The organism is Pseudofrankia coriaricola (assembly GCF_032027725.1).
Lineage (GTDB): Bacteria > Actinomycetota > Actinomycetes > Frankiales > Frankiaceae > Pseudofrankia.
This window is the reverse complement of the sequence record NZ_JASNFO010000095.1, coordinates 1-57,671: the sequence shown is the minus strand read 5'-3', so window position 1 is coordinate 57,671 and position 57,671 is coordinate 1. Positions and strand designations below refer to the sequence as shown.

Sequence of the window (57,671 nt, the reverse complement as noted above, 5' to 3'; positions counted from 1 at the left end):
GTCCCGCGCGGCGCCGACCGCGGCCTCGACGTCGTCGCGCCCCGCGAGCGGGACCGGCCCCTGGACCTCGCCCGTCGCCGGGAAGACGTGATCATGCACCCCACCCGTGCCGTGCGGGCGCGCTTCCTCTCCGATGTGCAGGTGCACCGCTGGGACCGCGCGATCGATCGTCATGCCGACCTCCTCCTGCCTGTCTAACGCAAGTGCATTTGAGATGACACTAGTTGACTTAACCCTGATGCGCATGCGTTAGTCGATGGCATGACTCCCACCGAGCTGTTCGACCTGACGGGCAAGGTCGCGATCATCACCGGGGGCGCCGGCGGCATCGGCGTCGTCTATGCCCGCGCGCTCTGTGAGGCCGGCGCGTCCGTCGTCGTCGCGGACCTCGACCTCGACGCGGCCACGTCGACCGCGAAGGCCCTGACCGACAGCGGATTCCGCGTCGCCGCCGCGCACGTCGACGTCACCTCGGCGCAGTCGGCTCAGGCGATGGCGACAGCCGCGGTCGAGGCCTTCGGCGGGATCGACATCCTCATCAACAACGCCGCGATCATGACCGACCTGCCCCCGTACGGCCTGTCGAACATGCCGGTCCCCGAGTGGGACCGCGTCGTGGACGTCAACCTGCGAGGACCGCTTCTGTGTACCCAGGCGGTGCTCGAATCGATGACAGTCCGCGGCGGGGGCCGGATCGTCAACGGCCTGTCCGCCGGTGCCTTCATAGCCGGCGGGATCTACAGCGTCACGAAGTACGCGCTGCACGGCCTCACCGTGAACCTCGCCTCCGAGCTCGGCTCGCGTGGGATCAACGTCAACGCGATCGCGCCCGGGCTCGTCGACAACGAGAGCGGGTACGTCAGCCTTCCGAAGGACTCACCCCTCCGGAAGGCTCTCTACTCGGGCATCCCCGGCAAGAAGTCCGGCCCGCCCGAGGACCTGATCGGCACCCTTCTCCTGCTGTGCTCGAAGGCCGGCGACTGGATCACCGGCCAGACCGTCCTGGTCGACGGCGGCTGGATTACCCGGCTCTGACCAAGAGGGCGTGCCCGCGTCCGTATCACCGCAGGGCCGCGCCGCAGAATGTCCTGGGAGGTTCGGCCGACGACGGCCGCGCGCCAGATCGTCCGCGGCGAACACCGTGGACCCGCCGGCGCCTCCCATTGATTGCGCTCTTGTTCGACAGGACAGTCGCCCGACGATTGGTTGGATATGACAGCAGAACTGGCACGGACGATCACAGCAGCCACTGACGGCGGTTTCGGTCTCGACCGGAACGCATGGGCGGCCGCCGGTGACGGACCCGGGAGCACCGCATGAAGATCGGATTCTTAGGCGTCGGAAGCATGGGCCGGCCCATGCTGGAGCAAGTTGTCAAGGCAGGCTTCCAGGCGTCGTTCTACGCCCGCCGGCCCGAGGTGGCGCGCGAGATCGAGACGTCGGGGGTGATCAGCGTACCGACGATTGCCGCGCTGGCGGCCACCAGCGACGTGGTCGTTGTGTGCGTCTTCTCCGACCAGCAGGTACGTGAGGTGTGCGGCGGCGACGAGGGGCTGCTCACCTCGATGCGTCCCGGCTCCGTCATAGTGATCCACACGACCTGTAGCCCCGACACCGCGCCCGCGCTCGCGGAAGCCGGGCGATCCCGTGATATCCGGATCCTCGACGCGGCCTTCAGCGGCGGTCCGGCGGACGCCGCGGCGAGCAGGGTGACGCTGCTGGTCGGCGGTGAGCCCCGCGTTCTGGAGGCGGTCCGGCCGGTGTTGGCCGCCTATGCCAGCCCGATCCTGCACATCGGAGGACTCGGTGACGGCCAACGGGTGAAGCTGGTCAACAACGCGCTGTTCGGGGCGAACGTCGGCCTGGTGGCGGAGGCGGAACGGGTGGCTCGGGAACTCGGGCTCGACCCGGCCAGAGCTCTCGACGCGATCAGCCACTGCAGCGGAAACAGCTACGCCCTCGGCACGGTGCGCGCCCTCGGCTCGTCGGCTCGCCTCCAGGAAGCGGCCGGCCGTTACATCACCAAGGACGTCGCGACCGCCAAGGCCCTCGCCGCCGCCGCGGGCACGCAGCTCGGGCTTCTGGCGACCGCCGCGGATGTCGGCCAGCGGCCTGTTCCACCCTCCGTGCAGGCGCTGTGGGACATCGAACAGATCAAGCAGCTCAAGGCACGGTACTTCCGCTACCTTGACCTGAAGGACTGGGACGCGTTCCGCGACCTGTTCACCGCGGACTGCAAGCACTACCTCCCGATCGAAGGGGAGAAGCGCTTCCAGCTCAACGAGGAGTACTTCGAATCCACTATCCCCATGCTGGACAACGGCGTGACGACCCATCACGGCCACATGCCAGAGATCACGTTGCTCGGCGACACCGAGGCCGAAGGCGTCTGGTCAATGTTCGACTACGTCCAGCTGGACGGACCTCAGGGCAGACTGAGCATCAAAGGCTACGGCCACTACATCGAGACGTACCGGAAATGCCCGGACGGGCAATGGCGGATCAGCTCCAAGCGCAACAATCGGCAACGCTTCGACCACAGCGCGGCGGATGGATGAAGCCCGGCCGTCACGGCTGTCGTGAGCGCCCCGACCATCTACTGGCACGTCGGTCGAAGGCAGCGACCGATAAGCCGCGGGCACGCGGACCTTGGCGCACGCGTCAGCTGTAGTCGACACGAAGCCGGTGCAGCCGCAGCGAACTGATCCGCCACTGGCCGTCCGAACCCTTGCGGTATTCCTCGTGATAGTGGCCGTAGCCCTTGAGCCGGATCGGCCGGTCCGGGCTGCCGAGCTGGACGTAGTCGAACATGGCCCAGATGCCGCGGGCGGTGTCCGACCCGGTGACGTCGATCTCCGGCATGTGGCCGTGATGGGTGGTGACCGCGTCGGTGAGCATCGGGACGATCGCGGCGAGGAACTCATCCCGGCTGGTGTAGGTGACATCCGGAACGTCCTGGACCCAGAGGTTGAGGTCCGGGGTGAAGACGTCGGCCCAGTCGTCCCACTTCTTGGTGTCCAGCAGCCGGAAGTAACGGGCCTTGAGCTGCTTGATCTTCTCGATCTCGACGAGGGTGCCGACGTCCACAGCTAACTCCTCCTGTAACTCCTCCTGGCTCACCGGGCCGGCGCCGTCACATCGTTCGAGCCGGCCATCCGGTCATACGCGGCGACGAACGCCTCCTGGCGCCGGACCAACGCATCCCGGTAGCCACCGTGTGTCACGATGTACGGCTCGTTGCGCGCGAGATCGTCCAGCAGGTTGCGGACCGCGAACTCCGGCGTGACGACGTTCGTCTTGTCGTCCATGTCGCGGCTGGCGAGCATCGCCGCGACGTCCTCGTTCCGCAGCAGGGACGGTCCCAGCTGTGCTGGTCGGGCCAGCCTGCTGCTTTCCAGGTGACGGGTGGACATGCCGGCCGGAAACAGGATCGACACCCCGATCCCCTCCTGCTCGAGTTCCATCCGCAGCGTCTCGCCGAAGCCGACCACCGCGTACTTGCTGGTGGTATAGGCGCCGAGGCGGACGCCGGGGTTGAGCACGCTGGAGGAAGCGGTGAGGACGATGTGGCGACGCCCGGAGCGGGCGCGCAGCAGCGGCAGGAAACTGGTCACGGTCGCGACCGTGCCCAGCACGTTCACCGACAGCACCCATTGCCAGTCCTGCGCGCTGAGATGGTCGATCGCGCCGAACTGCTGGACGCCGACGTTGGCGCACAACACGTCGCAGCCGCCGAAACGACGCTGGACCGCCTCCGCGGCAGCCTGCAGGGATGCCGGGTCGGCGAGGTCGACCCGACCCGACATGGCCTCGCCACCCAGCTCCCGGACCGCCTTGGCGGTCGCCTCGGCACCATCGGCGTCGATGTCCAGGCAGGCGACGGCATCTCCGGCCGCGGCGAACACACCAGCCATCGCCGCGCCAAGCCCCGACCCCGCCCCTGTGATGACGACAACCCGCACCCCGTCAGCCGCGTGGTCGGTCATATGCGTCCCACCCTCCAGTCGACGCCCCGGTGCACCCAGGGCCGTGGCGAGATCGGATATTACATACAAGTCCGTCCCGAGGACAGGTGGTCGGGCACCGACGCCCTGGGCCACGGCTGGTGCGTCCAGTCGGACATGATCGTGCAATGCGTGGCCGTGGTGGGGGCGGGGGCGGCGGTCGATCGATCCCGTCCGACCGGGCTACTCGCCGGAAGGATGTCCGGCTCGGCTCGGTGGGCAGGTGGGACCGGTCGCCTGGACCCGGTTGCGGCCGGCGCGTTTCGCGCGGTAGAGCTCCGCGTCGGCGGTCTCGACGAGGCTTTGGGCGAAGCTGTTCGGCGGCGGCACTGCCGCGGCCACGCCGACGCTGACCGTGACGATGTGGTTGGTCGCCAGCGGGTGTGGTTCGGCGAACGCGGCGATGGCGGCGCGGAGTCGTTCGGCGATGTGGTGTGCTGTCGTCGTGTCGGTGTCGGGCATGACGATCGCGAACTCTTCCCCTCCGTAGCGGGCGGCGAGGTCGGTGGTGCGAGTCTGGTCGGCGAGCGTGCCGGCGACGCGCCGGAGGCACTTGTCGCCGGCGGCATGTCCGTAGTGGTCGTTGTAGAGCTTGAAGTGGTCCACGTCGACCATCGCGATCGCGAGCGGCCGCCCGGAGCGCTGCGCGCGCTGCCACTCGCTGGTGAGGATCTCTTCGAGCTGGCGGCGGTTGGCCAGCCCGGTCAACGGGTCCGTGACGGACAGTTGCTTCAGGCGCCGGTTGGCGATGGCCAGTTGGCGGGTGCGTTCGGCGACCTTGTGTTCCAGGGACGCGTAGACCAGTGAGTTGTCGAGGGAGACAGCCAGCTGCCCGGCGATGAGCATGACGCCGTCGAGGCGATCGGTGGAGAACGCGTCGTACAGGAGCCGGTTCTCCAGGAGCAGGAGGGCACGCAGTGCCCCGCGGTTGAAGATGGGTACCGCCAGCAGGGAGCAGCAGCTGAGGTCGGCGAGGTACGGGTCACGGGCGAACCGGTCGTCGTGGGTGGCGTCGGTGACCACAAGGGATTCGTGGGTGCGTTCGACGTAGCGGACGACGGACAGCGGTACCAGGCGCCGCAGGCAGGGCTCGCCCAGCGCGATCATCTCATCGTCGCCGCCCACCGCCCCGGAACGGGTCGCGCGCGCGGAAGGCGACCACTGCCGCCGCTCCGCATTCCACAGCAACAGGTGGACGTCGGTGGCTCCGGTCATGGCGGACAGCACGTCGGCGACGCGGGTACGTAAGCCGTCGATGCTGGTCTCGGAGCTGAGTGCCTGGGAGGCGGCGAGGATGCCGAGCAGGTCGAGGGCGCCGGTCGGGATGCTGGATCGGCGGGTGCCCGCGTCGGCGGCGACCGGGACGTCCCCAAGGTTGGGCGGCGCCGCGGAGGCGGACCGCCGGGCCGGGTAGGCCCAGTCGAGTTGGCTCACTTTCGCGGTCGCGCCCCAGGCCTGGTAGGCGTCGCGGGCCTGGACGAGCAGCTCGCACCCCGCCTGTTCGATGCCGTAGGCCAGGTGGAACCGGGCGGCGCGTTCGAGGATGAACGCCTGATGCCAGGGGCGGCGCCGTGCGGACACCTCACGCCGGGCCGCGTCGAAAGCGCGGGCCGCGGTCAGGTGGTCCCCGGCGCTCCAGGCCCGCTCGGCTTCGACCAGGCGCAACAGGTGGCGGAAGTTCGCCGGGGCGTCCGCGGCGCGTAGCCGCAACCAGTCGGCCTCCGCGTCCAACGCGGCCAGCGGGCCGCCACGCTGGTCCGGCGCGGCTGCCCGAGCCTGACCGGCCAGCGCCATACCGCGTAGCAGATGAGCGAGCGCCGTCGGATACATCCCCTCGATGGTGGCAAGCGCCTCGGTCGCCGCCTGGCTCCGCCGCTCCAGTTCCAGCTGATCATCGAACACGGCCGCGGCCAGCGCACGGATGATGTGCGTCTGCGCCGCGTTCGGCGGGACGTTGCTGGTTGCCTCCACGAGAAGCGTTGCCTGGGCGTCCGTCCCGCCCTCGCCCCGCAGCTGATGGATCAGCCACCGGTAGGCCGAGAGAATCCCGAGGACGATCTCGTTGCCGGTGCGCACGGCGAACGCAAGGCCGGACTCGATCTCCTCGACCACGGTGTCCAGTTGCGGCGCGAACTCGAAGAGCTGCTGGACCACCGCGACGTAGGTGTAGCAGGCGTGCTGTAGGTCGCCGCCCCGGATCAGCCCCTCCCGGGCGGTCTGGGCGCGGCGCACCGTGTCCTCGAGCGGTGCGAACCAGGGTCCCGCGGCGAGCGCGTAAACGAAGCCAGCCTGTGACGCCTCCGGTTCGTGGTCGCGCGTCGCGCTTGCCGCCAGGACCTGCCCCAGCACCCTGGCTCCGGTGCCATAGTCGCCGCGCAGCGTGGCCGTGACGAAGACGAGGTCGCTGATGGGCTCGAGCAGGCTTCGGACGGGGCCGTGCTGGACCCACATCCGCACCGCTTCCAGGACCAGCCAGGCCATCGTGGCACGATCGCAGGTGAACGCGGCCGGCATCAGCCGGTTGATCAGCTTCATGGCGCCCAGCAGCGTCGGGTCGGTGATGTCCTGGCGGTTTACCTGTTCCGCGATGGATTCCCGCTCGAGCCATCGGCACAGCTCGTCCAGGCGGCGGTCGACGTCCGCGTCGATCGTCTCCGCCGTCGGCACGGCGATGCCCAGCTGCCGTAGCAGGCCGACGCCGAGGGCGACCGCCTCCCGGGGGCGGGGCTGGTTGGTCAGACTGCTCACCTGGACGAGCGTCGGGGCGATCCGCTGCGCCGGTTCCGTGCAGAGCCGGTCGATGGCCTGGTAGACCTCGTCCGCCTCGTCCAGCCGTCCCAGGTTGTAGAGCGCCGCCTGCCGGCCGGTGTACAGCTCGATCAGCGAGTCGGTATCGTCCGGATCGGTCAGCCGTACCGCCGCGCCGAGAAGCCGCTCCACCAGAGCGTGGTTGCTCACCAGCCCCGCCCGCTCGGCGGCGCCGCGGAGCAGGTCGACCACGCCGCGGCGCTCGACTGGGTCGCGTACCGCGTCGATCACCGGCAGGTACTGCTCGGCGGCGATCACGCGCAGCTCCGGGCGCGCGGCGAGCCGCCGAGCCAACCGCAACCGGAGCTCGTCCAGCCGCCCCGGCTTCACGCGACGCAGCAGGTCCTCACGGTTCCGGTCGTGACGGAAACACAGCGCGTGGTGGCCGTACGGACCCGGTTCCGCGACCAGGAGCCCGCCGTCCAGCGCGGGCAGGCACAGTTCCTCCAACTCGCCCGTGGACCGGCCGGTCGCCTCGCGCAGCAGATCGATCTCGACCCACCCTCCCAGACATGCCATCGCCTCCAGAAGAGCCCGGGTCGGCGCAGGCATCGCCTCGGCGCGCTCGGTGAGAAGCCCGGCGACATCCGCCTGGTCGAGCTGGCGCAGCGCCGCGCCGTCCCACGACCACCCGTGATCCGTCAGAGTCAGCGCGCCATCGACCCGCAGCGCATTGAGCAGCTCGACGGTCTCGTACGCGTTGCCCCCCGTCCGCGGCGCGATGAGTCCGGCCAGCTCGGCCGCCCTGGGCGGATCCAGGTGCAGCATCTCGCCGACCATGCCGGCGAGGCTCGTCGTGGGCAGATTGTCCAGTCGCAGGAAGTCCACTCCCTCCTGCCGCCGCCACCGGGCCAGCATCGGAGCGAGCGGATGGGTCGTGTCCACGTCGCCTTCCCGGTACACAGCGACCAACAGCAGGCCCTCCGCGGGCTCGTCGTCGCTGAACACCTCGTCGACGAAGCCCAGCGGTGCGCGGGGGGCCCACTGCAGGTCGTCAACGACGAACACCACCGGCCGTTTGCGGGACGCAATGACTCGCAGGATGTCCACCGCGTTCCGCTGTGCCCGGGCCTGCACCGTCTGCGGGTCGCCGACGTCTGGGGGAAGTTCGAGCAGCGCCGCCAACTCCGGCACGACCTCGCTCGCCAGGCCAGCATTGGGGCCGATCACCCGCAGGATCCGCTCCCGTAGGTCAGCCAGTTCCTTCTCGGGTTCGGCCAGCAGGAGCCGCCCGAGCGCTCGGAACGCCCGGTACACGCCGTCGGAGTCGGGGTCGCGACGGTACTGGTCGAACTTGCCCGAGACGAACCAGCCGTCGCTCCCCGTCACGATCGAGCGCAGCTCGTCTACAAGCGAGGTCTTGCCCACCCCGGGCGCCCCGGTGACCAGCAGACCGCGGCACCGCCTGGACAGCGCGAGCGTGAACGTGGAGTGCAGTGCGGCGATCTCCTCGTCCCGGCCGAACAGTCGCGACGGCGCCAGCAGCCGCGGGGGGAAATCGCGGGTACCAACCGAGAACGGCTCTACCGTGCCGTCCCGCAGCCGCCTCAGGTCATAGCTGAGCCCCGCGGCCGTCTGGTACCGATCGTCGGGCTCCTTCTCCAGCAGGTGCATGATGATGGCCGAGAGCGCTGCCGGCACGGCGGGGTTGACCTCGGCCGGCGCCGCCGGTACCCGGGCCAGGTGGTCGTGGATGAGGCGGAGCGGATCCCCGGAGCCGAAGGGCGGCGCGCCGGTGGCCAAGTGGTACAGGGTGGCGCCTAGCGCGTACAGGTCGGCCCGCTGGTCGACCAGGCGGGCGGTACGACCAGACTGCTCCGGCGCCAGATAGGGAAGCGTCCCGACGACTTCCCTGTGATGCGTGAATTCCGTGCGGATCTCCGCGAACGTCGTCGCCAACGCGAAATCGATCAGATACGGCGCACGCTCGGAACCTGTGACCAGGATGTTGGCGGGGTTGATGTCCCGGTGCACGACGCCGCGGCCGTGCATGCCATCCACCGCGCGGGCCAGCGGCAACGCGAGTCGGATCAGCTCCGTGGGGTCCAAGGGCGTCGGGATGTCCGCGAGCGCGACGCCGCCGACGTCCGTCAGCGGGATCGACCCCGGGTAGTGCACCTCCCGCGCCAGCTGCACGACACCGTCGACGCCGGACAAGCGGTCGAGGATCGCTGACTCCTGCCGTAGCCGCTGCCCAGCACCCGGCCCCACCGGCTCCTTCAGGATGAAGCCGCCGCCCGGCCCCGACAACCGACTGACCCGTGTGCGGGCGCTGTCATGAATACGCACAACCTGGACAGACTGCGCCGAAGTCCGTGACGTTCCGTCATCGACGCCCATCCGCTCCCTCCGGCACGATCAGACTCCAGCGCTGGCGGCACCTATCACAGTCTGCGCCTCAAGACCACATGTCGCCGCGCGAGACTTTCTGGTGGAGACGCCCGAGATAGCGGAGCATCAACCACAACCTGGGCGACCTCGCCCACGCCCGAGGGGACGACGAGGCTGCCGAGCCTGGGGCCGTTAGCCGGGCAGGAGCGGGACTGGCTGCCCATGGCCGGATCGAGCCGCTCTCCAGGCCTCCCACTATTGCATATTGGATACGTTTACTGGAGACTCGTGCGGATGCTGAACCGGCGCTGACGTCGGTGGCAGGTACCGATGGAGAAGCTCGGCGGGCGCGTCGCGGTCATGACTCGCGCCGCGAGCGGCAACGGCCTCGGCATGGTCGACACCTTCGGAGCGCCCGGGGTGAAGGTCGTCCTGGCTGACGTGCGGAAGGAACCGCGCCGGCGCGCGGCACGGGAGCCGGCGTCGACGCGAGCTTCGAGGACAGGAGTGGATGTGGCATTCGCCGACCTCGGTGATGTGCGGCTGTTCTTCACCGACGAGGGGACCGGCGGCCCGCCGATGCTCTTCGTGCACGGGTACACCTGTGATTCGCACGACTGGACCTGGCAACTGCCGCACTTCGCGGCCAGGCATCGGGTGATCGCCCTGGATCTCCGAGGGCATGGGCACTCCAGCACACCCGAGGGCGGCTATGAGCCACGGGTCTTCGCGGACGATGTGGCTCGCCTCCTCAAGCATCTCGGATGCTCGCCGGTTGTCGCCGTGGGCCACTCGATGGGCGCTCTCGTGGTCAGCGCCCTCGCCGTCGAACATCCGGAGATGGTCCAGGCGCTGGTCGCCGTCGATCCCGGCTATCTCGTCGCTGACGCAATCGTCGAAGGCATCCCCGCCCTCAGGGCCATCATGGATGCCAGCGATCCTGTGCCATTCGTCCAAGGCCTGTTGGGTACCAGCGATACCCCGGCGTCAGTTCCCGCGCTTCGCGCCTGGCACCTTCGCCGGGTCGCCGGCATGCCCAGCCACGTTCTCCGCGACACATTCACCGGCATGTTTGCCGGGTCCGAGGTGTCGTCGATGCGCTCCAGTGGGGAGCGCTACCTGCGACGGCGACGCTGTCCAGTGTTGTCGTTCTACGCCGACCCCTCCCGTGTGTCCGTGGAGACGACGCTGTTCGCCGATGCCAGCTCCAAGGCCGTCTCCTGGGAAGGATGTGGCCACTGGCTGCACCAGGAACGCCCCGCCGAGTTCAACGTGCTCGTGGACACCTGGCTAAAGTCCATCGCCTGATCCATGGGTGCCTGCCGGCGGGCGACCCGGCGGCCCAGCCCTGAAAAAGAAAAGGCCTCCCCGCCCCGTCGGCCATACGGCGATCATCCCACCACACACCGCGCCATCCACCCTTCCCCGCCCGAAAACGTGCCGGCGGGACAGCGCGATCCAGGATGCAGACCTCCAGAGGGCCGGGATTCGCGAATCGCTAACACGAAACGCGGACGGCGGACCATCGAGATCGACCTTCCAAGGCAGGAAGAGTCCCTCCGGCCGGAACGCGGGGCTCGGACCTCCTGCGTCGGCCTAACAGACGCGGGACAATTTTGATCGGCGCGACAGCGCCACCAGCGCCACCAGACAGAAAAGAACCATCACCGACCTCGCCCACGACACCACCGGGCGCTTTTACGGGCACAGCAAAACGCCACCCGGGCTTCACCCGAGCGGCATAACGACTTCCGAATCCACAAGTCGTCAAGCTCACGGTTCGAACTTGACGACTCTGGTGGAGCTGAGGGGATTCGAACCCCTGACCCTCACACTGCCAGTGTGATGCGCTACCAGACTGCGCCACAGCCCCATATTTCGATTTCCCTTTGCCGCTTCCCAAACACTACTACATGGTTCGCGGTTCCGGTTTGGTGCCTGTCTGTACCTCTTGCCCGGCCCGTCAAGCCGGTGGTCGAGAGTGTACAGGATCCGTGTCCGGGGCCACCGAGGCGTCCTCATCGGGCATCAGCGCCTGACTTGGGAGGACGGTCCCCACGGTCACGTTCAACGGGCCGGTGCCGACCTTATCAGGTCGAACGAGGCCGACATTGTGCTCCACCAGCCGGAACCGTCCGTGTTCGTGCCGCAGCAGCGACCAGCGGCAGTTGCGCAGCGGGCCGAAGTGCCACCAGGTCCGCGGCGGCAGGCCGAGCAGGTGCCCGATGAGCGACCGGGCCGTCCCGCCGTGCAGGACGAACACGACGAGGCTGTCAGGCTCGGCCGGCGGCCCGGCCGCGAGGATCTCGTCGAACAGCGCGCCGGCCCGGGCCGCGACCTCGACATAGGTCTCGCCGCCGCCCCGGCGGATGTCCTCACCGCGCCGCCAGGCGGCGTCCTCCTCCGGGAACAGCCGGCTCGCCTCAGCTGACGTCAGGCCCGACCAGGCGCCGAGGTCGATCTCGCGGAGCCGCGCGTCCGAGCGGTACGGCAGGCCGAACGCGGCCGCGGTCGCGCGGCACCGCATCAGATCGGACGACACGACCAGATCGGGACCCATCGCCCGGATCACCGGCCCCACGGCCGCCGCCTGGGCGCGCCCGACCGCGTCCAGCGGCGGGTCGGCCTGGCCCTGGAAGCGCCCGTTGTCGTTCCATTCCGTCCGGCCGTGCCGCAGAAGCAGCAGCCTCACCAGGAGCCGGCCGGGCGGTTCGCGTCGGACGCCGCCGGAACGGCCGAGGCGCCGGCGCCGGCACCGACCGTGGCCCTCGCCTTGTCCTTGTCCTCGAAGTCGACGCGCGGGCAGTCCTTCCACAGCCGCTCGAGGTCGTAGAACTCGCGCTCCTCGGCTCGCTGGATGTGCACGACTATCTCGGAGAAGTCCAGCAGTACCCAGCGGCCCTCGCGCTCGCCCTCGCGGCGCAGCGGCTTGACCCCGACGAGCCGCAGCTTCTCCTCCACCTCGTCGAGGACGGCCTTGACCTGCCGCTCGTTGTCGGCGGACGCGAGCACGAAGCAGTCCGTGAGGGCCAGCCGGTCGCTGACGTCGAGGATGACGAGGTCCTTCGCCAGCTTGTCGGCGGCGGCCTGGGCGGCGGTCAGAGCGAGCTCGACGGCCCGGGTGGAAGCGGTCACGCTGCGGGTTCTCCAAGGTGGTGAGCGGGCGGGTCCGGTCGGCTGGAGTCACGGCGGTCAGCCGGCCCGGGACGCCGGAGGTTGCCGGCCAAGTTACGGTAGCCGGCGCGGCACACGAGGTCACGGCGGTTTTCGCGTTGTTTGTCCAGCCGGTGACGGGCGTCACCACGAACAACAGACCAGGACAAGCTGACATTCCAGGCCCGGTCGGGCCACTGAAGCCGAATTCAACCTCACGTTCCGACCCCGCGCATCCGGCCGTCCAGCGATCCGGCCGGCATCAGCTGGCGGCGTGAGGCGCGGGGACGGTCCCGTCCCGGTGGGGGCGGTAGAGGCCGCGCTTGACGATGTAGCGGACGACGGCGTCCGGGGTCAGGTACCAGATCGGGGCGCCGCGGGCGACACGGTCGCGGATGTCGGACGACGAGATCGCCAGCGCAGGCACCTCCAGCAGGCTGACGGAGTTCGCCGGCAGGCTCGCGTCGAAGGCGAGGTGGTAGCCGGGCCTGGTCACGCCGACAAAGTGCGCGAGCAGGAACAGTTCGTGTACATCGCGCCAGGTGAGAATCTGCGCGAGAGCGTCCGCGCCGGTAATGAAGAACAGTTCGGCGTCCGGGTACACCGCACGCAGGTCGCGCAGGGTGTCGATCGTGTACGTCAGGCCGCCGCGGTCGACGTCGATCCTGCTGACTGTGAACTGCGGGTTCCCGGCGGTCGCGAGGAACGTCATGAGATAACGGTCCTCGGCCGCGGACACCTCCCGGTGGGCCTTCTGCCAGGGCTGGCCGCTGGGGACGAAGATCACCCCGTCGAGCGCGAACAACGCGGCGACCTCGCTCGCCGCGACCAGGTGCCCGTTGTGCACCGGGTCGAACGTCCCGCCCATCACGCCCAGCCGCCTGGCCGAGGACGCGGCCACGCTGGGCGTCATCCGACGCTCCGGAGCCGGCTGATCGGGAGAGGCACCCAAGCGGTCTCCGCGGCTTGCCCCTCGCCCTCCGCTCCCGAAGGCCTTCCGACATCCCATGGGCTTGCACCGTGATGCTGCGGCACAGGCACGATGTTGTGCCGGCAACCCGTCTGAGCAACCCAACCACCGATGGTGACAGCGCTTCGGCGCAGTACCAACGCAACTTGTGACCGACCCCGGACCAGACCGACCACCGCCCTATCACCTCACCCCAGAACAGCACGGGAGGGCGCCCAAGCGCCCGACACGAGCGATGGCGACAGCGCCTTGGCGCAAAACCAACGCAACCCGTGACCGACCCCGAACCAGATCAACCACGGCCCTATCACCTCCACCCCAGAACAGCGCGGGAGGGCGCCCTAGGCGCCCGACACGAGGCGGCCGCGTCCAGCGCGCCGCCTCGGCACTGCCGGACAGTAGCGCCACGCCCGAAGGTCGTGCCTTCCTTGGACCACGTTCGCCAGTCGGAGTGACCGGCGCCATACCCGTCAACACGCTCCCGCATCGGGAGCGGACGCCTGCCGGGCCGCGAACCGGCCGGGGCCGGGTCACCGGTTAGTAACCACGTGGACTCCCAAGAGACCCACCAGGACCGGTCCTGGCAGCTAGGCTCGGGGGCGCCCACGGAGGTACTTGTCACAAAGGCTGGCACCGATGGGGCACCTGACCTGGCGGGACAGGACGGACCCGCGAGGTCCGCTCCACGCTGGTGACGAGGAGGCCGACGATGTCGGTACCCAGTTCGCGTCCTACCGGAGGCCATACGACCAGGCCCGGTCCGGCGCGCCCCGGCGGGCCCAGCCGCCCGGTGTCGGCCGCGCGGCCCGACCCGGCTCCGCCGCGCCCGGCGCCCGGCTCCGGTCCCGGCCGCCCGCTCGCGCACCGGCGAAGCCGGCCGTGGCGGTGAGCCCCGGCGTCAGCCCGTTCGCGGGCAAGCCGGCGGACGTCAACGAGCTCGTCGACGTCGATGCTCTGCTGGCCGCCTACCACGACGTCCACCCCGACGCGGCCGACCCCGCCCAGAGGGTGTCCTTCGGGACGTCGGGGCACCGCGGCACGTCGACGAACGGGTCGTTCAACGCCGACCACATCCTGGCGACCACCCAGGCGATCTGTGAGTACCGGGCGGCGGCCGGCATCGACGGGCCGCTGTTCGTCGGGGCCGACACGCATGCCCTGTCCGCCCCGGCGCTGGCGAGCGCGCTGGAGGTGCTCGCGGCCCACGGCGTCGACATCCGGATCGCCCCGGACGGCGAGGCCACGCCGACGCCGGTGATCTCGCACGCGATCCTCACCCACAACCGCTCGGGCCGGCCGGGCCTGGCCGACGGCATCGTCGTCACCCCGTCGCACAACCCGCCGACGGACGGCGGCTTCAAGTACAACCCGCCGCACGGCGGCCCCGCGGACACCGAGGTCACCACCGCGATCCAGAACCGGGCGAACGCGCTGCTGGCCGCGGGCCTGGCCGGGATGAGCCGGCTGCCGTACGAGAAGGCGCGGGCCACGGCGACCGTGCAGGACTATGTGACCGCCTATGTCGACGACCTGGTCGGCGTCGTCGACCTGGACGCGATCCGGGGCGCCGGGGTGCGCGTCGGCGTCGACCCGCTGGGCGGGGCGAGCCTGGTCTACTGGCAGGCGATCGCCGAGCGCTACCAGCTGGACCTGACGGTGGTCAACGACAGGATCGACCCGACGTTCGGCTTCATGACCCGTGACTGGGACGGCAAGATCCGGATGGATCCGTCGTCCCCGTACGCGATGGCCTCGCTGCTGCGCCTCACCGGGGCGACCCCGGCGGACAACCGGTTGGGCTTCGACATCGCGGTCGCCAACGACGCGGACGCCGACCGACACGGCATCGTCACCCCTGGCGCCGGCCTGCTGAACCCGAACCATTACCTCGCGGTCGCGATCTCCTACCTGTTCGCGCACCGCACCGACTGGGCCCCGGCGGCGGCGGTCGGCAAGACGCTGGTCAGCTCGAGCCTGATCGACCGGGTGGCGGCGGGGCTCGGCCGGGATCTCGTCGAGGTGCCGGTCGGGTTCAAGTGGTTCGTACCGGGGCTGACGGACGGAAGCCTCGGCTTCGGCGGTGAGGAGAGCGCTGGCGCGTCGTTCCTGCGGGCCGACGGCACGGTCTGGACGACCGACAAGGACGGGCTCATCCTCTGCCTGCTGGCCGCCGAGATGACCGCGGTCACCGGCCGCGACCCGGGCGCGCTCTACGAGGAGCTGACCGCGAGGTACGGCGCACCCGCCTACCGCCGGGTCGACGCACCCGCCACGGTGGCGCAGAAGGACGTCCTGAAGAAGCTCACCCCCCGCGCGCTCGGCGCGGCGACGCTCGGCGGCCAGCCGGTCGTCGCGACCCTCACGCACGCGCCGGGCAACGAGGCCTCGATCGGCGGCATCAAGGTCGTCGCCGACGACGCCTGGTTCGCCGCCCGCCCGTCCGGCACCGAGGACGTCTACAAGATCTACGCCGAGAGCTTCCGCGGCCCCGCCCACCTGGACTCCGTCCTCGCCGAGGCCCAGACCATGGTCGACGCCGCGCTCGCCCGCGGCTGACGGCGGCTCACCGCGGCAGGCACAGGGAGACAAGGTGGGCGGCCGCATTCTCCCTGACTTGGTCGAGCAGGCACTCGGCAGTCATCGCCGTCGGGCGATACGGGCGACCTCAAGGCTTGGCCAGCAGCTCGATCAGGGCCGCAATGTCGACGCGCTCACGGCTCTTCTCCAGGTCGTGGCGGCGGGCGGGCCAGCGTCGACCGAGGCCTACCGGAAACTGGACACGGCGTGCGCGGATCCGGCCTTCCTGGACCGCCTGGCCCGCCACTGGGTGACCAGTCGCCGCATCCCCGACGATCATTCCGTCACCATTCTCCGGCTTTTGCTCGGCCCGGCGCAGCTGACCATGCACACGCCTTCCATACGGCTGATCAAATGTCTGGACTCCTGGGGTGGTGTAGATCGTGGGCGGGCGGACGGCCTGGTGTTCGGTGGCCGACGCGCCCCGCTGTGGGTGAAGGAGAACGTCGCGAGGAAGGTATGCCGCCATTCCTGGTGGTCGCCACCCGTCGATGCCTCCGTTCTCGAGGATCTCCAGGCCGCGCTCAGCGCGACCGACCATCCCGATCTGCTGACGGCCATGGCCCGTGAGTGGGCGGACAGCCAGGAGGCCACGGGTCTGGCCGACGCGATCCTGGCCAACCCGCACATTCCAGCGGAACCACGCGACGACATCATTCTTGCCGTCCTGCGCGATCGGATGGATCTGGTCGACCGGAGCCGGGCGCAGACGGTCGACATGCTGCTGGACCTGACGGCGAACCGAAACAGGGAACTCGCTGCCAGATGCTCGGCGATGCTTCGTGGGCTTGCCCCGGGCGCGGCACGTGATCGGCTGTGTCACCTGGCCCTCCGGCGAGGCGATGCCCGGCGCATTGTCGACGAACAGGGCTGGTACCCGGACGCGGAGCGGGACCGACTGGTCTTCTTCCTGCTGACGGGCGGGCTGGACCGTGTCATCGAGATGGACCCCGGTGGTCAGCGGCTCCTGGCCGCGTACCACAGTCTCCCCTTCGAGATGCGAACGATGATCGGAGACAGGATCGCCTACCTGCTTCTCTCCGCGGATGGGGACCGTTTCGCCGAGGTGGATCCGGACGGCGAGCTGTTTCTAACCGCCCGCAGCACCTTCCGCTTCGCGAAGCGCCCAACCCTCGACCGGATCGTGGCCCTGTTCCTCGCCGGCGAGCTGACTCGGGTCACCAGGGTCGATCCCGGCGGGGAGCTTCTTCGCGCCGCGTACGTCGGTGCCGATACCGGCCAGCGGAGGAGGATCAGAGAAGCGGTCCGCGATCTCATCCGGCAGACCGGCGAGTACTCCTCGACCGACGGGGGCGACCGGGCCGCGGTCGACCGGCTGCGAGCAGATGTCGCCCGGCGGTTCATCCAGGATTCCGCCGCGCCGCGTCCCAGGCGCCCGTCCGCGCGCGACGACGATCGAGAGATGCCGAACGACGCCTGGTTCGACTCCTGGGTCTCCAACGACCCGGACTTCGGCGACCCGGACCTCGATGGTGGATTCGGCCACCATGACCGTCCGGACCAGCACGGTGGCTCGGGCCACCACGACGGCTCGGACTTCGGCGACCTCGACCGTGGCGGTCCGGACTGACGGGCCGTCGACGCCGCTCTCGCCCACGGCCGGCCCGCTCTCGCCGATGGCCGGCCGTGGAAGCGAGTTCTCAGCCGCGCAGGGACAGGGTGATGTCGCGGTGGGCCCTGGCGAGAGCGTCAGCGGGGGTGGCCTGACCGCGCAGGGCGAGGTTGATGTTGGTGTAGACGGCGCGGCTGATCTCGGGGTAACGCGGAGTGCCGGCTGGCCGGGCGACCGACCGAACGCCACGGGTCACCGAGATCATCGGGCTTTCGTTGACCAGCGACAGGTCCTCGAGCACGGACCGGTTCGCGGGCATCTGGCTATACCTGGACAGCGTCCGTTGCGCCGGCACGCTGGTCATCCAGTCGACGAACGTGCGAACCGCGGCAAGCCGGTGGGTATGCGGGTTGACGAACATGCTCCAGCCTCCGATCGCCGAGAATCCAGGGGCCCGCTGGCCCGCGAACGCGGGTAGCTGGGTCGCGCGGTACTTCTCCGGTTCGGTGTCGAGCGCCGTGTCGGCGGTGTTCCACCCCCGCATGAAGGCGGCCTCGCCATCGTTGAACAGACTGGTGGCCAGCGGTTCCCGCAGCGTGGTCAGATCTGGGTGGGTGAGGCCCTGCTCCACGAGTCCGCACATGAAGCGCAGCGCCCGGGCGCAGGGCGGCGAGTCGATCGTCGAACGGGTGACTCCCGGGTCGACGGTGCTCCCGCCGGCGCTGGCGGCGAACTCGGTCCAAACACAGGTCAGCCCCTCGTAGGCGTCACCCTGCCAGGCGATGCGGTACTCGGCGTGGGCGACGTCGCGCAGCATCCTCGCCGTCTCGGCGAGCTCCTCCCAGGTGGTGGGCGGCGGGCGGCCGACCTGGCCGAGCAGGTCCGGCCGGTAGTAGAGCACCCCGCGGTTGGCAAAGTAGGGCACCGCGTAGATACGCCCCCGGTACCTGGACGCGGCGAGCGCGGCCGGGTCGAACCGGTCCCAGAAGGCCGGCTCGAACTCGTCGTCGAGCGGCATCGCCAGCTGGTCCACGGCGAACTCGGCGGGCCAGATCACATCGCCGAGGTAGACGTCCGGCTCTCCCGTGCCCGACCGCACCAGTTCGATCAGCGCCTGCCGCTTCGCGTCGGTGCTGAACGGCACCAGCCGCAGCTCGACGGTGATCTCCGGATGCGCCTTCTGGAAGGCGCTGATGAGCACCTGTCGCGAGTCGACCAGGTTCTGGTCGTTCGAGCTGGCCGCCCAGCGCACCCGACGGGAGTCCGGGTCGCCGATCGCGCCGCCGTCGTCCCGGAACGCCCGGGACAGCGCCACCCCGCCCGCGACGCCGATCACGACGGTCGCGGCGGCGGCTCGCAGTACGGTCCGCCGGCTGGGCCACCCCCGCCCGCCGCCGGCGCTGGGGTCCGCATCGTCGGGACGAGCCTGGGCGGCGCCGTGGTCGTCCGGCGCCGGGCTGTTGTTGGGTTCGGGTTCGCTCATCGACAGGTCTGCCGATAGTCATCGCTCGGCATGTACTGGGACCATTCCTGCTCGGTCAGTGCCGGCCTGGCCTTACAGATCTCGTCGACGACTCGCTGCGCGTCGATCCACCAGGTCATCAGGTTTCCGTCGTGGTCGGTGGTGATCAGGGAGGAGCCGTCGGCACTGAACGCGACCGCGCTGGCCTCCCGGCCGGACAGCACCGCATACAGCTCGCCGGTGCCGGCGTTCCAGATTCGGACCGATCCGTCGACGCTCGCGCCCGCGACCAGGGCGGCGTCAGGACTGAAGGCGACGGACACGACGGCCTGGTCGGTGCCGGTCAGCGTCCGCACTCCGCGCTGCTGGTAAGGCCCGTCCCGGGAGGGCCGGTCGACCGTCCACAGCCAGACCGTCCCGTCATCCGACCCACTGGCCACCAGGCCGCCGTCGGCGCTGATCGCCAACGACTTCATCGGACCCGGCCCGCGCAGGTCGACCCGATCCTGGTCGGCGCCGGCGAGGTTCCACAGCGTCACCCACCCGTCGTCGCTGGCGCTGACCACGCCGCGTCCGTCAGGCATGAAGCGCACCGCGTTGACGGGATTCTCGTGCCGGTAGATCGGCTCGCCCAGCTGTCCGGTGACCGCGTCTCCGAGATGCACCGTGTTGTCCGTGGCGCCGATGACAACGCGTCCGCCCTCCGGCGCGATATCCACCGCGTTGACGACGAAGTTCACCTCGTCGGCACCGCCGCGCGACGAGTCGTCGGTCAGCACTGTCGGCCGCATCGGGTCGCGTGGGTCGAAGACGGTGACCGCGTCACCCTGCGATGCCACCAGACGAGATCCGTCCTTGCTGAGGGCCATCGCGTGGGCGGCCCAGGGGCCCTCCGCGGTGAGGACGGGGAGGGTGTCGCCGGGCGGTCCGATCGAGGTCAGGTAGGCGGGTGGGTCGAGGTCCCACAACCTGATGGTGCGGTCCGTTCCCGCGGTCGCGACCAGTTGGGATCGTGCCGCCAGCGGGGATCCGGGCCCGGCGGCGGAGCCCGCCACTGAGCCCTCCGCCGCGGCCAGGGCCGACACCGCGACCGAACCGACGGCCGGCGCCCGGTCCCGCGGCGCCGGCCGGGAGACATGCCACAGCCCGGTCGTCCGGTCGGCGCCCGCACCGATCAACGTTCGCCCGTCCGGGCTGAAGGCCAGGCACAGCACGGCCTCGGTCGGCCCGGACAGGGTGGTGAGGCTGGTCTGGGTTCCGACGTCCCAGAGCCGGACCGACCCCTCGTCGCCACCGCTGGCGAGCACGTCGCCGTCCGGGGAGAAGGCGACCGTGTCCACCGGCCCGGTGTGTCCGATGAACGTCGCGACCGCCGCCGGCCGGGCTGGGTCGGACACCCGCCACAGCCGCACCGTCTTGTCATCGCTGCCGACCGCCAACAGGTCCTCCGACGGGGAGAACGCCACGTCGCGGGCCGTGCCAGCCCGTCCGGGCAGCGTCCCGAGCCGCCCTCCCCCGGACCCGCCGGCCGGACCGAAGGCCGACGTCGTTCCCGCCGGTCTCGGAGTCGTCAGCGCCGTGGGATCCCAGAGGGACACGGTGTCATCGGCGCCCGCGGCCGCCAGCGCGGCGCCGTCCCGGCTGAACGCCACGGTGTCCACGGGCCCGGGACCGACCCGGACGACCGCCCGCTGCGTGAGCGTCGGCGTCTCGAGCAGATAGAGGTTCCCGTCCGCGGAGGCCACCGCCAGCAGGCCGCCGCGGGGATCGAACGCCACCTTGTTGACCGCCTCGCCGGATCCGGGACGCCGGTGCACCACGGTTCGGCGCTCGACGTCCCACAGGCTGACCGTGCCGTCCTGCTCCCCCGTGGCGAGCAGCCGGCCGTCCGGGCTGAAGGCCACGGTGTAGACCGGCGTGTCATGGCTCAGCGTCGTCACCGGCGGCCGCCGGGTCGACGTCGTGTCCCACACCCGTACCCCACCGGTGTGGTCGGCGGTGGCCAGCAGGTGCCGGTCGGACGGGGCGAAGGCGAGCGCGTGCACCGGGGCGGCGGACCGGGCGAACGTATCGGCGTAGTAGGTCCCCTGCACGCTGAGCAGGTTGCCGCGGGCCTGCACGGTGGGCGCCATCCGGTAGGCCTCGATGCTGAGCAGCAACGCGACGCGCGGGTCGCTCTGGCGGAGCGTGACCGCTTCCTGGATCAGTCCACGGCTGACCGCGAGCCGTCGCTCACGCATCGCCGACTGGCTCGTCACGGAGGCGACCGCGGCCCCGATCAGTGCCATCACCAGCAACGAGGCCAGGATGGCGATCGCCTGCGCGCGCAGCTGGCGGTCGCGCCGGACGCTCGCCCGGAGGAACTCGACCGCGTCCGCGCTCAGGTCGGTGGTCGCCGCCGCGGACTGGCTGGTGCGACGGGCCCGTCGGCCGGGCCACCGCGCCAGACCCGACGGCGAGCGCATCCGCGGTCCGAGCCCTCCGGGCCGGGCTCCCGGCCGGTCAGGACTCGCCGCGGCGGCCGGGCCGGCCCCGGGGCCGGCGGTGAGGAAGGCACGCAGCTGAGGACGGGTCCACAGCAGCGACCTGGGCCGCCCGGCCTCCCGCCACCGCGTCGCATCACGCTCGATCTCGCGGCGCTGGCGCAGCCCGTCCGCCTCGGATCTGATCCGCTCCGCCAGCGGCGGCCAGGTGGTCACGAACGCCTCGTGCGCGATGCTGAGCTCGATCCGGTCACCTATCACGTCCGTCGTGACCAGCCGGTGAGCGACGAATGGCTCGAGATGCGCCCGCTGGGTCGGGGTGAGGCTGGCCCGATCCACGCGTTCCCGGACCATCAGGCCGCCGCTGTCGAGCGTGACCAGCCGCAGCAGGGTGGTCAGCACCTGGGCCTTGGTGACGCCCGCTGGCTGCGCGGCTCGCGCCAACGCCCGGTCCGCCTGGTGGATGATGGCGTCGCGCACTCCCCCCAGCCGGTGGTACGCGTCCGTGGTGATCTCGCCACCCCGGTCCAGATCCGTGGCCAGTTTCCACAGGATGAAGGCCAGCAGGGGCAGGGCCGTTCCGGTCTCGGTGTCGGAGATCATCTCGGCCAGCAGGCGATTGTCGATCTTGATGCCGGCCTCGCGCGCCGGCCCCTCGATCACCGTCCGCAGCGCGTCGCGGGACAGCGGGTCCAGCGAACGCATGGTCACCGGCAGGTCGCGCAGCGCCGGATCCGACCGCAGCAGTCCGACGTACTCGGACCGGAACGCGCCGACGATCTGCAGGCGCGACCCCAGGGAGCCGGCGACCAGCGCACCGAACCGGGCCCGCCCCTGCTCCGAGGTGCTGACCAGCAGCTCCTCGAACTGGTCGATCGAGATCAGCAGATGGTCACAGGACGGTCTCGCTCGCAGCACCTCGTCGACGAGGTCGAGGAACGACCGTTGGTCGTTCAGGCGTGCTCGCACGTCCTCGCGCCGCCAGCCCAGCCCCAGCACGTCCGACGCCGCGGCGAAGGCGTTCGCCAGCGCACCGACCGGGTCGACACCCGGGGTGAACGCCGGCAGCGCACGCCACCCCTGCCGATCGAGCACCGCCGGCCGGACGCCGGCTTTGAGCAGGGACGACTTTCCGACCCCCGACGGTCCCGAGATGAGCACTATCCGGCCGTCGCCGGCAACCGACGCGGTGAGCAGGCTGAGGACGTGCTGGGTGTCGTCGTCCCGGCCGAAGAAGACCGCCCTGCGGTCGTCCGCGAACGCCTCCAGTCCCGGATACGGATTGCGGCCCGCGGCCCAGCCGCGGCCGCTGCCCAAATCGACCCGGACCAGTTCGTCGACCACAGCCTCGACCGCCCCGTCCGGGTCGGCGGCATAGTCGAGATAGTGCAGCGAGCCCAGCAGCGGGAGTTCGACGTCCTTTTCGGCCTGTAGCGGCAGCACGACCGCGCCACGGGAACGGGCGACGGCCACCTCCGCCAGGCACCAGTTCGACGCCACGGACGAAGAGGTGATCACGGCAACAAGTGCGTCCGCCGCCCGCAGCTCGCGGTAGAGCCGCTTTTCCCATTCCTCGCCGATCCGTATTCCCCGGTCGTGCGCGGTGTCGAGGAAGACGTCATGGCCGGCGGCGACAATCTTTTTGCGAAGCAACTGCCCAACGACGGCGTCCCCGCGTGCGTAGCTAATGAAAACCCTCGCCATCGGGCTCCTCCACACCGGGTCGCGGTATCCCGCGGGCGAGACCATATCGTCCCGCCGACGAGACCGTCTCGCTACCCTCCTGACCTACCCGGACCGGGCATAAGTGTCAGTAGGCCGAGCGTAGGTATCGGCTGGGACGTGCGCCAGAGAGTCTCGGTTCCCAGCGTCGCCGCCGCGCGGTCCGGCGGCGACGCCCTCAGGCCGGCATCCGGAGATAGCCGACCAGGACGCGCTTGAGGTCGGTGGCCGCGTCGCCACGGTCCGCCGGCGGGGCGGCGAGAATACCCGGCATGAGCGCACGCGCGACATGGATGCAGACGTCGGCGGTTCGCCTCCGTTTGACGGGCGTCAGGGCGGGGGCGATCGCGGCGACGACCTCCTCGGCCCGGTCGCACATGCCCTCGTGCAGCGGCGCGACGACGGTGGCCAGGTCCGGCGAGATTTCGGCTCCCGCCAGCAGGGCCTTGGCGCCCGGGCTCCGAGATGGAACGCGACCAGCGCTTCCACCAGCTGGTCGATCATCTCCGAGGTCTCGACGGGACCCGGAACGACGGCGAGCGCGACCATCTACCTGCACGGACGCACCAGGGCCCGCCGCGCCCGCGGCGACAGCGCCACGGCCGCCCGAACCAGCGCAGCCGCCCCCCACCTCCCGTGGGGACCGCGAAGCCGACCCGCGGTGACGACGTGACGCGTCGGCTCCTCGCATGCCGCTGGCTTCGGGCGGCCGGACAGTCCGACCCGAAGCCAGCGGCACGGCGTCGGCTCAGCTGGTGGAGCCGGTGGTCGTGTCCGCGGACGCCGCCCCCGCCTCGGCGGCGGGCGGCGAGCCAGTGCCGGCGTCGCCGCTGCCGGAGGAGCCGGTGGGGCGGGGCGCACCACGGCGGCGCAGGGCGCGGGGCAGGCGGTACAGGAGGTAGAGGACGGCGACGACGAGAATGATCAGCGCGATCACGCCGAGGGCCGAGATGATGTTCTCCAGGCCGGCGACGAAGTCATGCCAGGCGGCGCGCAGCGCGTGCAGGAAGCCGTTCTCCCCCTTCGGCTCGCCGCTCTGGGCGCCCTTCTCGGCGAGGTTGATCGTCAGGGTGGCCAGGTCGCTCTGGTCCGCGAGCACCTTGCGCTGGCCCTCGAGCTGCTCGATCTGGGTCTGCACCCCGTCGATCTGCTGCTGCACCTGGAGGATCTCGCCGACGGTCGTCGCCTTGCCCAGCAGCGTCAGATAGGTGGTCCGCGACGTGCCCAGCGCACTCAGGCGGGCCTCGAGGTCGACGTACTCGGCGGTGACGTCCTTGGAGCTCATGGTCGACGTGAGGACGGTGCCGGCGCCGCCGACGGCGTCCTGCAGCTTGGTGAACGAGCCGGCCGGCACCCGCAGGGTGATGGTCGCGCTCTGCCGGGCGTCGTCGGTCGCCGTCGCGGTGCCGCTGACCTGGCTGTCCGCGAGGTAACCGCCCAACCCGGTGGCCACGTTGGCGATCTTGCGAATCGCCGGCTCGACGGTGCCGGCGGGAACCTCGACGCTCATCGACCCGGTCCACACGATCCGCGGCTCGGCCCCGGCCGGCCGGGCGGCGCCGGAAGCGCCGCCGGGCGTCGGGGCCGGGTCCACGGGCCCGACGACAGACGTTGCGGCGGGGGGTGCGGCGCGTTCGGCGATACCGGAGCCGGCGGAGCCGGCGGCGCTGTCGGCGACCCCGTTCCCCGCGGCGACGTCGGGCTTGATGGCGGCGGGAGCCGGCAGGCTGTAGCTCGGCGTGCTGCCACCACCATCGCCCGCCGTACCCAACCCAACGATGATCATTATCGCGATAGCCAGGATCACCCCGCCGACGACGGCGCCGCGCCGGGTGACCCTCAGCTGGCGCCCACCTCCGAGCGGGATCCGCGTTCCCCGGGTGTCGTCCTGATGCCTGGCCGCGAGCGCGGCGCGGGCCGCGAGCCACCCGGCCCGCAGTGCCCCGTCACCGGGCCGCGCGGCCGGCGGAGCCGACGACGGCGGCCGTACTCCGCCCGGTGCGGCGGCACTGGCGGCGCTCGCAGCCGGTCTGGCGGCGGCCAGAGTCCCGCCGGGCCTCGGTGTCGGCGCCTCCCTCGCTAGCGTCGCCGTGGCACCCGCCGCCGTGCCCGCGCTCCCGCCGGGCTCCGGCTCTACCCGGTCGTCCAGCCCCTCGTCCGACGCCATGGCCGCCCTCCGATCCGTGCCTCGCGGCACCTCGAAGGCATTGGACGCGTCCCGCCCGCAATCGGTTTCACCCACGCGGCGTGCTCCGGAGTGTCGGGTGGCCGACCGTTCTCACGCATCGACCAGTCGCAGCCGGAGGGTTGGCGATAGCGTCACGGATCGTGTCGGACGTCGGGCGGCCCTGGCGGGTCTTTCTCAGCCACACCGGGGACATGCGGCACTGGCCGGCGACGCGGTCGTGGGTCGCGGCCGCCGAGGACGCGGTGAAGCGGCTGCGGCACGCGCCCGTCGACATGCTGTACTTCACCGCCGACGACCGGCCACCCGCCGACCTGTGCACCTCGCTGGTCGCCGGCTGCGACCTGTACGTCGGGATCATCGGCCTCCGCTACGGCTCACCGGTCCGGGACGACCCCGACCGGTCCTACACGGAGCTGGAGTTCGACACTGCCACCGAGCTCGGCAAGCGTCGGCTCGTGTTCCTCGTAGACCCGGCCGCGCTCGTCGGCGCGCCGACCGCGGATGTCGACGCGGCCGGGGCGGCCGCCGACCCGTGGGCCGACCGGCAGGAGCGATTCCGCCGCCGGCTGCTCGACTCCGGCCTCACCGCCCCGGCGGTCGCCACACCGGCAAACCTGGAGACGGCGCTCGTGCAGGCGATCGCGCAGCTCATGCTCGCCGACGCCGTTGACGCGCGCATGGCGGCCGCGGACGCCGCAGGGAGGTCGGCGCACGCGACGCGGCGCGTGCCCCGGCAGCTTCCGCCGGAGGCGGCCGCGTTCACCGACCGGGTACGTCATTTCGAGCGGCTCGCCGCGCACCTCGAGCGACCGGACAGGAACCGGGCCTTCGTCGGCCTCGTCGGCGGCCCGGCCGGCGTGGGCAAGACCAGTTTCGCGGTACACGTCGCGCACCGCGTCCGTGACCGCTTCCCCGACGGCCAGCTCTACGTCGACCTGCGCGGCTACAGTCCGCTGCCGGCGCTGCGGCCCGAGGAGGCGCTCGACGGCTTCGTCCGGGCGCTCGGCCTCGAACCGGAGCAGGTCCCGACCGACCTCGCGGGCCTGGTGCAGGCCTACAGGACGCTGTTGGACAACCGACGAGCACTGTTGATCATCGACAACGCGTTGACCAGCGAGCAGGTCCGGCCATTGCTGCCGCCGCCCGGCAGCGCCGCGATCGTGACGACCCGGGGCCCGCTGTCCGGGCTGGTTGTCCAGGACGGCGCGCTGCGGATGGTCCTGGAGCCGCTGGAGCCGGTGCACGCCGAGACCCTGCTGCGCGCGCTGGCCGCCGGCGCGGCGGGCGACCCGTTTTTCGACCCGGAGGCTGGCGGCGGGCGCGCCGCCAGCCCGGGTGACAGCTCCCCGGCCGAGGATCCCGTCGCCGAGCTCGCGCGCCAGTGCGGCTACCTGCCGCTGGCGTTGCGGATCGCCGCCGAACAGGCCGTCCTGACCGGCCTCAGCCTCGCCGACCTTGTCGACGAGCTCGCGAGCGAACGAGGCCGCCTCGACGTCCTCACCGGCATCGATGACGACCCTGGGACGCAGGTACGGACCGTCTTCTACTGGTCCTACCGCAACCTTCCCAACGACCAGCGCCGCGCGTTCCGGCTGCTCGCCGCGCACCCGGGCTCTGGCGTGTCCGTGCCCGCCGCGGCGGCGCTGCTCGGCCAGTCGCCGGCCGCCACCGCCCGCGTCCTGGACACCCTGGTTGCCTTCAACATGCTCGAGCGACCCGCCAGAGGGCGCTACCGGTTCCACGACCTGATCGGCGCGTACGCGGCCGAGCGGCTGGAGGAGGACGAGCCGGAGGCCGACCGGGCCGCGGCGCTCGACCGCCTCCTCGACTGGTACCTGCACGCCGCGGACGCCGCCGACCGGATCATCGCGCCGCTTCGCCGGCACGTCCCCCTGGGTGACCCGGCGGCGGGCACGCCGCCGGTCCGCCTCGGCGGCAACCAGGACGCTGTGCGCTGGTACGACGAGGAGCGGCACAACATCGCCGCGCTGGTCCGCCTCGCCGCGTCCACCGGCCGGCACGAGACGGCCTGGAAGCTGGCGCTCGCACCGGTGCCCTACCTCACCCTGCGCCATCACTACACGGACTGGCTCCAGGCGGTCGAGCTGGGCGCTGCGGCGGCCGAGGCCGCCGGCGACGCCTCCGCGCGAGCGTGGTGCGTGATGAGCGTCGGCGGGGCTTCCATGACGCTGGGCCGGCCGGACCCGGCGTACGCCGCGCACCAGACGTCCGTGCGGCTGAACCGCGAGATCGGCGACCGCGTGGGCGAGGGCATGGCGCTGAGCAACCTAGGCGAGACCGCGTACCTCCTCGGCCGGCTCGACGAGGCCCTTGACGTCGGGCATCAGGCGTTGGCGATCTGGCGCGAGCTGGACGACCCGCGCGACCTGGCGATCACGCTTCGCGACGTCATCGCGCCCGTTCACCTCGCCCGTGGCGAGCACGAGGAGGCGCTGCGGATCTACCAGGAGGCGCTCGAGACAAGCCGCGGCCTCGACAAGCTGACCGAAGGACTGGTTCTGCACGACCTGGGGCGCACGTACCAGGCGATGGGCAACCAGCAGGAGGCCTTCGCCTCGTACGACAGCGCGGCCCGGACCCGGCGCGCCAGCGGCGACCTGGTGGGCGAGGCGGACAGCCTGCGAGGGCTCGCCTCGGCCCAGCTTGCCCTGGGCGACGCGGCCGGGGCCCAGGGCGCGCTGCTGCAGGCGCTGGCGATCCTCGTCGAGCAGGGGCGCGACCAGCCCGCCGACGAGGTCCGCGCCGCCCTGCGCGGCCTCGGTTTCGACCCGGACGCGTCCGATCCCGCGCATGGGGACAACGGTTCTCCGTAATAGCGCCCAGGACGACTCGGCGGATGAGATGGTGAAAGCAGCATTCCCGCCGACGCGCCACAAAGGCGCCCGGCTTCTTAGGGGGCAGCTGATGGACCGCAACCACGACTCGCTGAACCGCGCCAGCCGGACCGACTCCGTCGACGACCAGGCACCGGTCTCGCCGGATTTTGACTCACCCGCCGACCGGACCGCGCTCAGCCTCGCCCTCACCCGGCGGGGACGGGACACGGCGGACGCCACGGCGACGTCGGTGTGGAACTCCGGGCCGAGGTTCTAGCCGGGTTCTCGCGCGAATCCACGCGGCACACGCATGACGGCCACGCCGAGGCAACCGGACCAGCAGAGCGGGCAGCTGGCGAGCCAGGCGCCACGGCCCATACAGGAATACATCGTCAAGGTTGCCTCGCGGTGCAACCTGGACTGCGAATACTGCTACATCTACCACCTGGCGGACCAGTCCTGGCGGCGCCAGCCACGGTTCATGTCGCCCGCGACGGTCGTCGCCCTGGCCGACCGGCTCGCCGAGCACGCTCGAGCGCACGATCTGGCCTCGATGCGAATCTGGCTACAGGGCGGTGAGCCGCTGCTCGCCGGGCCGGACCGGCTGCGGCAGCTCGTCGACACAGTGCGGGCCCGTCTCGCGCCTACGACTCTCGCCGTCGCGGTCCAGACGAACGGAGTGCTCCTCGACGAGGCAACAGCCCGATTTCTGGTCGACGCGGACATTCACGTCGGTATCAGCCTGGACGGGGACCAAGCCGCCAACGACCTGCGACGGCTTTTCCCCGACGGCCGATCCAGCTATGACGCCGCCCGCGCAGCGATCGAGGTGATGCTCCGGCCGGAGTTCCGGTCGCATCTGCTCGGGGTGCTGTGCACCATCCAGCTCGACGCCGCGCCCGAGCAGGTCTGGGAGGGCCTGCTCGGCCTCGGCGTGCCCGCCGTCGACTTCCTGCTTCCGCACGGCACCTGGGAGCATCCCCCACGGGGGGTCCGCCCCGGACGCCCGCCCGGCGGCGCCGACACTCCCTACGCCGACTGGCTGATCGGGCTGTTCGACCGGTGGTTCGACGCCCCCGTCCAGCCCGTCAGCGTGCGCATCTTCGAGGACCTGCTGCACCTCCTGCTCGGGGGCGCCGGCGGCTTCGAGGCCTTCGGCCTTGCCCCGGTCGCCCTCGCGGTCGTGGAGACCGACGGGTCCTACGAGCAGATCGACCCTCTCAAGGCCGTCGGCGAGGGCGCCACGGCCACAGGGCTGAACATCTTCGACGACCGCGTGGACGACCTGCTTGCGCTGCCGGGAATCCTGGAGCGCCAGCGCGGCCTAGCCGCCCTGGCGGCGGAATGCCGCCGCTGCGAGCTGGTAGCGGTCTGCGGCGGCGGCTACTACCCGCACCGCCACCGCGCGGGCAGTGAGTTCACCAACCCGTCCGTCTACTGCGCCGACCTCTACGCCCTGATCAGCCACATCCAGCGACGCGCGGCGGACGCGCTGGCCCGGCGTGGCACCACGTTGGCTGCCGTTCGCGCCGTCTGACGACGGGCCGGCCGCGCCTGGTCAGGTCGGTAGGAGACGTCCGATGAAGGCTTCGAGCTGTTCGACGTTTCGGCATTCGACCATCTCGTCGACGATGTCGGAGTAGGCCGTCGTGGCGGAGTCGCCGGAGCCCCAGTAGGAGCGGGGCTCGGGGTTGAGCCAGTAGGCGTGCCGGGCCTGCTGGCAGAGACGCCTGAACGGGACGGCGGCGGTGGCCCGGTAGTTGTTGCGGGCGTCGCCAAGGATCAGGAGCGACGTCTTCGGGCCGACGGCGTCGGGGAACTTCTCAGCGAACACCTCGAAGGCATGGCCGTAGTCGCTGTGGCCGTCGAACCAGACCAGGTCCGCCTCCTTGGCGATCCTGGCCATCATGTCGCCGAGGTCGACGCCGCGAAGGAAACGGGTGATCTCGTCGGTGGTGTCGATGAAACCGAACGCGCGCACCTTCGAGAACTGCTCGCGCAGCGCGTGGGTGAGCATCAGGGTGAAGTGCGCGAACGACGCGACCGAGCCGGAGACGTCGCAGAGCACAACCAGCTCGGGCTTGTGCGGCTTGTGCGGGCGGTGCTTCGTCTCCAGGGGGACGCCGCCGGTGGCGAGCGAGGCGCGCACGGTGCGGCGGAAGTCGAGCCGGCCGCTCCGGCCGAGGCGGCGCTTGGCCGTCAGCCGGGTCGCGAGCCGGCGCGCCAGCGGGTAGACCTGCCGGCGCAGCTCGACGAGGTCCTGGTGGGAGGCCCGCAGGAACTCGACCTGGTCTGTGAGCGGCTTGACCGCGGTGCGCTCGGTCGCTTCCAGGCCGCGCTCCTCGGCCATCCGGCGGCGGATCTCGCTCTGGACCATCTCCTCGAAGGAGCGGATCCGGTCGGTGATGGTCTGCCGGGCGATCCGCTCGGCGAGGCCGCCCTTGTCCTGGGGGCCGAGCATCGCGGCGAGCAGCGCCGCGATCAGCGTGTCCGGCGACATCGCGCGCAGGACCCGGAACACGAACCACGACTTGCCGTTCTGCCCGCCGGCAGGTGCGGAGCCGAAGTTGGAGACCGCCTGGCGGGCGAGCTCGCGCAGCGCGTCGTCGTCGCCGTCGAGCAGCGCCTGCTGAAGCCGGTCGCGCAGCGCCTTGCGCAGCGCGTCCAGCTCCTCAGGGGTGAGGTCGCGCGGCTCGTCGCTCGGGTCGCCCTCGCCCAGGCCAGGCACCCCGTCCGCCCCGCCGGCCACCCCGTCGCCGATCCGCGGCGGGAAGTACAGGTCGAACAGGGTGTCGAAGGCGTTGCGGTAGAGCGGGCGCTTGCACATCGTGGTGGCGAACGCCGCCCGGACAGCCTCCCGGTCGAGCCAGCCGACCGCGCCGACGGCGCGCGACGCGTCGACGGTCTCCGCGGTACTCACCGGCACACCGGCGCGCCGCAGCGCCGCGGTGAAGTCGACGATGCGATCTACCAGGTTCATCGCGTGCCCCTCACTGCTCGCGGGAACGCGGGCCGGTCAGTTGGCGCCGAGCTTGAGCTGGCTGATGGCGCGGGCCTGGTCGCTCGCGTGCTTGAGGACGACGCCGAGAGTGCTCTTGACCTCTTCCTCGTTGAGCGAGTCGAAGCCGAGGGCGAGCACGGTCTGGCCCCAGTCGATGGTCTCCGCGATCGACGGCGCCTTCTTCAGTTCCATCGCCCGCAGCGCGCGGACCGTGCGGACCAGCCCCTCGGCAAGCTGCTCGGGCAGCTCTGGCACCCGGGCGAGCAGGATCTCCTTCTCCCGGGCCGCCGACGGGTAGTCAAGGTTGAGGTAGAGGCAGCGTCGCTTGAGCGCCTCGGACAGCTCACGGGTCGCGTTCGATGTCAGGACGACGAACGGCCGGCGCGTTGCCTGGATCGTGCCGAGCTCAGGGATCGTCACCTGGAAGTCGGAGAGCACCTCCAGCAGCAGGCCCTCGACCTCGACGTCGGCCTTGTCTGTCTCGTCGATCAGCAGGACGGTCGGCTCATCGCGGCGGATCGCGGACAGCAGCGGCCGCGCGAGCAGGAACTCCTCGCTGAAGATGTCGTCATGGGTCGATCGCCAGTCGGCGTCCGCGGAGCCCTCGCCGGAGCCGGCCTGGATACGCAGCAGCTGCTTCTTGTAGTTCCATTCGTAGAGCGCGCGCGCCTCGTCGAGCCCCTCATAGCACTGCAGGCGGATCAGCTCCGCGCCGACCGACGCCGCCAGTGCCTTGGCGAGCTCGGTCTTGCCGGTGCCCGCCGGTCCCTCGACGAGCAAGGGCTTGCGCAGCCGGTCGGCGAGAAAGACCGTGGTGGCGATCGCCTCGTCGGCGAGGTAGCCTGTCTCCCTCAGGCGGCCGCGCACGTCCGCGACATCGGCGAAGGCGTGTTCCTGCAACGACATGGGACTTTTCCCCGCTCTACGTCCGCTTGATCCCCTCGGATCCGTTATCCGTCAGACCCATATTGCCAGTGCGTACGGCCAGATACCTGGACTGCTACGAGTCCGGATGGTTGGGGTGCGGACGGTTATGTTTCGGATGGGTAACGATCGGCCAGTCGAGGCTGAGTCATCACGACAGGTCGTCCGTCGCACGCAGGCGGTGGGCCAGCGCGATCACGATCTCCTGCTCGGGTTCGAGGGCGGCCACCGCGGCAAGGCCGTCGCACAGGGCCGTGACGCCGTCGGGACCGAGGCTGGCCCGTAGCCGGTCCAGGTCGGCGGCCCGGGACCGAAGCACGTGGGCGATGGCGTTCTCGGCACGCTGGGTCAACGCGAGCAGGGTCCGTCGCCGATCGGCCGAGTCAGTCGATCGGTTGAGGTAGCCGGCCGCGGTGAGGGTGTCAACGGTGCGGCTGACCGCCTGCTTGGTGACCGAGAAGAGCATGGCCAACTCGCCGACGGACGCCACGCCCTCCTTGATGAGCCGCAGAAGCTGTAGATCCGCCAGGCGAAGGTCACCGTGGCCAGCCGCGGCGAGTGCTGCCGCGGTGCGGGCCTGCCAGACCTGGTGGGCGGACGAGAGCCGCAGCCCAAGATCCGGCCCGCTGGATGATTCTCCGTTGGATCCCACCACCCCAGCGTAATAGACACCTACCGTTGACTATCAACCCTAGTTGACTACTCTGCCGGAATGACACGCATTGCGGTCGCCTCGATCGTCCGGGCGGGTACGGTGAGCCGAGGCAGCGGGCCTCGGCGACGGGTAGGCGCGGCCTTCGCGATGGCGGCGCTCGCGGCGGTGGTCGCCGTCGGCTGCGCCAGTACCCCCGAGGGGGCGACGCCGGTTGCCGGCTCCGCGACGGCGGGCTGCGCACCCACCCGCCCGGCGCCATCCGTCGCCGGGACACAGGTGTTCCGTTACGACGGGGTCGATCGTCCTTACCTGTTGGCGCTACCGGACGGCTACCGGGGCACGGCGGCCAGTCCACTGGTGTTCGACTTCCACGGATTCGGCGGCAGTGTGCGCGACCAGGAAGCGAGCACGCTGATGGCGGCCACCGGTACCGCGCGTGGATACATCGTGGTCACCCCCGCCGCTCTCGGCGATCCGCCCAAGTGGAACATCCTCGGGACTGCCGGCGCCGCCGACGACTACGGCTTCGCGCACGCGCTGCTGACCGATCTGACCTCGCGGCTGTGCGTCGACCCGGACCGGATCTACGCCGCCGGCCACTCAAACGGTGGCGCCTTCGCCGGGCTGCTCGCCTGCCGCGCGCCATTCCCCTTCGCGGCGGTCGCGCTGGTGTCGGGCACTCCGCCATCGACCTGCCCAGCCGCCGCCATCGCCGCCGGCTCCGCGCCGGCCGTGCTCTCCATCAACGGGACGGCGGACACGACGGCGTCCTACGCCGACAACGTCAACCGGCTGGACACCTTCGTCCAGAGCTACGGCTGTCACCCGGCCTCCACGCTGACGACCCTGATGGCCGGGGTCACCCAGCGACGCGATCTCGGCTGCGCCGCCGTGGGCGCCGAGGGCCGCGACGTCGAGGTGGACCTGGTGACGGTGGATGGCGGCACGCATGTCTGGCCGGGCGGCCCGGCGGCGTCCAGTGACCGTCCGTCGGCGGTGGGGAACTCGACGGCCGGCCAGACCTTCCCGGCGACCCAGGCCGTGCTCGACTTCTTCGACCGCCACCGCCGGTGACCAGACCGCCGGTGACCAGACCGCCGGTGACCAGCGGTCCCGCCGAGGCTCAGATCCGGTCGTAGGCGGGCAGGGTCAGGAATTCGGCGTAGGGCTCACCGAGCGCCGTCTGCCCGAACAGCTCCACGGCGTCCTTCCACCGCCCGGCCGCGAACGCCTCGTCGCCGGCGGCGGCGCGCAGCCGCTCGACCTCCTCCGCGAGCACGGCGCGAACCAGCTCCGCGGTGACGACGCGGCCGTCCGCGAGCTTCGCGCCCGCGGCGACCCACTGGTGGAGCTGGCTGCGGGAGATCTCGGCGGTGGCCGCGTCTTCCATGAGGTTGTCGATACCGACGGCGCCGGTGCCGCGCAGCCACGCCTCCAGGTACCGCAGGCCGACGCTGATGTTGATCCGCACGCCGGCCTCGGTGATCTCGCCAGGGGTGGCGGCGACGTCGAGCAGCTGGGCGGCGGTGACGTGGACGTCGTCGCGCTGGCGCGCGAGCTGGTTGGGGGCGTCGCCGAGCACGCCGTCGAAGACCTCGGTGCAGACAGGCACCAGATCGGGGTGGGCGACCCAGCTGCCGTCGAACCCGTCACCGGACTCGCGCTCCTTGTCGGCCCGTACCTTCGCCAGCGCCGCCGCGCCCGCCTCCGGGTCACGCCGGGACGGGATGAAGGCGGCCATGCCGCCGATGGCGTGCGCGCCGCGGCGGTGGCAGGTGGCGACGAGCAGTTCGGTGTAGGCGCGCAGGAACGGCACCGTCATGGTCACCGAGCCGCGGTCCGGCAGCAGGAACTCCGCCGGCCGCGACGCGAACGTCTTGATGGCGGAGAACATGTAGTCCCAGCGACCGGCGTTGAGCCCGGCCGAGTGCTCGCGCAGCTCGTAGAGGATCTCCTCCATCTCGAACGCGGCGGGCAGCGTCTCGATGAGCACGGTCGCCCGGATGGTGCCACGTGACAGGCCGAGCGCGTCCTCCGCGGCGGTGAACACGTCGTTCCACAGCCTGGCTTCAAGGTGGCTTTCCAGCTTGGGCAGGTAGAACGCGGGTGTGCGGCCGGCATCGACGAGCGTGCGCGCGTTGCGGAACAAGTAGAGCCCGGCGTCGAGGAGCGACCCGGACATTGGCGCGCCGTCGACGAGCACGTGCCGCTCGGGCAGGTGCCAGCCGCGGGGGCGGACGACGAGGGTGGCGACCTTCTCGCCGAGCCGGTAGCCGCGGCCGTCCGGGCTGGTGAAGGTCAGCGTGCCGGCGATGGCCGCGGTCAGGTTGCGCTGGCCGTCCAGCATGTTCGACCAGGTGGGGACGTTGGCGTCCTCGAAGTCGGCCATGAACAAACGGGCGCCGCTGTTCAGCGCGTTGATGACCATCTTCGCGTCGGTCGGGCCGGTGATCTCGCAGCGGCGGTCAGTGAGGTCCGGCGCGGGTGGTGCGACCCGCCAGTCGCCGGCCCGGACGTCGGCGGTCTCGGGCAGGAAGTCGAGGGTGCCGCCGGCGGCGATCAGGGCGCGCCGCTGGGCACGCCGGTGGAGCAGTTCCTGGCGCCGGGGGCCGAACGTGCGCTGCAGCCCGGCGACGAACGCGAGCGCCTCGTCGCCGAGCACCTCGGCGACCAGCGCCGCCGCGTCGCCCACGGCGAGCCCCGGCACGTCCCGCTCGACGCGCACCCCGTCGTTCGTCGCCCCCCGCAACCGGCCCGTCACACCCATCACACCCTCCCGTCCTGACCTACGCGGAGCGTCCGGCCGCGCGCCAGCCCTACACGACGTGACCGTCGCCGATGGCCACCCACGTGGTGGACGTCAGCTCCGGCAGGCCCATGGGGCCGCGGGCGTGCAGCTTCTGGGTGGAGATGCCGATCTCGGCGCCCATGCCGAACCGCTCACCGTCGGTGAACCGGGTGGAGGCGTTCACCATGATGGCGGCGCTGTCGCAGGTGGCGATGAAGCGGCGGGACGCGGCGAGCGAGCGGGTGACGATCGCCTCGGTATGGCCAGTGCCGTAGGCGCGGATGTGCTCGACGGCGGCGTCCAGCGACGGGACGACCTTCACCGCGAGGTCGAGCGAGAGGTACTCGGCGGCCCAGTCGTCCTCGGTCGCGGCCAGTGCGTCCGGGGCGACGGCGCGCACCGCGTCGTCGCCGTGGATCGTCACGCCGGACTCGCCTAGCGCGGTGAGCACCCGGGGCAGGAACTGGTCGGCGACGTCGGCGTGCACGAGCAGCGTCTCGGCGGAGTTGCAGACCGACACCCGCTGGATCTTCGAGTTGACCGCGATCGCGACCGCCATGTCGAGGTCCGCGTCCGCGTCGACGTAGACGTGGCAGTTGCCGACTCCGGTCTCGATCACCGGCACCGTCGACTCCTCGACGACCGCGCGGATCAGTCCGGCGCCGCCGCGCGGGATGAGCACGTCCACCAGCCCACGCAGCTGCATGAGGTGCTTGACCGACTCGTGGTCGACACCGGGAACCAGCTGGACGGCGTCCGCGGGCAGGCCCGCGGCTTCGGCCGCGTCGCGCAGCACACCGACGAGCGCGGTGTTGGAGTGCACCGCGGAGGCGCTGCCGCGCAGCAGGACGGCGTTGCCGCTCTTCAGACACAGCCCGGCGGCGTCGACGGTGACGTTCGGCCGGGCCTCGTAGATGATCCCGACGACGCCGAGCGGGACGCGCACCTGGCGCAGCTCCATCCCGTTCGGCAGCACCCGGCCGCGGATCACCTCGCCGACCGGGTCGTCGAGCCCGGCGACCTGGCGCAGCCCGTCGGCCATCCCGCCGAGCCGGGCCTTGGTGAGGGTGAGCCGGTCGACCATCGCGGCAGCCATGCCGGCGGCCTGGGCGGCGACGACGTCCTCGGCGTTGGCGGCGAGCAACTCGTCGGCGCGGACCAGCAGCGCGTCCGCCATCCCCAGCAGCGCGGCGTCCTTGGCGGCCCGCGACAGTGGGGCCAGCGCCGCCGCGGCCCGCTTCGCGCGCACGGCGCTCGCTCGGACGTCCTCCGCGGAGACCTGCATGACCCGTTCCCCTCTCACCGGATCCCAGGGGTCGTCCCTGGGCCGGCATCACCGTCCGCCGGAAAGCTGACCCAAGATCAGCGAACACGTCGGGCCGGCGTTGTGCCGGCGCGGCGCGCCGCCCTCCGAGGCTACCTTCCCCGGCACCGCCGATACCCGCGAGGCGGCACCGGGCGGCACCGGCCAGCGCCCATGGCGCCGGAACGGCCTGAGGCCGCGCGGTCACCCGCACGGCCTCAGGACCGAGTTCCTGGATCAGGGCACCGCTCGAACGGCTAGTCGGCAGCGCGGGCGAGCCGGGACGGCCACCAGATCTTCTTGCCGATCTCGTGGCTGAGCGACGGGACCAGGATCGACCGCACGATGATCGTGTCCAGCAGGACGCCGAACGCCACCGTGAACCCGACCTCGGCGAGGAAGACCAGCGGCAGCACCGCCAGCACCGCGAACGTGGCCGCGAGCACGAAGCCGGCGGAGGTGATGACGCCACCGGTGACGGAAAGCCCGCGCGTGATCCCCCTGCGCGTGCCGTACATCAACGCTTCCTCGCGCACTCGGGTCATCAGGAAGATGTTGTAGTCGATTCCGAGTGCTACCAAGAAGACGAAGGCGAACAGCGGGAATGCCGGATCGGCGTTGGCGAAGTCGAGCACGTGGTTGAACACCAGTGCCGACACGCCCAGGGATGCGGCGAACGAGAGCACCACGGTCGCGATCAGCAGCAGCGGGGCCACCAGCGCGCGCAGCAGCAGTCCGAGCACCAGGAGGATCACCAGCAGCACGATCGGGATCACCAGGTTGCGGTCGTGCCGGGAGGCCGCGTTGACGTCGTGGTTGACCGCCGTCGAGCCGCCGACGAGCGCCTCCGCGCCGGGCACCGCGCGCACGGCGTCCCGGATCCGTAGAACCGTCGCGTCCGCCTCCGATGTGTCGTACCGGTAGGCGAGCGTCGCGTCGATCGCGAGCCGGCCGTCGACCGGCTTCACCTGGATGGCCGCGGGCGGGCAGGCTCCGCCGGCCAGGTCGGCAGGCGTGATCGCGCCGGACTTCAGCGCGTCGGGGATCTTGCCGTAGTCGACCTCGACGCAGACCGAGCCCGGCTTGGTGTCCACGCCCTGGACCTTGGACACCCCGGCGATCACCGCGTCGGCCTGGTCGGCCTTCGCGGTGATGACGGCCGGGGCGCCGGCGCCGGCGTCGAAGTTCGCGTCGTAGATCTTCTGTCCGACGATCGCGTCCGGCTCCGAGGTGAAGCTGTCCATCGTCGACAGGCCGCCCGTGCGCAGCCCCGGCAGGAACGCGACGCAGATCAGCAGCAGCACGGCGGTCGAGATCCAGCCGAGCCGGGCACGCCGGCCGACCAGCTCGGCAATCCGCGCCCAGCGGCCGTGGGTGGCGATGTCGGCCTGATGGTCGACCCGCGGCCGGCGCGGCCAGAACACCCACCGGCCGAACAGCACCAGGAACGCCGGCAGGAAGGTCAGCATGAACAGCATCGTGCAGGCGACGCCGATCGCGCAGACCGGCCCGAGGCTCTTGTTCGAGTTCAGCTCGCCAAGGGCCAGGCAGAGCAGGCCCAGCACGACCGTGACGCCGGAGGCGGCGATCGCCGGCGCGGCACCCTTCCAGGCCGCGAGCATCGCGTTCAGCCGGCTGGCGTGGTTGTGCAGCTCCTCGCGGTACCGGCTGACGAGCAGCAGGGCGTAGTCGGTGCCGGCGCCGATCACGATGACCGACAGGATGCCCTGGCTCTGGCCGGTGAGGGTCAGCACGTCGTGCTTGGCCAGCGGATAGATCACCAGCGACGACAGGCCGAGCGCGAACACCGAGCTGAGCAGCGGGAAGAACCACAGTATCGGGCTGCGGTAGACGACCAGCAGGATGATGATGACCACGAGCCCGGCCGCGAGCAGCAACTGGCCGTCGAGCCCGCTGAACGCGTCGATGAACGCGACGAGCAGGCCTCCGGCGCCGGCGCTGTGGACCTTCAGGCCGTCCGGCGCGCCGTCGCGGGCCGTGTCGATGATCAATTTCTCGGTGTCGCTGAGCTGCTCTCCGTCGACCTCGACGTCGCCGTTCTTGCCGATCAGCGGCACCGACACCGAGGCGACCGAGCCGTCCTTGTTGAGCTGCGTCGGCCCGAGCTGGTCGGCGGCCACGCCATTGATCTTGCCGAATGCCGTCCGGTCACGCTCGATCTTCGCCTTGTCGCCGCCGGTCAGGCCACCGTCGCGCTGGTAGACGATGAAGCCCGGGATCGTCGCCACGGAGCGGAACTTCTCCGACTCGGTGTCGACCTTCGTCGACTCGGCGGACCCCGGCAGGTAGGAGGCGTTGTCGTTCTTCTGGACCTCCCCCAACTTGCCCTGGAAGGGCAGGCCGACCACGCCCACTATGAAGAAGACGAGGACGACGCCGACGGCCCCCACCCAGCGGCGCCACGTCGGGCGGCGCTGGTCTGGCGGCGCGGGCGGCGGTGAAAGCGCAGGTAGCTGGGTCTCCGAGCTTTCCTGCTCGGCGGCCACGTCGCTCATGGTGTTCTCTCCCGGTCGGTTCTCGGGCTCGCTCGTCGTCGACGGCGCAGGTGGCGGTCACTCGTGAACAGGCGTGCGGGTACGGCGGGCGGCGCCGGCCTGCGCCCGGTGGCGGGCGCCGGCGGGCCACGTTGAGGCTGGCGCCACCGGATCGCACCGAAGGTACTGACCAGGTGCGACAGCTCACGTTCGAGGCGGGTGACCTCGATGATGTCGTCGCCGGCCGACGGCGCCCATCCGTTATTCGGTTGACTGGCCAGTCAGCCGCCCGGCTCACCCGGTGGATCGGGCCGCCCCGCACGGCGTCCCGACCCACCCACGCAGGCCAAGGAACTCCGCGCGGATATCGAGAAGACGGCCCAGACCCGGAAAACGCATCGGCCGATCGGCGAGAAGTGAGGTAAGACACAGCGGCGAGCCACGCCGCCCGGATGCCGGGCCATCCGAACGCCGGGCCGTCCGGCGGCCCGTCGGCGCGCCGCCCACACACCGAACGGTCGTGGATGGCGGCGCGATGGTCACTGGAGCTGGCCACCGGCTTTGGTTCCAGAAAACCGGCGGCCTCTGGATGCCCCACACCCCCGCGGCTGGGTGGGGCTGGCCCTACCCGGCGGTGGTCAGCCATCGCGCGGGCGAGACGCGCGGCGCCGGCTGCCATCCGTCGCCGCCGGACCGGTTCGCGGTGATGTCATGGTGACCAGCCTGCTGCCTGGCGTGGCTGGCGTCGTCAGCTGGACGGCGGCATCGGCGTACGTCCACGCGCGTACGGACCGCTACGCCAGCACTCCGGCCGCGCCGAGCGGGCATGGGGTGCGAACCGGACACGAACGGATCGCCTACGCTACCGATGCTCTCGGCACCCCCCACCGAGCCGGCGCCCGGCGCCCGGCGCCGGCGCGCCGCAGGACGCGGCTTTCGCCGATCCGCCGTCGTGCCGTGACGACGCCCGGCTGGGTCTGGCCGATCGGCGGGGAGGGCTCGGCCCGGCGGGAAGGGGGGACATGCTCGTCCTGCATACGTCCGACTGGCACCTCGGGCGCGGCCTGCACGGGTATGATCTCGCCGCCGCGCAGGCCGCCTTCGTCGACCACCTCGTCGAGGTGGCCCGCGCCGAGCGCGTCGGCCTCGTCGTGGTCGCGGGCGACGTGCACGACCGGGCGATCCCGCCGCTCGGCGCGCTGCGCCTGTTCGACGAGGCGCTGTCCCGGCTGCGCGACACCGGCGCCCGTGTGGTGGTCATCAGCGGCAACCACGACGCGCCCGCGCGTCTTGGCGACAAGGCTGGGCTGCTCGACCCCCGTGTCCGCATCCGTACCGACCCCGCCGAGCTCGCGACGCCCGTGGTGGTCGAGGACCGGTTCGGCCCGGTGCGGGTCTACCCGATCCCCTACCTGGAGCCCGCCGCCGTCGCGGACCTCCTTCCCGAGGTCGCCCTTCCCGAGGTCGACGCCCAGGGCGACGGACCGGCCGGCCTGGGCGCTGAGGCCGGCGCCGGCGCTCACGCGGGCGCCGGCTTCAGTGCCCAGGCGGACGGGCCGGGTGGCTCCTCGGCGCCGGCCGGTGACGCCGCGGGGGTCCCGGCCGGGCCGCCGCCCCTGGCGGTCGCCGAGGGGCCGGCCGAACCGCCCTTCCCGGGCATGGTCTCGCTCTTCGACGACGACGAGCTGGCCCCGAGCCTCATACCCGCTCCGGCACGCCCCCCGGCCGCCGCCGGCCGGGCCCGCCGGGCGGAGCAGCTGTCCCACGCGGCGACGATGCGCCGGGCGATGGCCGCCGTCCGGGCCGACCTGGCCGGCCATCGCGGCGCCAGGTCGGTCGTCGTCGCGCACGCCTGGGTCACCGGCGCCGCCGGCAGCGACAGTGAGCGCGACATCAGCGTCGGAGGCGTCGCGCACGTCCCGGCGTCACTGTTCGACGGCATCACCTACACCGCGCTCGGCCACCTGCACCGCCCGCAGCGAGTCCAGGACCGGGAGCAGGTGCGCTACAGCGGCTCACCGCTGGCGTACTCGTTCTCCGAGGCCGGCGACGCGAAGGCCACACTGCTCGCCGAGCTCGGCCCGGCCGGCCTGACCAGGGTGGAGGCGATCCCGGTCCCGACGCGGCGGCGCATGACGATCCTTCGCGGCCGGCTCGCGGACCTGCTCACCCGGCTGGAGTACGGCGAGCATGCCGACGACTTCATCGCCGCGGTGCTGACCGACCCAGGCCGCCCGATGGACGCGATGACGGCGCTGCGCGAGCGTTTCCCGCGCACCCTGGTCCTGCGCCACGAACCGGAGAACGCCGAGGCGGCCGACACCCGCTCGTTCGCGCGGCGCACCCGCGGCCGCGCCGACCTCGACGTCGCCGCCGACTTCGTCGGCTTCGCCCGCGGCACCTCGGCGACCGAGGCCGAACGCGAGCTGCTCGCCACCGCGCTCACCGAGGCCCGGCTCGCGGCCACGGCGGCGGAGGCTGGCTGATGCGCCCGCATCGCCTCGAGCTGACCGCGTTCGGCGCCTTTCCCGGCGCTGTGGAGCTCGATCTCGACCAGCTCGGCACGGGTGGCCTGGTGCTGCTGTGCGGCGAGACGGGCGGCGGGAAGACGACGCTGCTCGACGCGCTCGGCTTCGCGCTCTACGGCGCCGTCCCCGGCCTGCGCGGCGTGCGCGACCTGCGGTCCCACCACGCCGCCGCGGACGCGGCCCCGCGGGTGCGGCTGGAGTACTCGGTACCGGCCGGGCGTTTCCGCGTCACCCGCTCCCCTGGGTGGGACCGGCCGAAGCGTCGCGGCACTGGCACGCAGCGGGAGCACCCGAAGGCGTCGTTGGAGAAGTGGACCGGATCGGCCTGGCGGACCGAGGCCACGCGCAACGACGACGTCGGCCTCGAGATCAGCGTGCACCTCGGGATGAAGCCCGAACAGTTCTTCCAGGTCGTCATGCTCCCCCAGGGCCGGTTCGCCGACTTCCTGCACGCCGACAATGACGCCCGCGAGGCGCTGCTCAAGCAGCTGTTCAGCGTCGGCCTGTTCGAGCGGGTCGAACAGTGGCTCGCCGACCGCGCCAAGCGCGCCGCCGACGACTACGGCCTGGCCCGCCAGTCCCTCGACCGCGTCCAAGCGAAGATCATCGAAGCCGCCGGCGTCGAGGCGCGCCCGGACGACGAGCGGCAGGACGACGGGCAGCAGGACGACGGGCAGCGGGACGACGCGGCGCCGGGCGGCACAGATGGACCGCCGGGGCCGGACTGGGCGGCGTCGCTCGCCGAAGCCGCCCGTGCCGGACAGATATCGGCCGCCACGCGCCGCGACGAGGCCGCCAAGGCCCGCGAACTCGCCGACCGCCAACTGGCCGCGACGCGCGAGGCGGCGAGGCGGGCCGAGGACCGGGCCCGCCTGCGCGCCCGACTCGCCGAGCTCGTCGAGCTCGCGCCCGAGATCACCTCGCTCGCCACGGAGCTGGACGCGGCGGGCCGGGCCAGCACGGTCAGCCGCGCCGTCGCCGACGCGGCTGGGCGGGCCGACGAGGCCAGCCGGGCCGCGCGGGACGAGGCCGCGGCCCGTGCCGCCCTCGACGCCGCCACCGTGCCCTCCCTCGACGCCGCCCGCGAGCCGTCCGGGCAGCTGCGCGCCGGCCCCGACGCGGACGCGGGCGGGCTGGGCAGGCTCGCCGCGCTCGCGCACACCGAGTCAGGCAGGCTCGAGGCGCTGGCGCTCGCGCTCACCACGGCCGACGAGGCCGAGCGGGAGGTGATGGCAGCCGACCGGGACGCCCTCACCCACGCCCAGGCCGCCGAGATCCACGTCACCGAGATCGAGACGACGTTCCCCATCGCCCGCGGGACCGCGCAGGACCGCGTCGGACGGGCCAGGCAGGCGGCCCGGCTCGCCCCGGCGCTCGCGGAGCGCGCCGGCCAGCTGGCCGATCTGGCCGACGCCGTCCGCGCCCGGCACGCGGCGCTCCTCACCGCCGACGAGGCCCAGGCCGCCGCGACGCGTGCCCGCGCCCGTGCGGCCGAGCTGCGCCAGCAGCGTTTTGACGCGATCACCGCCGAGCTCGCCGCCGCGCTCACCGGCGACACCCCCTGCCCGGTGTGCGGCTCGCTCGCCCACCCCGACCCCGCCGAGGTCCGCGCCGACCACGTCAACAAGGACGACGAACGAGCCGCCGACGAGGAGGCCGGGCGGCGCGAGGCGACGGCACGCGAGGCGCGGGAACAGGTCGCCGGGCTGACGGAACGCGTGCGCGCCCTGCGCGCGACGCTCCTGCGCACCCCGGACGCGCTCCGCGACGGCGGGCCCGTCGTCGACCACGCAGCCGGCGGCGGCCCGGCTGACGACGATCCCGCCGGCGACGACCACGCGGCCAGCGGGAGCACGAACACCACGGGCGCCGCCGACGGCCACAAGGCGACGAGCACGGACGACACCGCCGTCGACCCGGTCCGGGAGCTGCTGGGCGAGCTGCGCGGCAGCCTGCTCGACGAGGAGGTGCTGCTCGCCGGCCCCGCCGCTCTCCCCGGCCCCGGCGGCGCCTCCGCCGGGGCCGTCGGGCATGGCGGTGCCAGCGTAGGCAGCGGCGAAGGCGCCGGCCATCCGACGCCCACCGAGCGCGGCGCCGCCGAGCTGGCGGCGGTGGCGCGTGCGTTCGCCGCGTCCGCTGGCGAGGCCGCGGCGGCGGCGGCGGACCTGGCCCCGGCCGAGGCGGAGCTCGCCCGGCTCGCGCGCGCCGAGACCTCGGCGCACGCGGGTCTCGCGGCCCATCGGACCGCTGAGCGCGAGGCTGGGCTGCGCGCCGCCGCGGCGCGGGAACGGGCCGCGAGGGCGCTGATGGCGGTGCCGGACGCGCTGCGCGACCCGGCCCAGCTCGCGGCGCGGGTCGCCGCCGTCGCGGCGTTCGCCGGCAGGTGCGAGACGACACGAGCGGCCGTGCTCGCGGCCGTCCGGGCGGCCGACGAGTCCCGGCGGGCCGAGTCCACAGCGATCGCCGCCGCGACGGAGGCGGGTTTCGCCGACCCGGCGGCGGCCCTGGCCGCCGTCCGCGAGGCGAGCTGGCTGGCCGACGCCCAGGCGCGCATCCAGGCTCACCAGGAGGAACGGGTCAGGATCCAGTCCCGGTTGGACGCCCCGGAGCTGGCCGGGATCGCCGACGACGCGCCGACCGCGGTCGAGGACCACGAGCACGCCGCCGAGGACGCGAGGCGGGCGCACGAGGAGGCGCTGGCCGCCGCGGCGACGGCGGCCGAGCGGACCCGCCGGCTCGATGCCCTCGCTCAGGAATACGTCGCGACGCACGCGGCGCTGGCGCCGCGCAGGGCCACGGCGGACCAGCTACGCGCGCTCGCCGACCTCGCTGCCGGCCGTGGCGGCAACCTGCACGGCATGCCGCTGTCGAGCTATGTACTGGCGGCGCGGCTGGAGGAGGTCGCGCAGGCGGCGAGCCGGCGGCTTTCGGCAATGAGCGGCGGGCGCTACACGCTCGTCCACGACGCCGGCGAGCGCCGCGACCGGCGGCGGCGGGCCGGCCTCGGCCTGCTCGTCGAGGACGCCTGGACCGGCCGCTCCCGCCCGACGGCGACCCTGTCCGGCGGCGAGACGTTCCAGGCCGCCCTCTCGCTGGCGCTGGGGCTTGCCGACGTCGTCAGCGCCGAGTCCGGCGGCCACTCGATCGACGCGCTGTTCATCGACGAGGGTTTCGGCACCCTCGACCCCGACAGCCTCGACGAGGTCATGAACGTCCTCGACGAGCTCCGCTCCGGCGGCCGCCTGGTAGGCGTCGTCAGCCACGTGGCCGACCTCCGCCTCCGCATCCCCACCCAGATCCAGGTCCACAAGGGCCCGAACGGCAGCACCGTCGACACGACCACCTGACCCGGGCGTCGGACACAGCTGGGCACCTACCAGCTACGCTGTCTGTACCCCCCAGGGATCTAGGTAGCTGGGTCCAGGCCCGCTTCGGCGGGCCTTTGTTTTGCCCGCGGTCAACGCGCGCGCAGGAGGAGGACCAAGTCGTCGCGGTGGACGACCTCGCGCTCGTAGCTGGGGCCGAGGTCGGCGGCCAGTTCGGCGGTGCCGCGGCCGAGCATGGTGGGAAGCTCCGCCGCGTCGAAGGCGACGAGGCCACGCGCCACCGGGCGACCTGACGGGTCGACGAGGTCGACCGGGTCGCCGGCGGAGAAGTCGCCGTCGACGGCGGTCAGGCCCGCGGGCAGCAACGACGCCCGGCGGCCGACGACCGCGGCGACCGCGCCCGCGTCCAGGTGCAGCCGGCCCTGAGGAGCGGTCGCGTGCTGCAGCCAGAGCAGGCGGGACGCGCGGCGCGGGCCGGTCGGGTGGAAGACCGTGCCGACCTCCTCGCCGGCCAGCGCCTGGGCAGCGAGCGCCGCCGACGTGACGATCGTGGTCACCCCGCCGGACGCGGCCATCCGGGCCGCGTCGATCTTCGTCGCCATCCCGCCGGTACCGACGCCGGCCGTGCCGGTGCCCTTGACGGTCAGCCCGTCCAGGTCGGCGTCCGACCGAACGTCGCGCACCAGGTTCGCCGGGCCCAGCCGCGGGTTCGCGTCATAGACGCCGTCGACGTCGGACAGCAGCACCAGCAGGTCGGCGGAGACGAGATGGGAGACGATCGCCGCGAGACGGTCGTTGTCGCCGAAGCGGATCTCCTGGGTGGCGACGGCGTCGTTCTCGTTGATGATCGGGACGATGCCGAGCTCCAGCAGCCGGTCGAGCGCCGTGCGGGCGTTGCGGTAATGGGTGCGCCGGATGACGTCGGTCGCGGTGAGCAGCACCTGGCCGACCTGGTGGTCCGAGCGCCGGAACGCCTCCGCGTACTGGTGGACCAGCGCGCTCTGCCCGACGCTCGCCGCGGCCTGCAGGGTGGCGAGGTCGCGCGGCCGGCGCGAGAGCCCCAGCGGGGCGAGCCCGGCAGCGATCGCGCCGGAGCTCACCAGCACCAGCCGTCGCCCCGCGAGTGGGCGCACGGCCGCGACGAGCGCCTCCAGCCGGGCCGCGTCCAGCCCGCCGGAGGCGGTCGTCAGCGACGACGACCCGACCTTGACGACGACCCGTTGCGCGTGCTCAACGAACGAACGCACGCCTACCCCTCGTCCCCCGCCCCGCCGCGCCGGGCGCCGGCCGGCTGGCCGCCGTCCTCGCTCTCGTTCTTGTCGTCGTCCCAGGAGGCGTCCGCGCCGTCGCCGTCGCGGCCGGCCCAGACGACGACGGGTCCGTTCGTCGTATCGGTGCCGTCCGCGTCCTCGTCGTCCAGATCCGCGTCGTCCAGATCCGCGTCGTCCGGGTCCTGGCCGTCGTGCCAGACACCGTCGTCCCAGCCCTCGTCCCGCGCGTCCGTGTGGGTGACCACGCCGTCCTCGTCCACGACGACACCGTCCTGGGCGTCCTCGAAGGCGGTGTCCGCTCCGTCCCGGTCGGCCAGCCGCCGAGCGCGGCGAGTCATCCGCTCGCCGCGGGTCAGCCGGACCGAGGCGCGCATCCGGTCGTCGCTGCCACGCGGGCCGAGCAGGGGCTCGGTCACGCGCCCGCGGCCGGCGGTACCGCCGACGGTCGCGACGCTCGCGGTCTCCTCGTCCGCGCGGGCCGTCGCGTAGTCGGCGAGCGCCCCGCGGCCAGACAGCGTCGGCTCCCAGTCGAACGTGACGTCGCCGATGGTGACCTCGGCTCCCGGCTCGGCGCCGAGCCGGGCGAGCTCGGCCTCGACACCGAGCCGGGCCAGCCGGTCGGCGAGGAAACCGATCGCCTCGTCGTTGGTGAAGTCGGTCTGGCGGATCCAGCGCAGGGGCTTCGCGCCGGTGACGACGAATCCGTCGCCGACGGCGCGTACCGAGAAGTCGGGCTCGTCGACCGCGCGCGGGCGCAGCACGATCCGCGTCGCCGATGCCACCGGCGACGAGCGCCGGTGCTCGGCGATCATCCCGGCGAGGTACAGCGTCAGCTGCCGCACGCCCTCCCGGGTCGCGGTACTGATCGAGAACACCTCGAGCCCACGCGCGCGCAGGTCGGGTGTGACCAGCTCGGCTAGATCCCGGGCGTCCGGAACGTCGATCTTGTTGAGGACCACGATGCGGGGCCGGTCCGCGAGATCCGCCGAGTAGGCCGCCAGCTCGCTCTCGATCACGTCCAGGTCCGACAGCGGGTCTCGGTCGGACTCCAGCGTCGCGCAGTCCAGGACATGCACGATCACCGAGCAGCGCTCGATGTGACGGAGGAACTCCAGCCCCAGGCCGCGGCCCTGGCTCGCGCCGGGGATCAGGCCGGGAACGTCGGCGACGGTGTAGGGCGGCAGGTCGCCCGCCTGCGCGACGCCGAGGTTCGGCACCAGCGTCGTGAACGGGTAGTCGGCAATCTTCGGCTTGGCCGCGCTCAGCACCGAGACCAGCGACGACTTGCCGGCACTCGGGTAACCGACGAGCGCGGCGTCCGCGACCGACTTCAGTTCCAGGACGGCGTCGAGGTTCTCCCCCGGCTCGCCCAGTTCCGCGAACCCCGGCGCCTTGCGCCGGGCGGACGCGAGCGCCGCGTTGCCCCGCCCGCCGCGCCCGCCGCCGGCGAGCACATACGTGCTGCCGGCGCCGACCAGGTCGACGATCTCCTCGCCGTCCGGGGTGAGCACGACGGTGCCGTCGGGGACCGGGAGAACGAGGTCCTCGCCGTCGGCGCCGCTCTTGTTGGAGCCCTGCCCCGGCCGGCCGCTGGTGGCACGGCGGTGGGGGTGGAAGTGAAAGTCGAGCAGCGTGGTAACGCTGGGGTCGACGATCAGCCTGATGTCGCCGCCTCGGCCGCCGTTGCCCCCGTCGGGCCCGCCGAGCGGCTTGTACTTCTCCCGGTGGATCGACGCGCAGCCATGCCCGCCGTCCCCGGCGGCGGCGTGCAGAACCACCCGGTCGACGAATGTGGGCACAGACCTGGCCTCTCGATTACTGGGCTCTGCCCTTAGTGATCCTGGGGACAACGGCCGCCGGGTGTGCGAAGGAAGATCATTTTCGCACGCCCTTTGGCCCTCTAGTGATCCTGGAGACAACGGCCGCCGGGTGTGCGAAGGAAGATCATTTTCGCACACCCTTTGGCCCTCTAGGGGTTGTCATGCCAGTGCAGAGTTCGTATGGACCGCGAACATGACGAAGACCGCACCCGGGCTCCTGACACCAGCCCGGCGCGGCTTCGGTATTGGCCTGCATCTGTCGCCCCAAGAAGGTCGAGCGAAGCCCGACACCGGGGGTCCGGGCGCAGGGGCCCCCAGCTGGCCGCGCCAGCGGACAGCTGGGGGAACGGCCCCCCGGAGCAGGCATCTCTGACGAGGTCACCCGGGAAGCCGAGCGAAGCTCGGCGAACAGGGTGAGCCCGACCGCGTCAGGCGGCGGCAGTCTCCAGGGCGAGCACGTTTATGACGCGGCGACCGCGGCGGGTGCCGAACTGGACGTGCCCCTCGGCGAGCGCGAACAGGGTGTCGTCCTTGCCCCGGCCGACGAGATCGCCCGGGTGGAAGTGGGTGCCGCGCTGGCGGACGAGGATCTCGCCGGCCTTCACATACTGGCCACCGAATCGCTTCACGCCCAGCCGCTGGGCGTTGGAGTCACGACCGTTGCGCGAGGAGCTCGCGCCCTTCTTGTGCGCCATCTCGCTCAGGCCTCTTTGGTCTCGATGCCGGTGACCTTCAGCCGGGTCAGCTTCTGGCGGTGACCCTGCCGCTTGTGGTAGCCGGTCTTGTTCTTGAACTTGTGGATCCGGATCTTCGGACCCTTGACGACGCCGACGACCTCGGCGGTCACCTCGACGGACGCGAGCGCATCCTTGTCGGTGGTGACCGACTCGCCATCGATAAGCAGCAGTGCCGGAAGGTTCACGGCCACGCCCGGCTTACCGGGGAGAAGCTCGACGTCAACCACATCGCCGACGGCGACCCTGTGCTGCTTGCCGCCGCTGGCAACGACCGCGTACACCAGTTCTCCCTGCTCCTGTGGCCCACGCGCACCTCGAAAGCCGCCGCGCGAGCTCATCTCCTCAAGGTGCCCCGCGCCCGTACGCCCCCGGCAACAGCGACCACGCGACCGCCTCGGATCTCCCATGTGGAGTCGCCCGTGTGGCCCGCGCGGCGCTGACTGGCCTACGCCCGTCCGGAGTGGGCACCAAACCTACCCCGTGTCGCTCCACCCTACAGGCCCGATGGCGAAAGGTGCTGACCGGCACCGGCTCGTTTACGCCCGGTGGCCGCGCCTGTCTCCGCCCAGGGCGACGGCTGGCCGACTCGCGGCCACCAGGACCTGCCGGTCAGGGCCAGCATGACTACTTTCCGTTGATAGCCAGCCCGGATGGGTGCACCCGTCGGCACAGGCGGGTGACTCCTTACCTAGGGCGGGATCACCTGAGGGTGATCCGGACGTGTCATGGTCACCGCCCCGGCCGCCGGGGAACGATGGACCTGGCGACGGAGATATCCGGCGGGGGCGGGAGGGCGGCCGGGGATGACCGAGATGGAGTGGGAAACGGCAACCTGGGTGGCGGGCGCGGTCGCGCTGGTCGCCCTCATGGCGGTTCCGGTGGCCTGCTGGGCGACGCTGCACGGGCGGGCGCTGACGGCGCGCCTGGCGGCGGCGAGCGCGGCCGCCCGGCGCACCGAGGCGGCCGCGCGCCTCGGTGACCAGGACGACCTGGTGCAGACGCTCGTCGTCGCGACCTACGCGCTGCAGCTCGGCAACCATGACCTGGCCAGGGACGCCGTGGACGGCGCGCTGCGCCGCTCACGGGTAGCCCTGGACCAGCTACTCGCCGAAGCCGGCCGTTCCGCGCTGGCCGGCCACGACCACGACAGGACGGCTGCGAACGGGGCGCCCACCGGCGTTCACGACCCGCGGGACCCCGGGCCCGCCGGCCACGACGAGCCGCCCACCCGCCGACGGCCGGACGCGCCGGCCACCACCGACAACCACCGCCACGCGGCCTAGCCAAACCCGGCCTGTGGCTGGCGCGAAGCGCCGGCCTCAGTCGGCCGAGACGGTCGCCTCGACGGACTCCGCCGGCTTCGCCACCGGGCGGGATGCCCGCCGCGGCCGGCGGCCACGGCCGGCGCCCGCCGAGCCCGCTTCGCCGATGATGCTGTCGGGGTCGGCCGAGTTGGCGAACACCGTCGGGCCCCCCGACGCGGCGTGCTCCGGCTCCCCGATGGCGGCGCCCGTGGGAGCGCCACCGTTCTGAGCGCCACCGTTCTGGTGGCCCTGGGCATACGCCGGGCCGTTCGTCGGCCAGCCCACGCCGCCTGGTTCGCCGGCGGGCGTCTGGAGGGCGTGGTCCTCGCCGGTCCCGGTCGGGATCGTGTCCGGCCAGCCGGTGCCGGCCGCGGCCCCGTTCGCCGGCGCCGCCGCCGGCTCTGTCCCGGCCGGCTCCGCCTCCGCTGCCTGGGTGGCCGCCGGCTCCGGCGCCACCACGTCCGCGGCGATGATCTGGGTCGTGGCCCGGCGGGCCCGCCGGGAGCGGCGGCCGCTCTCGCGCGCGGCGCCGGCCTCGGTGCCTCCCGCAGTCTCGGGCGCGCCGGCGCCCGGCCCGGTGGCGCCGGTGTGGCCGTCAGCCAGACCTGTGGCCTCCAGGGTTCCTCCCATCGAGGAGGCATGCTCGGGGACCGCCCGGTCGCCCTCGCCCTCGCTCAGCTGTTCGGAGCCCGCGAGCGGCACCGCCGCGACGGAGCCGCGGCGCCCGGCACGACGGGCCGGGGGCGCCGGCACCGGCAAGGACGCCGCCGGCGCATGGTAACCGTCGAGATGGATGAGCACGCCACGCCCGTTGCAGTGCGCGCAGGACTCGCTGTAAGCCTCCAGGAGGCCCTGGCCGACCCGCTTGCGAGTCATCTGGACCAGGCCGAGGCTGGTCACCTCGGCGACCTGGTGGCGGGTGCGGTCCCGGCCGAGGCACTCGGTGAGCCGGCGCAGCACCAGCTCGCGGTTGCTCTCCAGGACCATGTCGATGAAGTCGATGACGATGATCCCGCCGATGTCACGCAGCCGCAGCTGGCGGACGATCTCCTCGGCGGCCTCGAGGTTGTTCTTGGTGACGGTCTCCTCGAGGTTGCCGCCCTTGCCGGTGAACTTGCCGGTGTTGACGTCGACGACCGTCATGGCCTCGGTCCGGTCGATCACCAGCGAGCCGCCGGAGGGCAGCCACACCTTGCGGTCCAGCGCCTTGGCCAGCTGCTCGTCGACGCGGTACTCGGTGAACAGATCGGTCGTCCCGACGTGCCTGCGGACCCGGGTACGCAGGTCCGGCGCGACCATGTCGACGTAGCTCTCGATGGTCTCGGCCTCGCCCGAGCCCTGTACGAGCAGCTCGGTGAAGTCCTCGTTGAAGATGTCGCGGATCACCCGGACGACCAGGTCCGGCTCGCCGTAGAGCAGCGCCGGGGCGCTGGCCTTCTGCGCCTTGCGGGCGATGTCCTCCCACTGGGCCGCGAGGCGCTCGACGTCACGCTCGAGCTCCTGCTCGCTCGCGCCCTCGGCGGCCGTCCGCACAATCACGCCGCCATCCTCGGGGGTGATCTTCTTGAGGATGCTCTTGAGCCGGGAGCGCTCGGTGTCCGGCAGCTTGCGGCTGATCCCGGCGCTCTGCCCGTCCGGCACGTACACGAGGTAGCGGCCGGGCAGGCTGACCTGGCTGGTCAGCCGGGCGCCCTTGTGCCCGATCGGGTCCTTGGAGACCTGGACGAGCACAGACTGGCCCGGCTTGAGCACCTGCTCGATCTTGCGCGGCCTGCCCTCCAGCCCGGAAGCGTCGTAGTTGACCTCGCCGGCGTAGAGGACGGCGTTGCGGCCCTTGCCGATGTCGACGAAGGCCGCCTCCATGCTGGCCAGCACGTTCTGTACCCGGCCGAGGTAGACGTTGCCGGCGTATGAGGAGGAGCTGGCCCTGGTGACGAAGTGCTCCACGAGGACACCGTCCTCGAGCACGGCGATCTGGGTGCGGTCGCCGGCGTGGCGCACCAGCATCCGGCGCTCGACCGACTCACGGCGGGCGAGGAACTCCGCCTCGGTGACGATCGGCGGCCGGCGCCGCCCGACGTCCCGGCCCTCCCGGCGGCGCTGCCGCTTGGCCTCGAGCCTGGTCGACCCGCTGACCCCGCGGACGAGGTCGTCGTCGCGGCGCGTCTCGCGGACGTGGACGACCGTGTTCGGCGGGTCATCCGGGGAGGATGCCTCGTCTCCCGACGTCGTGGCCCGGCGACGGCGACGGCGACGGCGGCGCGAGCCGGTCCGATCGTCCTCCTCGTCCTCCTCGTCGGCGTCGGTGGCGAGCTGCTCGTCGGCCTCGTCAGGCTCGTCGTCCTCGGCCTCGTCCTCGTCCGCGGCCGACTGCTCCGCACCGGCCTCGCCGGCCTCGCCGGCCTCGAAACCGTCCTCCTCGCCGCGCGTCCGGCCCCGGCCACGGCGGCCGCGACGGCGACGGCGGGTGCCGGTCACGTCGGCGTCCTCCAGGCCCGACTCGATGTCGGCGGCCTCGGGCTCCTGGGCCTGCGCGGTCTCGACCACGGGGAGCTCTTCGCTGGCCTCCGGGGACTCCCCGGTCTCCTTCACGGCCGCGGCCGGCGCAGCCCGGTCGGGGCGCTCCTCCGCGTCGCGGGGGTGGTCCCGATCCCAGTCACGATCGCGATCGCGGCCCCGGGGGGCCGTCGGCTCGCGCGCGGCCAGGTCGGGGGCCTGGAAGGTCACCGCCGTCACTGGCCGGCGAGCCACACGAGGTGTGGACACCTGGGTGTCGAAACCGGCCGAGAAGGTGGACCCGACGCTCCACTTCGGGGCGGATGACTGGGAGGCGTCGCCCGCGTCTGTGGACGCCTCGACGGCCAGCGTCCCGACGGGGGGCGCCTCCGCGGTGCTTGCCTCCGCGGTGCTTGCCTCAGCCGTGCTTGCCTCAGCCGTGCTTGCCTCAGCCGTGCTTGCCTCAGCCGTGCTTGCCTCAGCCGTGGGCGCCTCGGCCTCAGTCGGCGGCTCGGCCTGAGCAGCCTCGCCCGCCACGGTCTCCTCGACGGCACGGGCGCGCCGGCTGGCGGCGCGGCGCCGCGTCCTGGGAGGCGCCGTGGGCGTCTCGGTCTCGGCAGGCGTCTCGGTCTCGGCGGCCGTCTCGGCCGCCGGCTCGGAAATCTTCACCGTCTCGACGGACTGGTCCACAGCCGCGGGCGGCTCGTCCACCGCGGGCGACGTGGCCTCAGAGGGCGTCACCGCGGACGGCTCGGACGGCGCCGACGTGGCCCGGCGGGCGGAACGGGCCCGCCGCCGGACTGGCGCCTCGAGGGCCGCCTCCGTCTCGGCGGGCGCGGCCTCGCCGAGCGGCTCGCCCCCGGCCGGCGCACCGGCCTCGGCCGCCGGCGACTCGGCGGCAACGGGAGCGGAGGCCGTCGACTCGGGCGACGCGAGAGGCGCGAGGGGTGTGAGTACGGCCCGGACCGCCCGGCGCGCGCGCGGCCGGCGGCGCGTCTCGGCGGGAGCCGTCTCCGCGGTCGGGTCGATGTCAACGGGCGCGCCGTCCGCCGGCACGGCGGCGGTAGGCGCGGCGGCGGCCGAGGCGGGAACGGCCTCGGCCGTGACCACCTCGGTCATGGCCTGGGCGGGCTCGCTTACCGGCACCGGCACCGGCGGCTCGGCCTCGTCGGCCGGGGCTGGCACGTCCGTCCCGGCTGGCGGGTCGAGCTCGTCCTCCCCAGCTGGTTCCGCCTCCACCGGGTCCGTGCCGGTGGCGTCCAGAATGACCGGAGTGTCGACCTGGTTCAGAACGATCGGAGTGTCGGCCGCGTTCAGGTCGATCGGAGCCCCGTCGACGGCGGGTGGCGCCAGGTCGTCGGGAGGCTGCTCGAAGGGCAGCGCGGCGGATGATTCGCTGGGAGGACCGGCGGGCCGGCCGGCCGAGCGGCGGCGTCGAGGCGCGGCGGCGGATTCTTCCGCCGTCGGTGCCGTCTGGTTGTCGTCGCTGGGAATCTGAGTGTCGTCGGGCACGGGATATAAAGCCTCCGGGCTCCCGGGCGCGCTGCCACAGGCAGTCGCGGCCGCGCAGAAGCCGCTGTCTAGTCCGGCGGACGAACCGCCGTAATCCTGCGACGCCCTGCATCAAGCTGTGAGTCGACCTGCCAGCCGGTCCGTCTCGCTTCGGTTCGGCGCCCCGGAGGGGGCGGCCAATGGGTCCGCCAGCGTCCCGTCCACCCGGATCAGTCCCTGCTCGAGCCTGGTTGGCTCCGGCGGGACCGGAAACGTCAGCGGCGGGACGGCAACCACGCCAAGGGCGGTCAGCACGTCGTCTGGTCGCACAGCGGGCGTCGTATGCCGCACGACCACATCCAGTATCGCACAGTCGTGAGCCGACGCACGGCAAACGCCGCAGATCACCGCTCGCCGCACGTCGACGAGGGCGCGGCCGGACTTGGTCCTGCGCTCGACCTCGAGACTTTCCCGAGCCAGCAGCGCGTCCAGCGCGCGGGAGACGTCCTCGGCCGGCACACCCGGCACGCGCACGCTCCAGCGGGACGCCTCGATCCGTCCGGCCAGCGGCCCGCCCTCCGCCGGCACGCAGGCGAGCAGGTCGAACCCGGGCGGCAGCGCCGCGTCCAACGCCACCCGCAACGCCTCCGGGTCGACGTCCTCGGCGAGCGCGAGCTCGACGTACTCGGCCTCGCTGGCCGCCCCGGTGGGCACCCCACCGACCCAGGAGACCTTCGGGTGCGGGCTGAACCCGGCTGAGAAGGCGATCGGCACCCGCGCGCGGCGCAGCCCGCGCTCGAAGGACCGCGCAAGGTCGAGCTGGGAGAGGAAGCGCAGCCGGCCGCGCTTCGCGAACCGCAACCGCACCCGCGCGACCGGCGGTGGCGGCGGCGGGCCGTCAGGGCGCCGCGGCGGCACGCGCCTTCTCCTGCCCCGTCGCCGCCGTCGCTGTCGCGGCCGTCGCGGAAGCCGACGTCGCCGCGCCCGTCGCGGCCCGCGCGGGCCGCGACGGCACCGGGGTCAGCGGCAGCAGGGTGCGGCGCGTCGGGCCGATCTCGATCTGCGAGCCCATCGTCGGGCAGACACCGCAGTCGTAGCAGGGCGTCCACCGGCAGTCGTCGAGCTCGGACGCGCGCAGCGCGTCCTGCCAGTCCGACCACAGCCAGTCGCGGTCGAGGCCCGCGTCGAGGTGGTCCCAGGGCAGCACCTCGCGTTCGGGGCGCTCCCGGGTGGTGAACCAGTCCAGCGAGACGCCCAGCGGCTCGAGCTCGGCGGCCGCCGCGCGCTCCCAGCGCTCGAAGGAGAAGTGCTCGCTCCAGCCGTCGAAGCGCCCGCCCTCGCGCCACACCCGTTCGATCACCCGGCCCACGCGGCGGTCGCCGCGGGCGAGCAGGCCCTCGATGATCCCCGGCCGGCCGTCGTGGTAGCGGAACCCGACGGCGCGGGCGATCTCCCGGTCGGCGCGGACGGTGTCGCGCAGCAGCTTGAGCCGGTGGTCGGTGACCTCCCAGGAGGCCTGGCCGGCCCACTGGAACGGGGTGTGCGACTTGGGCACGAACCCGCCGATGGAGACCGTGCAGCGGATGTCGCGATGCCCGCTGGCCTTGCGGCCGGCCCTGATCACCTCGCGGGCGAGCTTGGCGATGCCGAGCACATCCTCGTCGGTCTCGGTCGGCAGACCGCACATGAAGTAGAGCTTCACCTGTCGCCAGCCCTGCGCGTACGCGGTGCTGACGGTGCGGATCAGATCCTCCTCGCTGACCATCTTGTTGATGACCTTGCGAAGACGCTCCGAACCGCCCTCGGGGGCGAAGGTGAGCCCACTACGCCGGCCGTTGCGGGAGAACTCGTTGGCCAGCGTCACGTTGAACGCGTCGACCCGGGTGGACGGCAGCGACAGTGAGGTGTTGGTGCCCTCGTAGCGGTCGGCGAGCTGGGTCGCGATCTCGCCGATCTCACTGTGGTCGGCGCTCGACAGTGACAGCAGCCCGACCTCGGAGAAGCCGGAGGCCGACAGGCCCGCGTCGACCATCGCGCCGATCGTGTCGATCGAACGCTCCCGGACCGGCCTGGTGATCATCCCGGCCTGGCAGAACCGACAGCCGCGGGTGCAGCCGCGGAAGATCTCCACGCTCATCCGCTCGTGCACGGTCTCCGCGAGCGGCACCAGCGGTGTCTTCGGGTACGGCCACGAGTCCAGGTCGGACAGCGTGTGCTTCACCGGGCGAGCCGGGACATCATCCCGGTTGGCGGTGACAGCGACGATCGCGCCGTCCTCGCCGTAGGTGACGTCGAAGAACGCGGGCACGTAGACGAGGCGCCGGCGGGCGAGCCGGGCGAGCAGCTCCGCGCGGCCGCCCGGCGAGCCCGCCGCCCTGAACGCGCGGATCACGTCGGTGATGTCGAGGACGGCCTGCTCGCCGTCACCGAGGACGGCGGCGTCGATGAAGTCGGTGACGGGCTCCGGGTTGAACGCGGCGTGGCCGCCGGCGATCACCAGCGGGTGCTCGTCGGCGCGGTCGGCGGCGCGCAACGGGATGCCGGCGAGGTCGAGCGCGGTGAGCAGGTTGGTGTAGCCGAGCTCGGTGGCGAAGCTGACGCCGAGGACGTCGAAGTCACCGACCGGGCGGTGGGCGTCGACGGTGAACTGGGGCACACCGTGCTCGCGCAGCAGCGCCTCCAGATCCGGCAGCACCGCGTAGGCGCGCTCGGCGAGCACGTCCGGCTGCTCGTTGAGGACCTCGTAGAGGATCTGCAGCCCCTGGTTGGGCAGGCCGACCTCGTAGGCGTCCGGGTACATCAGGCACCAGCGGACGGCGGCGGACTCCCAGGGCTTGACGGTGGAGTTTCCCTCGCCGCCGACGTACTGCACAGGTTTGCGAACCCTGGGCAGCAGTGGCTCCAGACGCGGGAACACCGACTGACCAGACATGCGAGCAAGCCTACCCAAGCCCTCACGCAAGATTTCTGGACGGCGCGCTCCGGCCCAAGAGCTGGATCGGGGGCACGACAGGGGCTGGACTGGGGTTGGGCGGGAAGGTTGATGCCGGTTCGCTCCGTCCGGGCACGGCGCTCCGGCCCCTTACTCGCTTCGCTCCCAAGGGACCTCCGCGCCGTGTCCTCCTCCGCTCACGGGCGCTCCGGCGACCTCGCTGCGGCCCCCCTACGTTCGCTTCGCTCGTAGGTGGGCCTCCGCGAGGTGCGCCTCCGCGCCCAGCTCGGTCGCGTACCGCTGTACGTCACCAGTCCGAGGCTGGGTGGGGTCGGCGGCGTTCAAGCGGCACGCAACCGTGCTGGCGCGGAGGCGCGCCTCCGCGGAGGCCCAGCCACGGAGCGAAGCGAACGTGGTTGGGCCGCAGCGGAGGTCGCCGGAGCGCCCGTGAGCGCAGGAGGACGGCGCGCGGAGGTCCCTTGGGAGCGAAGC

36 protein-coding genes, 1 tRNA gene and 1 pseudogene (1 of these 38 running past the window's edge) are annotated in these 57,671 nt (G+C 72.1%); 13 read left to right on the top strand and 25 right to left on the bottom strand.

Annotated features, from left to right (window positions below):
* Positions 1 to 174, bottom strand: partial view of an aldehyde dehydrogenase family protein gene (locus tag QOZ89_RS38300; protein ID WP_312628929.1) — the 5' portion only. Its footprint begins 1,287 nt before the window's first position; only the first 174 of its 1,461 coding nucleotides appear in the window; it begins with the start codon at positions 172 to 174; the stop codon falls past the left edge of the window.
* Positions 175 to 261: 87 nt separating this feature from the next.
* Here QOZ89_RS38300 and QOZ89_RS38295 point away from each other — a divergent pair, with 87 nt between their 5' ends.
* Both QOZ89_RS38295 and QOZ89_RS38290 read left to right on the top strand, forming a co-directional pair.
* Positions 262 to 1,035 (top strand): SDR family oxidoreductase, encoded by a 774-nt coding sequence (locus tag QOZ89_RS38295; protein WP_071047728.1) that lies wholly within the window; start codon positions 262 to 264, stop codon positions 1,033 to 1,035.
* 281 nt (positions 1,036 to 1,316) lie between these two features.
* A complete protein-coding gene (locus tag QOZ89_RS38290) occupies positions 1,317 to 2,558 on the top strand; it encodes an NAD(P)-binding domain-containing protein (RefSeq protein ID WP_071047727.1) in 1,242 nt (413 codons plus the stop codon).
* Positions 2,559 to 2,661: 103 nt separating this feature from the next.
* Here QOZ89_RS38290 and QOZ89_RS38285 read toward each other — a convergent pair whose 3' ends face one another.
* The 3 genes from QOZ89_RS38285 to QOZ89_RS38275 all read right to left on the bottom strand — a co-directional run bounded on the left by QOZ89_RS38285 (position 2,662) and on the right by QOZ89_RS38275 (position 9,062).
* Entirely contained in the window at positions 2,662 to 3,087 is a 426-nt protein-coding gene (locus QOZ89_RS38285; protein WP_071047726.1) for a nuclear transport factor 2 family protein, read from the bottom strand.
* A gap of 29 nt (positions 3,088 to 3,116) precedes the next feature.
* Positions 3,117 to 3,986, bottom strand: a complete 870-nt coding sequence (locus QOZ89_RS38280) for an SDR family NAD(P)-dependent oxidoreductase (protein WP_071047725.1) — start codon at positions 3,984 to 3,986, stop codon at positions 3,117 to 3,119.
* 201 nt (positions 3,987 to 4,187) lie between these two features.
* On the bottom strand, positions 4,188 to 9,062 hold the full coding sequence (locus tag QOZ89_RS38275; protein WP_491723691.1) for a diguanylate cyclase: 4,875 nt from the start codon (positions 9,060 to 9,062) through the stop codon (positions 4,188 to 4,190).
* Between the two features lie 411 nt (positions 9,063 to 9,473).
* On the opposite strand from QOZ89_RS38275, the gene QOZ89_RS38270 reads away from it, so the two are divergent.
* Positions 9,474 to 10,451 (top strand): alpha/beta fold hydrolase, encoded by a 978-nt coding sequence (locus tag QOZ89_RS38270; protein WP_241841590.1) that lies wholly within the window; start codon positions 9,474 to 9,476, stop codon positions 10,449 to 10,451.
* Between the two features lie 488 nt (positions 10,452 to 10,939).
* Here QOZ89_RS38270 and QOZ89_RS38265 read toward each other — a convergent pair.
* The 4 genes from QOZ89_RS38265 to nadD all read right to left on the bottom strand — a co-directional run bounded on the left by QOZ89_RS38265 (position 10,940) and on the right by nadD (position 13,209).
* A tRNA-Ala gene (locus QOZ89_RS38265) sits at positions 10,940 to 11,016 on the bottom strand.
* Positions 11,017 to 11,106: 90 nt separating this feature from the next.
* The gene (locus QOZ89_RS38260; protein ID WP_312628921.1) at positions 11,107 to 11,835 is read right to left on the bottom strand and encodes a histidine phosphatase family protein; all 729 of its coding nucleotides are present in this window, start codon (positions 11,833 to 11,835) and stop codon (positions 11,107 to 11,109) included.
* Positions 11,832 to 12,278 carry a ribosome silencing factor gene (rsfS, locus tag QOZ89_RS38255; protein WP_071048358.1) on the bottom strand — a complete coding sequence of 149 codons (447 nt, stop codon included), beginning with the start codon at positions 12,276 to 12,278 and terminating at the stop codon, positions 11,832 to 11,834. Before rsfS ends, QOZ89_RS38260 begins: the two co-directional genes overlap by 4 nt.
* A 280-nt stretch (positions 12,279 to 12,558) precedes the next feature.
* Entirely contained in the window at positions 12,559 to 13,209 is a 651-nt protein-coding gene (gene nadD / locus QOZ89_RS38250; protein WP_071048359.1) for a nicotinate-nucleotide adenylyltransferase, read from the bottom strand.
* 936 nt (positions 13,210 to 14,145) lie between these two features.
* On the opposite strand from nadD, the gene pgm reads away from it, so the two are divergent.
* Positions 14,146 to 15,822: a phosphoglucomutase (alpha-D-glucose-1,6-bisphosphate-dependent) gene (gene pgm / locus QOZ89_RS38245; protein ID WP_071048375.1), complete on the top strand. Its 1,677-nt coding sequence runs from the start codon at positions 14,146 to 14,148 to the stop codon at positions 15,820 to 15,822.
* 34 nt (positions 15,823 to 15,856) lie between these two features.
* Entirely contained in the window at positions 15,857 to 17,434 is a 1,578-nt protein-coding gene (locus QOZ89_RS38240; protein WP_131803931.1) for a hypothetical protein, read from the top strand.
* Between the two features lie 70 nt (positions 17,435 to 17,504).
* Here QOZ89_RS38240 and QOZ89_RS38235 read toward each other — a convergent pair whose 3' ends face one another.
* The 4 genes from QOZ89_RS38235 to QOZ89_RS38220 all read right to left on the bottom strand — a co-directional run bounded on the left by QOZ89_RS38235 (position 17,505) and on the right by QOZ89_RS38220 (position 25,250).
* Positions 17,505 to 18,899 (bottom strand): extracellular solute-binding protein, encoded by a 1,395-nt coding sequence (locus tag QOZ89_RS38235; protein ID WP_071048361.1) that lies wholly within the window; start codon positions 18,897 to 18,899, stop codon positions 17,505 to 17,507.
* Positions 18,896 to 23,065 (bottom strand): nSTAND1 domain-containing NTPase, encoded by a 4,170-nt coding sequence (locus tag QOZ89_RS38230; RefSeq protein WP_312628910.1) that lies wholly within the window; start codon positions 23,063 to 23,065, stop codon positions 18,896 to 18,898. Before QOZ89_RS38230 ends, QOZ89_RS38235 begins: the two co-directional genes overlap by 4 nt.
* 196 nt (positions 23,066 to 23,261) lie before the next feature.
* On the bottom strand, positions 23,262 to 23,774 hold the full coding sequence (locus QOZ89_RS38225; protein WP_241841657.1) for a hypothetical protein: 513 nt from the start codon (positions 23,772 to 23,774) through the stop codon (positions 23,262 to 23,264).
* Positions 23,775 to 23,831: 57 nt separating this feature from the next.
* Positions 23,832 to 25,250 (bottom strand): DUF4349 domain-containing protein, encoded by a 1,419-nt coding sequence (locus QOZ89_RS38220; protein WP_312628908.1) that lies wholly within the window; start codon positions 25,248 to 25,250, stop codon positions 23,832 to 23,834.
* 161 nt (positions 25,251 to 25,411) lie between these two features.
* Here QOZ89_RS38220 and QOZ89_RS38215 point away from each other — a divergent pair, with 161 nt between their 5' ends.
* The 3 genes from QOZ89_RS38215 to QOZ89_RS38205 all read left to right on the top strand — a co-directional run bounded on the left by QOZ89_RS38215 (position 25,412) and on the right by QOZ89_RS38205 (position 29,645).
* Positions 25,412 to 28,105, top strand: a complete 2,694-nt coding sequence (locus QOZ89_RS38215) for a tetratricopeptide repeat protein (RefSeq protein ID WP_312628906.1) — start codon at positions 25,412 to 25,414, stop codon at positions 28,103 to 28,105.
* 91 nt (positions 28,106 to 28,196) lie between these two features.
* Entirely contained in the window at positions 28,197 to 28,385 is a 189-nt protein-coding gene (locus tag QOZ89_RS38210) for a hypothetical protein (RefSeq protein WP_312628904.1), read from the top strand.
* A gap of 33 nt (positions 28,386 to 28,418) precedes the next feature.
* Positions 28,419 to 29,645, top strand: coding sequence for an FxsB family cyclophane-forming radical SAM/SPASM peptide maturase (locus QOZ89_RS38205; protein WP_312628902.1), 1,227 nt, complete (start codon positions 28,419 to 28,421; stop codon positions 29,643 to 29,645).
* Positions 29,646 to 29,666: 21 nt separating this feature from the next.
* Here QOZ89_RS38205 and QOZ89_RS38200 read toward each other — a convergent pair whose 3' ends face one another.
* The 3 genes from QOZ89_RS38200 to QOZ89_RS38190 all read right to left on the bottom strand — a co-directional run bounded on the left by QOZ89_RS38200 (position 29,667) and on the right by QOZ89_RS38190 (position 32,685).
* Positions 29,667 to 31,088, bottom strand: a complete 1,422-nt coding sequence (locus QOZ89_RS38200) for a vWA domain-containing protein (protein ID WP_071048367.1) — start codon at positions 31,086 to 31,088, stop codon at positions 29,667 to 29,669.
* Between the two features lie 36 nt (positions 31,089 to 31,124).
* Positions 31,125 to 32,015, bottom strand: a complete 891-nt coding sequence (locus tag QOZ89_RS38195; protein WP_071048368.1) for an AAA family ATPase — start codon at positions 32,013 to 32,015, stop codon at positions 31,125 to 31,127.
* A 169-nt stretch (positions 32,016 to 32,184) separates the two neighbouring features.
* Complete coding sequence (locus tag QOZ89_RS38190; protein ID WP_083418498.1) at positions 32,185 to 32,685, bottom strand: MarR family winged helix-turn-helix transcriptional regulator; 501 nt, start codon at positions 32,683 to 32,685, stop codon at positions 32,185 to 32,187.
* A 60-nt stretch (positions 32,686 to 32,745) separates the two neighbouring features.
* Here QOZ89_RS38190 and QOZ89_RS38185 point away from each other — a divergent pair, with 60 nt between their 5' ends.
* A complete protein-coding gene (locus QOZ89_RS38185; protein WP_241841658.1) occupies positions 32,746 to 33,762 on the top strand; it encodes a CE1 family esterase in 1,017 nt (338 codons plus the stop codon).
* 49 nt (positions 33,763 to 33,811) lie between these two features.
* Here the strand turns inward: QOZ89_RS38185 and aceB are convergent, their stop codons facing one another.
* The 3 genes from aceB to QOZ89_RS38170 all read right to left on the bottom strand — a co-directional run bounded on the left by aceB (position 33,812) and on the right by QOZ89_RS38170 (position 39,295).
* On the bottom strand, positions 33,812 to 35,455 hold the full coding sequence (gene aceB / locus QOZ89_RS38180) for a malate synthase A (RefSeq protein WP_083418499.1): 1,644 nt from the start codon (positions 35,453 to 35,455) through the stop codon (positions 33,812 to 33,814).
* A 49-nt stretch (positions 35,456 to 35,504) separates the two neighbouring features.
* Complete coding sequence (locus QOZ89_RS38175) at positions 35,505 to 36,761, bottom strand: glutamate-5-semialdehyde dehydrogenase (protein WP_071048371.1); 1,257 nt, start codon at positions 36,759 to 36,761, stop codon at positions 35,505 to 35,507.
* 275 nt (positions 36,762 to 37,036) lie between these two features.
* Positions 37,037 to 39,295, bottom strand: a complete 2,259-nt coding sequence (locus QOZ89_RS38170; RefSeq protein WP_071048372.1) for an MMPL family transporter — start codon at positions 39,293 to 39,295, stop codon at positions 37,037 to 37,039.
* A 1,001-nt stretch (positions 39,296 to 40,296) separates the two neighbouring features.
* Here QOZ89_RS38170 and QOZ89_RS38165 point away from each other — a divergent pair.
* Together QOZ89_RS38165 and QOZ89_RS38160 are read left to right on the top strand one after the other, a co-directional pair.
* Positions 40,297 to 41,760 (top strand): exonuclease SbcCD subunit D, encoded by a 1,464-nt coding sequence (locus QOZ89_RS38165; RefSeq protein WP_071048374.1) that lies wholly within the window; start codon positions 40,297 to 40,299, stop codon positions 41,758 to 41,760.
* Entirely contained in the window at positions 41,760 to 45,149 is a 3,390-nt protein-coding gene (locus QOZ89_RS38160) for an AAA family ATPase (RefSeq protein WP_312628895.1), read from the top strand. The genes QOZ89_RS38165 and QOZ89_RS38160 overlap by 1 nt, the downstream gene beginning before the upstream one ends.
* Before the next feature lie 110 nt (positions 45,150 to 45,259).
* On the opposite strand, the gene proB is transcribed toward QOZ89_RS38160, so the two are convergent.
* The 4 genes from proB to rplU all read right to left on the bottom strand — a co-directional run bounded on the left by proB (position 45,260) and on the right by rplU (position 49,237).
* Complete coding sequence (gene proB / locus QOZ89_RS38155; RefSeq protein WP_071048617.1) at positions 45,260 to 46,375, bottom strand: glutamate 5-kinase; 1,116 nt, start codon at positions 46,373 to 46,375, stop codon at positions 45,260 to 45,262.
* 2 nt (positions 46,376 to 46,377) lie between these two features.
* Entirely contained in the window at positions 46,378 to 48,198 is a 1,821-nt protein-coding gene (gene obgE / locus QOZ89_RS38150; RefSeq protein WP_116271501.1) for a GTPase ObgE, read from the bottom strand.
* A 449-nt stretch (positions 48,199 to 48,647) separates the two neighbouring features.
* Complete coding sequence (gene rpmA, locus QOZ89_RS38145) at positions 48,648 to 48,914, bottom strand: 50S ribosomal protein L27 (RefSeq protein WP_071048616.1); 267 nt, start codon at positions 48,912 to 48,914, stop codon at positions 48,648 to 48,650.
* Between the two features lie 5 nt (positions 48,915 to 48,919).
* A complete protein-coding gene (gene rplU, locus QOZ89_RS38140) occupies positions 48,920 to 49,237 on the bottom strand; it encodes a 50S ribosomal protein L21 (RefSeq protein WP_071048615.1) in 318 nt (105 codons plus the stop codon).
* Positions 49,238 to 49,759: 522 nt separating this feature from the next.
* Here rplU and QOZ89_RS38135 point away from each other — a divergent pair.
* A complete protein-coding gene (locus QOZ89_RS38135; protein WP_071048614.1) occupies positions 49,760 to 50,239 on the top strand; it encodes a hypothetical protein in 480 nt (159 codons plus the stop codon).
* Between the two features lie 36 nt (positions 50,240 to 50,275).
* Here the strand turns inward: QOZ89_RS38135 and QOZ89_RS38130 are convergent.
* A pseudogene (locus tag QOZ89_RS38130) lies at positions 50,276 to 53,023 on the bottom strand (Rne/Rng family ribonuclease); the annotation flags it as partial.
* Positions 53,024 to 53,083: 60 nt separating this feature from the next.
* Here QOZ89_RS38130 and QOZ89_RS47855 point away from each other — a divergent pair.
* A complete protein-coding gene (locus tag QOZ89_RS47855) occupies positions 53,084 to 54,148 on the top strand; it encodes a pentapeptide repeat-containing protein (RefSeq protein WP_491723692.1) in 1,065 nt (354 codons plus the stop codon).
* A gap of 231 nt (positions 54,149 to 54,379) precedes the next feature.
* On the opposite strand, the gene QOZ89_RS38125 is transcribed toward QOZ89_RS47855, so the two are convergent.
* Positions 54,380 to 55,165, bottom strand: coding sequence for a TIGR03936 family radical SAM-associated protein (locus tag QOZ89_RS38125; RefSeq protein WP_071048613.1), 786 nt, complete (start codon positions 55,163 to 55,165; stop codon positions 54,380 to 54,382).
* Positions 55,146 to 57,179, bottom strand: coding sequence for a TIGR03960 family B12-binding radical SAM protein (locus QOZ89_RS38120; protein ID WP_312628882.1), 2,034 nt, complete (start codon positions 57,177 to 57,179; stop codon positions 55,146 to 55,148). Before QOZ89_RS38120 ends, QOZ89_RS38125 begins: the two co-directional genes overlap by 20 nt.
* Between the last annotated feature and the right edge of the window lie 492 nt (positions 57,180 to 57,671).

Coding starts and splice junctions, on each gene's coding strand:
- QOZ89_RS38295 (WP_071047728.1), top strand. CDS start 262: ATGACTCCCACCGAGCTGTTCGACCTGACGGGCAAGGTCGCGATCATC.
- QOZ89_RS38290 (WP_071047727.1), top strand. CDS start 1,317: ATGAAGATCGGATTCTTAGGCGTCGGAAGCATGGGCCGGCCCATGCTG.
- QOZ89_RS38280 (WP_071047725.1), bottom strand. CDS start 3,986: ATGACCGACCACGCGGCTGACGGGGTGCGGGTTGTCGTCATCACAGGG.
- QOZ89_RS38270 (WP_241841590.1), top strand. CDS start 9,474: ATGGAGAAGCTCGGCGGGCGCGTCGCGGTCATGACTCGCGCCGCGAGC.
- nadD (WP_071048359.1), bottom strand. CDS start 13,209: ATGACGCCCAGCGTGGCCGCGTCCTCGGCCAGGCGGCTGGGCGTGATG.
- QOZ89_RS38235 (WP_071048361.1), bottom strand. CDS start 18,899: ATGAGCGAACCCGAACCCAACAACAGCCCGGCGCCGGACGACCACGGC.
- QOZ89_RS38230 (WP_312628910.1), bottom strand. CDS start 23,065: ATGGCGAGGGTTTTCATTAGCTACGCACGCGGGGACGCCGTCGTTGGG.
- QOZ89_RS38225 (WP_241841657.1), bottom strand. CDS start 23,774: ATGCGAGGAGCCGACGCGTCACGTCGTCACCGCGGGTCGGCTTCGCGG.
- QOZ89_RS38220 (WP_312628908.1), bottom strand. CDS start 25,250: ATGGCGTCGGACGAGGGGCTGGACGACCGGGTAGAGCCGGAGCCCGGC.
- QOZ89_RS38210 (WP_312628904.1), top strand. CDS start 28,197: ATGGACCGCAACCACGACTCGCTGAACCGCGCCAGCCGGACCGACTCC.
- QOZ89_RS38205 (WP_312628902.1), top strand. CDS start 28,419: ATGACGGCCACGCCGAGGCAACCGGACCAGCAGAGCGGGCAGCTGGCG.
- QOZ89_RS38200 (WP_071048367.1), bottom strand. CDS start 31,088: ATGAACCTGGTAGATCGCATCGTCGACTTCACCGCGGCGCTGCGGCGC.
- QOZ89_RS38195 (WP_071048368.1), bottom strand. CDS start 32,015: ATGTCGTTGCAGGAACACGCCTTCGCCGATGTCGCGGACGTGCGCGGC.
- QOZ89_RS38185 (WP_241841658.1), top strand. CDS start 32,746: ATGACACGCATTGCGGTCGCCTCGATCGTCCGGGCGGGTACGGTGAGC.
- aceB (WP_083418499.1), bottom strand. CDS start 35,455: ATGGGTGTGACGGGCCGGTTGCGGGGGGCGACGAACGACGGGGTGCGC.
- QOZ89_RS38175 (WP_071048371.1), bottom strand. CDS start 36,761: ATGCAGGTCTCCGCGGAGGACGTCCGAGCGAGCGCCGTGCGCGCGAAG.
- QOZ89_RS38170 (WP_071048372.1), bottom strand. CDS start 39,295: ATGAGCGACGTGGCCGCCGAGCAGGAAAGCTCGGAGACCCAGCTACCT.
- QOZ89_RS38165 (WP_071048374.1), top strand. CDS start 40,297: ATGCTCGTCCTGCATACGTCCGACTGGCACCTCGGGCGCGGCCTGCAC.
- QOZ89_RS38160 (WP_312628895.1), top strand. CDS start 41,760: ATGCGCCCGCATCGCCTCGAGCTGACCGCGTTCGGCGCCTTTCCCGGC.
- rpmA (WP_071048616.1), bottom strand. CDS start 48,914: ATGGCGCACAAGAAGGGCGCGAGCTCCTCGCGCAACGGTCGTGACTCC.
- QOZ89_RS38135 (WP_071048614.1), top strand. CDS start 49,760: ATGACCGAGATGGAGTGGGAAACGGCAACCTGGGTGGCGGGCGCGGTC.
- QOZ89_RS38120 (WP_312628882.1), bottom strand. CDS start 57,179: ATGTCTGGTCAGTCGGTGTTCCCGCGTCTGGAGCCACTGCTGCCCAGG.